Here is a 57,671-nt window from a genome sequence, read left to right as displayed (position 1 = left end):
CACCTCAATACGTAGATCATCCATCTTTAAGCTATCGCGAATATTTGGCTCTTTTTGCGCTTTAACTTCTTCTTGTTCAGCCATGACCTCTTCCATGGCCTTTTCATTGGAAGCTGATTGCTTCCTTTTATATCCAGCATAGGCCAGATATCCCGCACCGCCTGACAAGGTGAGGAAAATGAGTGTTGGCATGCCTGGCAAGAAGGCCATAAAGGTCATCACGAAAGACGACATACCGAAGGCTTTTGGATAATGGGTAAGTTGTTTAACAAGCGCCTTATCAGCTGCACCACGAACGCCTGCTTTAGAAACCAGAATACCGGCAGCAGTTGAAACGATGAGGGCTGGAATTTGGCTGACTAGACCATCACCAATGGTAAGCAAGGTGTAGGTGCGACCAGCGTCTGCAAAAGACATATCCTGCTGCATCATACCAATGACGATACCGCCAACCACGTTGATGAACGTAATCATCAAGCCCGCAATAGCGTCACCACGGACGAATTTTGATGCACCATCCATAGCACCGAAGAATGAGCTTTCATCTTCTAGGTCTTTACGACGTTGGCGGGCATCGTCTTCTGAAATAATGCCCGCTGATAAATCCGCATCAATCGCCATTTGTTTGCCGGGCATGGCATCCAAGGTAAAGCGGGCTGCAACTTCTGCGATCCGGCCAGAACCTTTGGTAATCACGATGAAGTTCACAATGACGAGGATTGCAAACACAATCAGACCGATAATGAAATTACCGCGCGAGACGAATTCGCCGAAGGATTCAATCACATTACCTGCCGCACCCGTGCCCGTATGACCATTAGCAAGAATAAGACGTGTTGAGGCGAGGTTGAGCGCGAGGCGCAACATGGTCGCAATCAATAGAACGGTTGGAAAGCTGGAAAACTCGAGCGGTGCTTGAATGAACAGCGCAGTCATCAAAACAAGCACAGAAAAGGTGATTGAGATTGCCAAAAAGAAATCCAGCATAAAGGCTGGCATCGGCATGATCAGCATCACGATGATGATAATCACGCAAAGCGCGAGGCCAATATCAACTTGGCGCAGGACGTCAGCGAACTTGGCAAGTGAGCCGCCGCCAGTCGAATTGCTATCGCCTACACTTGTGTTTGCCATTATTTACCCAGTCAGTACCACCACACATTCAACAGGACACACTTCGCCCGTTAAACCACTAGGCAATTTTTGCCGCCTCCATGGTTAATAGGCAGTTAATTTTTGGTATTTCACTCGCAAAAAAGTCATCAAATGATGATCTTCTTGAATTTGCGCTGGATACGGAACTGGCTTATGTAATTCTAAGTTCAAAAAAGAAGAGTGATCGAATGTCTATCAGACTTGTTCAATATGCTTTGTGGGGAATGGTTGCAGTCGCGGGTGGTGCCTTTGGCGGATATTACTACGTCAATGGTTTCAGTGGGAGCGGATCACTGAATAAAACAGTATCGAAAGTAACGGGGACCGCAACTGTTGGCGGCCCGTTTGAGTTGGTAAGCCATGAAGGCAAAAAGATAACAGAGGCTGCCTTAAAAGGCTCTCCAAGCATCGTATTCTTTGGTTTCACTCATTGTCCTGAAATCTGCCCAACTACCTTGTCAGACATTAATGGCTGGCTTGAGGAATTGGGGGACGAGGGCAAATCGATCAAAAGCTATTTTGTCACTGTAGACCCTGAGCGCGATAATCCTGAAGTGATGAAAGACTATGTCACATCGTTTTCTGAGCGTATTGTCGGACTTACTGGCGCGCCAGATAAGGTGTCGCAGGTTTTGAAAAGCTATCGCATCTATTCAAACAAAGTGCGTCTTGGCGATGGTGATTATACGATGGACCACACAGCATCCGTCATTCTGCTTGATAGCAAAGGTGATTTCGTTTCAACCGTCTCTTATGGCGAGTTAACTGAAACTGCCGTTAAGAAGCTCCGCCTGCTGGTAAAACGCGGCTAATTCTGCTATATTTTACGCATGTCCTATGCAGCCCAAAACACATTTGTCGCCCTTGTGATCGGTGGAATATTCACCGGCCTAGGTGCAGCCACAATGGCGTGGGCGCATGAAGGCACCGCCATCTGGATAGAACTGCGGATTGCAGATTTTGCCAATTGCTTCATCTATTGAGCATTGGGGCTTGAACGCTAAGGTGGTTACCCTGCCATCGCGCTTCTAATTTCACCAGGCTGTGGAATATCAATCCCGTTATCCATATAGAGCCGCAATTTGTTGCGTAGGGTTCGAATGGAGATGCCAAGAATATTGGCTGCATGGGTTCGGTTCCCTAGACAATGGTCCAAAGTATCCAAAATCAAATCACGTTCCACATCAGCAAGCGGAGTACCCACAAGCGTGCGGGTCACGGCTTCTGCGGTCATTGCTGCTTGGCGGGCAACTGGATCGCTAGGTATACCGATCATACCGTCTGAGAATTCCGACCCATCTGGCATGATGATCGCTTCAGGACCGATTGCCTCACCGGTTGCAATGAGGACCGCGCGGTGGATTGCGTTTTCCAGTTCGCGCACATTGCCAGGCCATGAATTGCCTTGAACAAGCCGTTCGGCCTCAGGGCTCAAAGCGCGTTCAGGCATGCCATTGGCTTTTGCGTATTTAATGGCAAAGTGCTTTGACAATGCGATGATGTCATCTGGGCGCTGTCTTAGCGCTGGTAGGGATAGGTTCACCACATTCAAGCGATAGAGCAAGTCTTCGCGGAAGGTACCTTCCTTGACGGCGTCCTTCAAATTGCGGTTTGAAGTTGCAAGAATGCGAATGTTCACTGAAACAGGTTTTGTACCGCCAACACGGTCAATCACACGTTCTTGGATAGCACGCAGAAGTTTTGCTTGTAGGCGCACATCCATTTCGCTGATTTCATCAAGCAGCAGCGTGCCGCCGTCAGCTTCTTCAAACTTACCGATACGACGTTGCACCGCCCCCGTAAACGCGCCTTTTTCATGGCCGAATAATTCGGATTCCAAGAGGTGTTCAGGGATTGCCGCACAATTGACGGAGATGAATGGTTTGCCCGCACGATTAGATTTGGAATGGACGAATTTCGCGACCACTTCCTTGCCTGTACCGCTTTCACCTGTGATGAGCACTGAAGCATCAGAAGGGGCGATTTGTTCAGCAAGTTTTACAACATGGCCCATGGCGGGATCACGGAAAACGAATTCTAATGATTCTTTCGCAACCGCTTGGATAACGGCAGCAATTAATTCAGCGTCTGGTGGCAGCGGGATGTATTCTTTTGCGCCAGCGCGGATAGCATCAACAGCAGCGGTCGCATTTGTTTCCACACCGCAGGCAACGATGGGTACATGAATGCGTTCAAAGTCGAGTTGGCTGACAAGCTGACCAATATTGATTGCCACATCGACAAAGAGCAAATCAGCCCCTTTGCCTGAGCGCAGCGTCGCCATAGCGCCTGCAACATCATCCACATGCATGACTTTCGCACCGCCATCCATAGCGATTTTTGTGGCTGTAGAAAGTTGACCGTTTAAGGGCCCAATAATTAGAAGACGCATTTTTCTATCTTTCTATTCTTGTGCGATTATTTCAGTCATGGTGACGCCGAGCTGATTATCAACAAGCACAACTTCACCACGCGCAATTAGCCGATTATTCACGAAAATATCGATGCTCTCGCCGACTTTACGATCGAGCTCCAAGATGGAGCCACGGTCGAGTTTCATTAGATCTGATACTTTCATGCGGGAGCGACCAAGAACGGCCGATACTTTGACCGGCACATCAAAGACGGATTCCAGATCGGCTGGATTTTTTTCTTCAATGATCCCGTCATCTGTTTCTTTTGCTGGCTGAGCATGTTCATCCAGCGCGAGTGGCGCTCCGTTCCCGTCATCCATAGCAGGTGAATCCGTCATTGGTGGTGTTTCAGTCTCATCACTCATGGCTCAATTGCTCCGATTGACTTGCTACTTTTGTGTTTGAGGCGTTTGCCTCATCCAAGGCAGCAAAGTAGCGTTGAAAGGATGTTTCAATTTCAGTTTCGACGGTGTCGAGATTTCGGATGATGCCACCATCAGCCCACTCGATACGACAATCGCCGGGGGCAAAGTCAGGTTCCCCAAGCACGACGAAGCGGCCATCAAAACCAGATTCGCGGGCAAATTTGCCAACCGTCTCAGTAATTGCTGCCGCATCTTTTTCGTGAAGACGCACAACAAGATGTGGCGTGCTTCTAAGGGGGCCCAGACATTCGCTAATCAAGGCCTCGATATTGTCCAATGGGAACCGCGTGAGGGCTTCACCAGCCAGCTTTTTGCCGATCGAAAGAGCTAAAGTAGCACTATCGCGTTCCAGCTTTGAGCGGTCACCGTCAATGGCGGCAAGAATGCCAGCAGCAGCATCTGCGACCCGTTTTGCTTCATTGGCAAGGCGTGCTTCTTCGCCAGCTTTGCCCTCTTCAATACCAATAAGACGACCACGTTCTTCCGCCTCTTTTAAGGCAAGCTCATGATCTGGCAGCAAAACCGTTGGGATTGGTTTTTCCGATTTGGGCGCTGCAAAATTGACGTCAAAAGAGAACGGGGCAGCATCTCCAAGCTTTTGAATATCTGCACTCATCAATAGATCATCTCTTCTTCACTTTCGCCCTTCTGGACAACAATTTCACCAGCATCTGCCAAGGCTTTTGCGGTCATAACAAGTCTGTTTTGAGCTTCATCCACTTCGCTGAGGCGCATGGGTCCAAGTGACTCCATGTCATCTTTCAGCATTTTTGCAGCCCGTTGTGACATGTTGGAGAAGAAGAACTCGCGCAATGTTTCGCTCGCCCCTTTCAAAGAGATTGCAAGATCCGCTTTTTCCACGTCCCGCAGCAATGTTTGAACAGACCCAGCATCAAGTTTGCCAAGATCATCAAAGGTAAACATCAGCTGTTTAATGCGATCAGCAGATTCGCGTTTTTCTTCTTCAAGGGCAGTAAGGAAGCGGGCTTCCGTTTGGCGGTCAAAATTATTGAATATACCAGCCATCATCTCGTGCGGATCGCGCTTGCTGCTGCGAGAGAGGTTTGTCATGAATTCTTGGCGAAGTGTGTTTTCAATTTGCTCAAGAATTTCTGTTTGAACCGATTCCATCGTGAGCATTCGTCCGACAACTTCGAGAGCGAATTCTTCAGGCAAAACGCCCAATACTTCGGCAGCATGCTCGTTTGCAATGTGCGAGAGAATCACAGCGACGGTTTGCGGGTATTCGTTCTTCAGGTAGCTGGCGAGCACATTTGCTTGCACATTAGAGAGCTTCTCCCACATGTTGCTGCCGGCAGGCCCGCGGATTTCTTGCATAATATTGGCAACACGGTCTGCTGGGAGAAATGATTTTAGCAATTGTTCCGTGCTGGAAATAGTGCCGGACATCGCGCCATCACTTGCCAATCTTGAAACGAAATCAACCAACACATCTTCAAAGGCTAGGGGCGGAATGCCTCCAAGTTGGGCCATTGCTGTGGATATGGTTTTAATCTCATCATCATCCAGACGAGTCCAAATTTCTTTGCCGTTTTCTTCACCCAAAGCAAGCATAAGGGCTGCCGCTTTTTGCGCGCCATTGAGGTCACCAGTAAGGACATTTCGGTTTTTAATAGTGATGGAATTTTCACTAGTCATTATGCCGCTTCTCTAATCAAGTTGCGCACAACGCCTGCAGCGGCATCAGGATTTGTGTTGACCATCTCACCGATCTGGCTGACGACTTCAGATCGCACAGCACCTTGTTTCATTGCTTCAGCGATTTGTTGAGAAGCTGGATTGTTTGGGTCTAGCCCCATGGAAGCTGTATTATTGCCGGAGATTGCACCTTGAGTTGCCGCAGTACCATTAACAATTTGTTCTGACACAAGCGACTCTGGCACTGTATTATCAAGCACCCGGCGCAAGAGTGGGCGGACAACAAGAAGCAGCACAAAGAGGGTAAGAATGGCCATTACTGCCAATTCTGCTATGCGAAAATAATCGTATTTAGTGAATTCGAATGCCTCTGCCTCTTCAACCAAATCAGGGTTTTCAACTGGCTTTTCAGCAAATTCAAGATTGACCACCTCGACAAGGTCGCCTCGTCCCTCGTTGAAACCAACAGCTGAACGAACCAAAGTTGCAAGACGAGCAAGCTCTTCATCACTACGGGGGGCATAGGTGTAGGTGCCGTCTTCATTCTTGGTGTAGGTACCATCAACAAGCACGGCGACAGACAGGCGTTTAACCGCGCCTGCTTCTTTCACTTGTGTGGTGGTGGTGCGTGAGATTTCGTAATTTACAACTTCTTCGGTATTAGCCGTGGCTTCAGTCTCATCAGGTGTATTGGCATCAGCGGTTGCGGTTGGAAGTTCGTTCCCAACGCTTACACCAGCATTGGGTCTGCGTTCTTGGCTTTCGCTTTCTTGGCTGCGGCTTTGCGTTGAGCGCACCACTTGGCTTTCAGGGTCATAAACATCAGATGTTTGTGTGACGCGGTTCATTTCAAGTTCGGCTGAAACTTGAACACGAGCGCGGCCTGGACCAACCACACCGCTTAGAAGATCTGTAATTTGATTGCGGAGTTGGTCTTGAACTTGAGTTGCTCGACCTTGAGCATTTTGCATAGCAAGCCCTGCGCCCGCCGGTCCGTTGCCAGAGGCGAGCAATGTGCCTGTTTCATCGACGATGGAAACTTTGGTCGGTGAAAGCCCATCAATGGCAGACGCAACAAGATGTTGGATTGCGCGGATTTGGCTTTGATCCAACACACCGCGAACTTTTAAAGCGATCGAGGCAGTTGGTGGCTTTTGCTCGCGCTGAAAAAGTTGGCGTTCTGGGATGACCAAATGAACACGCGCACCACGAATACGATTGATTGAGGTGATTGTGCGGGCCAATTCGCCCTCAAGTGCGCGGACGTGATTGATGTTTTGAACAAATGACGTGGTGCCAAGCGTGTCGGTCCTGTCGAAAATTTCGTAACCCACATTGCCGCCAAGTGGCAGACCCTCTGAGGCAAGCGCCATGCGTGTTCTTAGAATTTTATCCTGATCGATGGAAATTGAGCCGCCATTGTTGCTCAATTCGTAGGCAACGCCTTGGGATTCTAAGAATTCGACAATGCCAGTTGAATCATCAAAGGAGAGATCTGTGTAAAGCGGCGCCATTGGAGGCTTAGAAACGCGAATTGTAATGAACCCAAAAAACCCGATTAGTAAAGCTGCCACTACAGCCATTGCTGCAATGCGTGCCGGTCCGATTTTTTGAACAGTTGATAAAACGCTATCCACTAGGTGCCACCTTCAAACAATACATAGTTGAGGTTAGTTACGAACTGCCCTTGTTCAAGTCGCCTCAACAACTAGGCAATAATTTCCCAGTTCATGGTAAACAAGGCGTTAACACTTTGACGAATTTGCGAAAATTTGTTTCAGCCATTTTGAAAATGCAGGGGTGGAAAGCCTCCAAAACCTAGGGAAAACATAGGAAAATAAACAAAAAAGCGGCTGGAAAACCAACCGCTTTTCTAATTCAATAAACTAATAAATAAATTTCAGTCTATCTGTATTCCTGAACTCTTGTCGCTCGAAGACCTGCTAGGCCATGTTGATCGATTGACTGTTGCCAGGAAAGAAACTCTTCAACTGTCAACGTATAACGCTGACAAGCTTCTTCAAGGCTTAAAAGCCCACCCCTTACCGCTGCAACGACTTCAGCCTTTCGGCGGATAACCCAGCGGCGGGTTGATGTTGGTGGCAGATCGGCAACCGTTAACGGGCTTCCATCTGGACCAATCACATATTTAACGCGCGGACGCACATACTCGGTCATACTTACTCTCACACAAAACTTAATTGACCTGATGAAAGCAATGTAGCGCAGGGGGTTTAAGAATTACCTAAATGTGGCGCAACAAATTGGTAAGAAATGCAGAATTTTTTCATAAATGGCAGAAATCTGCGGTTTTGAAGCAAAAAAAACTTCAAAAAAATATCAAAGTGTGGCGGAAACAGCGGTCACAGCGGTTAGTGGGATGGTTGCTTCACCGATCCGAAGGCTTGGCGTTCCCCCGCTAAAATCAACACCATCGACCACGCCATTGATGTTTGTGGAGATGCTTGAAAAATTACCAGCCGAGTTCTCACCTGTGACAGTAATGCTAAAGGTGCCGCCGTCAGGCAGCTGATCGCCACTGCTTGTCACGCCGTCCCAGACAAATTGGTTACTTCCCGCTTCCAAGGCCTGAGTGCCCTCGAAAACGATTTCCCCTGTAGAAGAGCGCACAGTAATGTTCGCCTCAGGCACAAATTCGTTGGTTGTTAGGTTAAACGTCGCTTCGCCATTGTTCAAAGTCGTTGCAGCGCCCTCAGCAGAAACGGTTTGGCCGATATAGCTTACAATGCTTGCTGCATTCTGGCTTTCAATGGATGACAAGATTGTTTCTAGGTTGTCATTTGATTGGATTGATTGCTCGAGTTCTGAGAACTGCACCAATTGTTGAGTAAAGGCATCCGTATCTGTTGGAGATGTTGGATCCTGATTTTGAATTTGAGCGACCAGCAATTGTAGAAACGTGTCAAAGTTTTCAACCAGCTGGCTTTCACTTTCAGACGCATTGGTATCGGTGTTGACCGTGCCTGTTGTTGGCAACGCTACTGTCGATGTCGAGGGAAAGATGGAATTCGAAGTTACATCAGTCATTTTTTATACTCTTATGTTCAGTTGGCCGGGTTGATATCTGGCATAGATGGTTTGCACCTGATCTATGGGGATATCGGCGGTTAGGTCGTCAACGAGAAGACCGTCATTGTCTAAGTGTTGGTTGTTGTCATCAGCGTCCAAAGCTGGGTCGCCGTTTTGCGCGTTCTCGCCTTGGCCGTTAAAATCATTATTAAAGGCTTGATTGTTACCACCTTGATCGGCGCCATTATCTTTCAGCGACAAATCAATGCCATCTGAACTTAGCTTCACACCAGATTGTTGGAGGGTGCGTTCAAGGGCGCGAATGTCGCGTTGGAACAGATCCAATGTTTCAGATCGCTCAACCCGAATTTGTGTGCTCACCGTGCCATCGTCGTTATTAATGACGCGCACATCAACGCGGCCTAATTCGGATGGGTTCAATCTGACGTTGAACGAATCTTGTCCGGCGGCAAAGTTACGCGAAATCTGAGCGGTGAAGGCAGGCAGGGTGTCATTTGCAAAGGCAGTATTGGTAAATTGTGCGACTGGCTGCGCTGCCTGTTGAATAGGCTGTTGCTGTAAAGGTTGCTGAAGCTGGGTATTCGCTAATTGCCCTTGATTTGGCAGGGCAGCATCAGCTGTAGTGCCGCCTGAAAGCAACGATGCTAATTGCTGGGATGGCGTTGTGGTGGATTGATTAGAACTTGCCAGAGAGCCAAATTGCTCACCTTCGACACTCGTAGGGTTTAAGCCAGTATTTGGACCAGTATTTGGGCCAGTGTTGGGCACGCCGTTAGGTCCAATGTTGGATCCGGCGTTTGGATTAGCAATTTGCTGCGTCACATCACCTAGCTGGGTCGTTTGGAGGCTGGGCGCAGCCGAATTCTGCTGAAGGCTTGCAGGACTTAGCGTTGTATCTTGCTGAAGGTTTATAGGGTTTTGTGCAGCACCCTGCTGAAGGCTTGCAGGACTTGGCGCCGTATTCTGCTGAAGGCTTGCAGGGCTTGGCGCCGTATTCTGCTGAAGGTTTGCAGGACTTTGCGCCGTATCTTGCTGAAGGCTTGCAGGGATTTGCGCTGTATCTTGCTGAAGGTTTATAGCATTCTGCTGAAGGTTTGTAAGGCTTTGCGCAGTAGCTTGGGTGCCGGCATTGCTTGATTGTGTTGTGAGCACAGTTTCAAATGTGTCGCCGGTAACACCACCAGCAATATTATTAGCTTGTGGCAACGCGTCATTGATTTGAGTTGCGAGGTTTTGCCCATCCTGAGCGAGCTGGCCTACTTGTTGAGGTGCAGTAGCAGCCTCTAAGAGCGACCCTGTAATATTTTGCTGTGGGGTTGTAACGTCGCCTGCGATTTCACCGATTGGTAAAAAACCAGCAATGGCTGTTGAAGCAAGGAGAGGCGTACTTGTTTGCAGTGTCTCAGTTGTTGATTGCTGAAGGAACGAGAATGGATCCAATGGCACTGGAACAGTTGGTAGAGCTGTTTCGGTGACTTCTGTTGTATCTTGTTCGTCGGCGCCAGCCGCTGCTTGAGTTTCAGCCCCTGTCTCTTCATTTGTTAATTCAACATCGGCACTTTGCTCAGCATCTTCATTTAATGAGGTATTTGCAGATGGAGTTTCCCGAGGTGCCGCTTCGCGTGTTGGTGCTTGTGTATCGTCACGGCTTTCTTCAGAACGGGTATCGGAGCGGGCGTTGCTATTGTCTAGAGCCTGCGAAAACCTATTGTCTTCTGATGATCCAGCGGCGGATTGGTTGTCACGTCGCGACGGACTTGCCTCCACAACATTGCTGCGCGGATCGAAGGGAAGGGATGTACTGGTGGTGGGAAACTGCGTCACGAGTTAAGCTGATCCATGGTTATACCGTTCATTTGCACAATTAATTGCAAGGGTCATGCCAGCTTGGGTTTTATAAAAAACTCAATGATTACAACGGAATAAATATTTTTAAACGCAGGGTTTGATCATTCTAACAGGCAAAAATTGCCGTGCGGGCAAGTTTGACCCATCGTTTTGCTGCCTTAGTTTGAGCAGGCGATTGACGACTTATATTGACCGCAACCCAGTTGCGGCGTAAAACGACCAAAATTCAGGAAAACACCAATGATGAATAGCCTCGGCATTGCGAAGCGTCCGGAAGATACCCGCGTGGTTGTTGCTATGTCGGGTGGCGTCGATTCGTCTGTCGTCGCGGGTATGCTGCATGACGAGGGTTATGAGGTAATCGGTATTACCTTGCAGCTTTATGATCATGGAGCTGCCATTCAGAAAAAGGGCGCGTGTTGTGCGGGCCAAGACATCCATGACGCACGTCGTGTTGCTGAAGCCCTCAACATCCCTCATTATGTGCTTGATTATGAAAGCCGTTTTCGCGATAGCGTGATTGATGAGTTTGCCGATAGTTATCTGCGCGGTGAAACGCCTGTGCCGTGCATCTCTTGCAATCAAACCGTTAAATTCAAGGACTTGCTTGCAACGGCGAAAGAGCTGGGTGCTGATGTGTTGGCAACTGGGCATTATATTCGTTCGCGCGAATTGATTAAGGGCTCAAACAGCGGCCATTACGGGTTTTATCGTCCAGCAGATCATGGTCGCGATCAAAGTTATTTCCTCTTTGCTACCACACAAGAGCAGCTTGATTATTTGCGCTTTCCTTTAGGTGATCTTACCAAAGAAGAAACCCGCGAGCTGGCCGAGCGCTACGGCCTTGCCGTTGCCGCGAAACCGGACAGCCAAGATATTTGCTTCGTACCAGATGGCAAATATGCCGACCTCATTTTGAAGCTGCGTCCTGATGCAGCAAAACCCGGTGACATTATCCATCTTGATGGTCGCGTGTTGGGGCAGCATGAAGGCATCATCCATTACACAATCGGTCAACGCCGTGGCTTGCGTGTATCCGTTGGTGATCCGCTTTATGTTGTGAAACTCGACCGCGATAAAAACGCGGTCATCGTTGGTCCAGCCGATGCGCTGGTCACCCACACGGTAGGCTTGCGCGATGTTAACTGGTTGGGCGATGTGCCGCTTACCACTTATACAGCTGAAAAGCCGTTGCCGTTCTTTGTGAAGGTTCGCTCCACCCGTCCACCAATGGAAGCCTCCATCTATCAAGACGATGAGGGCGTAAAAGTTGTGTTGCATGACGGTGAGGCAGGTGTTTCTCCCGGTCAGGCCTGTGTCTTTTATGAAGACGAAGCCACAGACACGCGGGTGCTTGGCGGTGGCTGGATTGAGCGGGCAGAAAAATCAGCAGAAATTGAAGCGCAAATGACCACACTTCTTTCCATATCCGCATAAAGGTGGGCCCATGCTGATTGGAATAGATTGGGGTGGGACAAAAATCGAAATCATCGCCTTAGCTGATGATGGGGCCGTCTTGTTGCGCGAGAGAATTGCCACACCGCAAAACGATTATGAAGCATGCGTTGATGCAGCGGTCGGTCTTGTTCGAAGCTGCGAAACTCATTTGGGTGAAAGCGGTAGTGTCGGGGTCGGTATTCCAGGCACTATTTCACCTGCGACAGGGCTGGTTAAGAACGCCAACTCCACTTGGCTTAATGGCCAAAACTTGAAAGCCGATCTCGAAACTAAGCTTCAACGAGACGTGCGCATTCAAAATGACGCCAATTGCTTCACGGTTTCAGAAGCCGTGGATGGGGCAGGAGCGGGCAAGAGCGTAGTTTCTGGCATTATCTTAGGTACGGGCTGTGGTTCTGGCATTGCAATCAATGGAGCCCCTCTGCTTGGCGCACAGGGCATCGCCGGAGAATTTGGCCACACGCCACTTCCCTACATGACAAGCGAAGAGCAGCCGGGCAATGAATGTTGGTGCGGTAAGCGTGGGTGTCTTGAGACCTATATTTCTGGCACTGGATTTTCTCGCGACTTCCAGCTGCGAACGGGCGCTACAAATACGCAGCCAGTTTCTGAAATATTGGCGATGAACTCGGCTGAAAGCATCGCTTGTTATGCGGCATATTGCGACAGGCTAGCGCGTGGCCTCTCAACCATCGTCAATCTCATTGATCCCGATGTCATCGTATTGGGTGGTGGCATGAACAATATCGAAGCGCTTTATACGGACCTACCAAAAATCATTGGTGCTTATGTTTTCAGCGATGGTTTCACGACCCCAATTTTACGCGCCCATCACGGTGATTCCTCTGGTGTTCGCGGCGCTGCATGGCTTTGGCGTTGATTTTACTTCAATCATCTGTTGACAGCAGGCGACCTCCTTACTTATATGCGCCTCGCAGGGCTTAGTTTCTAAGCACTGTTCGGTAGGCGGGGTAGCTCAGGTGGTTAGAGCAGCGGAATCATAATCCGCGTGTCGGGGGTTCAAGTCCCTCTCCCGCTACCAATAATTTCAATAGGTTAGAAGAATTTTAGTCTGACGATCTGATCGCGTGGACACACTGTGGTCACAACGATCTATCTTTCGACCAAGTTTTTGATTAAACCTAGGCATCAAAATCTGATGGGATGTGAAGCTATGGGTGCGTTTGATGATGTTCATTTCAATGAGCAATTGAGAATCGATCCGGATAAAGCTCGGGAATTAATCATCAAGCGTTTAGCAGAACGCAATATCAATGAAGCACTTGCCGATGCGCTGATTAATGCGATTGAGCACAAATGGATTGTATTCAAAAAATCAAAATTGGGTAGGCCAAGCGAGATAACTGGCGAGTTGATGGATTTTATGCTTTCGAATGTTGATGATCATAAGATCAATGTGGCGGCAGATGCAAGAGAACGCTTCAATGTGTCTCGGGCTACAGCATTGGCTGCGTTGGCTGCTGCCCGTGAATATCAGCGATCAAATTCGGAAGAGTCCAGAAATGGTTGATAGTTTCTGGACCGTGTTTCTTTTGTAATAGACGAAAAAATGTGAATATTAGGAAGCCTCATAACTCAAAATAGAGGCTTAAATGATCAATACATTCCTTTCTACGCCCCAAGTTTTAAAACTTACCAGCCTGTCGCGAACTACCATTTGGCGACATGTACGCGAGGGTGCTTTTCCTGCACCTAAGACGATCAGTTCAGGGCGGATAGTTTGGCTGGAAACCGACATAGCCGCTTGGCAAGACAAATTAATCAATAACCACCTAGCGAAGAGTGCGGCATGAGTGAGCGCGTCTATGACGATAGCCGCGCAGGAGCTAGTAGATGCATTTGGTTGGTCTGTTTTTCTTCTTGTGAATCGAAAGCCACCGTTGGGTCGAGAAAAATATGGTTCGCGATGGGGGTGCTCGAATAACCTTGATGAGATCAATCGTCGTTTCAATCGAGTCAATAATTGTAATGGTGTTGGCATTGCCACAGGCGAGAGCGGCCTTTTGGTGCTCGATGTCGACACTAAAACTGCTCATGTTAATGATGGTTTTGGGCCGATTGCAGAGCTTGAGATTGTTTACGGCAGGCTAGCCGACACGGTAACATCTCGGTCACCATCTGGCGGTGTTCATCTTTATTTCAAGGGTGTCAAAGGTATTGCAAGCAGCGCCAGCAAAGTGGCGCTTGGCCTTGATATATGTGCTAGAGGAGGTTTTGTGGTTGCGCCCCCATCTAATCACGGCCAAGGCCATTACGAATGGCTCAGTTCTCCATTTGACCAAGAGATTGCTGAGGCTCCTCACTGGTTGATCTACAAGGCTATGTTCACCAAGTATGGTGAAGGGGCTTCGCTTGCTTCTGTTGGCATCCATTCTCATCGCGATTTAAGCCATCTTGATCCGAATGAATGGCGTGAGCATGTAGATGCTCTGGTGGCTCAAATACAAGAGGATAAGAGAGCAAAGAAGACTGCTGAGCGCTTTAGGCGAGGACAAGATCAGATAAGTGGTATCCACAGGGATGAGCGTGAGAATATAAATGGATTTGCTCAGTATGAACTCGAATCCATATGTGAAGGTTTGAGAGCCTTAAATACACCTACAGGTGACAGAAACACTCACCTCAATGGTGAAGCTGCGAGGGTGGGGCATCTGATTGGGCATGCCGTATCTGAGGGCGCATTGACACGAGAACATGTTTTTTCCGCGCTAATGGATGCCACTGATGGATGGGGTGCAAGGCATGATGAAAACAGACGGTCGAGCACTATCAACTCAGGCCTGAACAATGGTGAAATTTCTGTACGATCAGGGCAACAAATCCGATGGATTGAGGCGAAGCTTGACAAGATTCTAGACATTCATGTTGAGGAGGCAGGTGATGGCATACCCATCGCTAATGACGTGAAGTTTTTGCCTGTTGAAGAGGCAAGAGCAATGTTCGCGGATGGCGTCAATAAGTTTATGCATGACGCGATTAAGTGGAACCGTAAGGTTGGCTCGCTTGGATGGTTCGTGGATGATCAATACGGCCCATCGCGACTCATCGTAGCCGGTGCTGGGACAGGAAAGTCACAAGCCATCATTAACGTTATGAAGGACTATGATGGCACTCATGGTCCTTTACTACACTTCGTACCATCGCTTGGTTTATGTGATGACTTAGCGAGTCGTTATGAAGAGGCAGGGATACCTGTGGCGGTCTTGCGTGGCCGATCTGCGGTTGACCCTTCAGGGAATAGCGAAGATGATCGGATGTGCCCACGATGGCGTATGGCAGAGGTAGCAGGGCAGTCAAATGTATCTGTGACACGGATGTTGTGTGGGGATGGGGAAGAAGCCCCTCACTGTCCGTTTTTTGAAACATGCTCATACCGTAAGCAGGCACTGGGCGCTCATGTAATTGTGTTACCGCATTTTCATTTGTTGAATGAAGATCATGAATTGCTAACAGATGATATTTTTGCTGTTGTTATTGATGAAGATTTTACCTCGAACCTTGTTGTCTCACCCCAATCATCTGATTCAAAGGTGCTTTGTGCGGGTGACATCCTGACGCCTGCAAGGCCTCCTGAAAATGATGAGACATCCGAAGTATGGAAATCAGATAAAGCCGCTGAGTTACTTACTTACCAAGATAAGCTGAGGATTGCGACGGAGCGAAGTCAAGGTGGATATTTGACGCGGCAGGCATTGCTTGATGCTGGATTCGAGCCGTGGAATGGCACGATATTCTTTAATGAGGATGGCGACCAGCGTTGTGATGATTTTGAACCATTAAAGCTTGCCACCTTCGCGTTGTTGTGGGCATTTTGCGGTGTTCCCGTTGGTGATGATGAACAGCTCTACCGTGATCAGCTCGCAGAGCGCAGAAAATGGCTTAATTGGGTTGCTGTGTAGACCGAAGTGGGACACATCCTTGATGATGATGGTTTCGGTTATGTGTCTTACGTCAGACAGGAAATCTCAGCCATCTTGCCCATGGGCTGAACGAAACTCAATGTGCATACGCAAACTATTCTTGTCCAAGCCGGATAAGTCGCGCGCAAACTCGGTTCGCCTATCTTCCCTCGTGCCACCCTGCTCACTGTTCTTGAGCAGCGTAAGTGCCCGCATAGGGCTGTCTGTCTATTATTCCAAAATAGTGTATCAAGAATGTCTTGGGCAGACAGGTATGGCTCCCAAAGCCAAACGCCTCCTGCTCCGTTTTGAAAGATTAAAGCCCTGACATTGTTCAGCGCGCGTTGGCGCTCTGCTTTGTCGGGCTTGCTGTTCGGACGATATTGCATAAACGTTCGCTGGCGGGCTAACTTGCGACGCTCTTCGTCATTTATCCTGTTCTGAATGAGACCGCCGGTGCACTCCGTATCGAAGTTGTCGATCTGCGAGGGCACTGAACCGCCACTCAACTTCACGCGCGCTGTCTCAGCATTCGTCTCAAACGAGACTGGAAAAACCCATGGTTCGGGCGTCTGCATCTGCATATCAATAGATATACGTTTGATGAAGGCAAGTTCATCCGTCGCGGCGAGAAGCAGTCCATTCTCTTTGTCCCAAACGTAACCCTGCAAAATACCGACATCGGGGTCCGGGCATACCTCTGTTTGGCCATCACTCAGTTCAGCGCACCCAAACGATAGGGGTGTTTTGTCATGATATACCGACCCAACCGCCAATAGCTTTCTTGGCTTCGCTTTTGGATGCCAAGCAACTTCGACGTTGTGCTGAACGCCATCCGTCCCAAACTCGGCTCGTAGCACATCGACAGGGAACTGAATGACCACGTTTCCGAGCCTATCATACATACTCCCAAGCTCGATAGGGATGACACTGGAACCTGTTCGGACAGCGACGCAAGCGCCTCTGGCGACGCACTGAGCCGCTGTACGTGCGTCTTCGTCGTGTCGAAGAGTTCGAGTAGGTAGCAACCGTTGAAAAAGTTGTTCTTGGTAAGCCGATTGAGCGCGATCTGCTCGAGAGAGTTCGCCGGGACGAACCGGCGATCTAAGGATGCAGGTCACCAATTTGGTTCTCATGGTCTACCGGCTTCCACTTGCCCGAAACAGCCCACGATCGAATAGCATTCTCAAAGCTATCGATAGTGACAAATGACTTTCGTACACCGAAAGAAAAGCCTTTCAGTCCGCCGACACGTAAGCGCTTACTCAGAAATACAGGCGGCTTCTCTTCAATGCTCTCCGTGGCAACCGCTATGCTCACCACGTTGAACGGCTGAGCAGTCTTCTCGACGCCTATGACCTCAATGACTTCAAACCCATTGAAATGCCCAGCTATGCCGGGTCCGGATAAGGTCCTGAATTGCTCAAGAAAACGTTCAGTCAAAAATGGATAGCGCCCGATCTTCGCAGCTGTGTTGTTCAAAAATGGTCAGAGAACAATAGTGGCCTTAGACCGATAAACCTAGTGATTGTTGCAAACGCCCTTCATATACGACTTTAGGTGGTACACATTGGTGCACTTTTGTGTTCGTAAAACTCAACAATAACAGTTACTTATACTCATGAAAAACATTTCCCTCTCCCGCTATCAACTATTCATATATTTCAATAGCTTAGATGGTTTTCGTAGGGCTAATTTGTAAATTGCTTGCATTTTCGTTTATGCGATATTTATGACGCGATGGTCGATTTTAGATTTTGAGGCGATTGGTTTGGGATAGAATATTTGTTGATTATCCAATCTAACGCTTAAATCCCGCATTCAGATCCCCTCACTGTGGCTTGGCTTGGCTTGGCTTGGCTTGGCTTGGCTTGGCGGGGGAAGGCTGAGTGTCAAGAGGTTGGTTCGGCTTGCAGTAAAGTCAGAACTCGGTCTCTTGATGCGGCATTGGGGGCGTCCCCCCCCCCCCCAGCATTTCTACTGAGAACATTTCACCATATCAGCATCCGGGCATATTGCCGTTTATTTATCCCTTAACATCCTCTGTGATGCCCTTCTCATTGCTAGGCCCTTGCTATCAAGAGTCTCTCAGCGATTTTTCCAATCTGGTCTTATCTAGGCACCCATCTGTCCATAAGTCGCTGCTGGCGGAAAAGTAAAGGCGTTATAATTCAGCGCCAAGCCGGAACGAAATCTTTTTCGATATGTCCTTGATGTTTTTAATAACCATTGTTTCGCCAATCTCTTCAATAGCATCCGTTGATAGGCTAACGGCGACACCGGCAATTGGCTTGTTATTAGAGTTCAGTACCGTGACCCCATAACAGACCATACCCAGTTTGACCTGTTCACAATCAACTGAATGACCTTGAGCGCGAATGACGGCTAATTCATCAATCAATGTATCGAGATCCTGAACGCTGTTGTCTGTAAGAGGTTCGGGGAAAGTCTTCCCTATGAGACGACGCACCTCGCTTTCGGGCAAATAACTCAAAAAAGATTTGCCGGTTGCAGTGAACACGGCAGGCAATCTCATTCCTATCCGAAAATCATAACCCACTGACAATTCTGAGTTCCGTGCCGCAATATAAACGACTTCGCTGCCCTCTAATACGGACAGCGTAATTGTAGCTCCTGGTAAGCTACTACCTTCATCCCAGATTGTGGCGAACTCTGTTGCGACGTCGGATTCATAGGTAAATCGATTTGCCCATCGCATAATGTGAGGACCTAATTGATAGGTCTGGTCTGGCTTCTTTAGCAACAGGTTTAGTTCAGTTAACGTCACGCAAATTCCGTGAACGCTGCTCTTCGCAATCCCAATTTCCTCTGCAATTTCAGTGATATTGAGCGTTTTTTGAGACTTTGCAACAATGTCTAAAACGTTCGCACCTTTGACAAGTGCTGGTACCAATTTTGGCCTTTTATCTGATTCTTGCACGCCCATTTTGCTCTTTATCCGGTCCACAAGTTTTCTCTTTTTAAGTCAGGTAGTTGAAGCTAGTTTTCTCTTTATATTTTACAAACTGAGCTTGACTCTAACTTCCATAATGATCAATATTCGATATATTGTAAAGCGTTCAATATACCGAACGCATCGTTTGGGGGAGAGCAGGCGTTGCAAAAAAACAATGATTTGAATCCTGTTTTGGTGGGCGGTAGCCTATCCTTAGCGGCCGCTGAACCATCCAACTTCACTCTTCCAAGCGCAGCAGGAATTGGGATAGACGATGACTGTTAGTGACTGGGCTGTAAAATTCAGTGAAGCCTCTGATCAAAATAAAACGATCGCCGCCATGGCGCGCTATTTTACCTGCACCTACATGCTCGATATGGAGCACGAAAAGATCATTGTCGAAATGATCGATGGTAAAGTCTATCGCATGAACATTACACCCGGTGGCATGGATGCTTACGATTTTGCTCTACGCGCCAGTGCTCAAACATGGCGCGAATTCGCCAGAGCCGTTCCCAAGCCAATGTTCCATGGGATTTGGTCTGCGAGTTTTCGTAAAGATTTGACGATTGAGGGGAATACGCTCGTTCTCATGCAGAACCTGCGCAATTTTACAGTGCAGTTTGAACTGCTTCGCAAGGTGGGAGTGCCGGTATGACGTCAACCAATACTCTGATCAGTAAGGCAGTCTTAGCAATATGGTAAAACACTCACCAGTAACCGGACGATATGTAACATTCGATGTCGACGGGTGTGAATACAAAGTTTTCTATCTTCAAAATGGTAGCGGAACACCTTTAGTGTGTCAGCACACTGCAGGTTGTCATAACCATCAATGGAGAGACCTGCTCGAAGATGAAGAATTTACATCGCGCTACAACGTCATAGCTTATGACCTACCTCGACACGGCAAATCCGATCCGCCTCATAACCAAAAATGGTGGGAAGAGGAATATCGTTTAACGGCCGATCATTTTGTCAATTTCATCGTGAAACTTTGTGACGCATTGGAACTCGACAATCCAATTTTCATGGGTTCTTCCTTTGGGGGCAATGTAGCGCTTCAACTTGCGCTAAGACATCCAGATCGTTTTAGAGCCGTCATTCCAGTTGAAGCTGCCGCGCATGCTCCTGGTTTCTTCCTTGATCTATGGAGACATCCCCATGCAAACGCCGCACAAGTTTGTGCCAGTGGTGTTTGGGATCTCATGGCCCCTCAGAGTCCTGAAAAGGATCGTTGGCTCACTTGGCATTATTATACCCAAGGGTCAGAGGCGTTTAAGGGGGACCTGTATTTTTACTCCGTTGACCACAACATCACGGATCAACTTTCCCAGATCGATACCAAAAGGTGCCCCGTTATCATGATGACAGGCACTTACGATTATTTGACGCCGCCTGAAGCGACTGAAGAAACGGCTCGGAATATTCCTGGTGGCATTTACATTGAAATGGAAGATATCGGGCACTTCCCGATGAGCGAAAACCATCCGTTGTTCAGAGAGTATCTGCGCGAAGCCTTAAGAATCATCGCAGACCGCACTGACGCCTGATTACTTGGTAACTGAATAAAATAAGAAAGCTTGATGATGAAGATTCTTGAATTTAATGACCAAGGCCTACAAGTAGAGCGTGATTCAAACGCGGTACGGCATATGGGTTCAAGTAGCCACCTAGCGCCCGCGCCAACAATCCGTGCGCGCACCCAACCGACATCAAACTCTCCCTCTGATATTCAGTTATTCATGTTCCAAACAGGAACGCTTCGCACCAAAACCAAATATATCAAAATGAACCAAGGAGAGGAAGATTTCGAGATTCCAGTGCCGTGGTTCTTGATTAAGCATCCAAAGGGTAACGTTGTTATTGACGGCGGAAACGCCATTGAGACTGCGATGGATAAACGCGGCCATTGGGGTGCTGTTGTTGATGCTTATGATCCGGTGATGAATGTCAAAGACAATTGCGTTGATCAATGTCGTTCAGTTGGTGTTGAGCCTGAAGATGTGAGCTATGTGTTGCAATCGCATTTGCATCTTGATCATTCAGGTGCAATTGGCCGTTTTCCAAAGGCACAGCATATCGTGCAAAGAATTGAATATGATTATGCGTTTAACCCAGACTGGTTTTCTGAGGCTGCGTATATCAGGGCTGACTTTGATCGTCCGGGTCTTGAATGGAAGTTCTTGGGTGGTGAATATACAGATAATTATGATCTCTATGGTGATGGCACCATACGGATGATTTTCACACCGGGTCATTCGCCTGGCCATCAATCCTTTTTGGTCACCCTCCCAAATACCGGCCCAGTGCTGCTCACGATTGATGCTGCCTACACACTTGATCACTGGGAAGACAAAGCTCTTCCTGGCCTTGTTTGTTCGTCGGTAGATGCGGCTCGTTCTGTCGCAAAATTACACAAAATTGCCCAAGATACTGGAGCTTTAGTCGTAACTGGCCATGACCCAGTGCATTGGAACACATTTAGAAAAGCTCCGCACAGTTTCTACGATTAAGACCCTAAAGTGAGCTGGAGGAGCCTGGCTTATAAAACCTGTGCCGTTAACGGCGCGGGAAATACCAACAAAAATTGACTAAAACTGAGGAGGAAGTAATGAGAATTTTGAAAAAAATAACGATGGCGTTGAGCGGGGTCGCTCTGTGTGCGACTGGCGCGATTGCAGGAGGATTGGACGATATTGATCCACAGGTGCGTGAGCGCCTTTATAATCCAGAAATGCTTGACCCAGCTCAGCCGATAGAAGCGAGCATTTACAAAGATTTTGTGGCTAAGAATCCGCCACCTTGGAAAATTGGATATGCAAGCTCGTATGCCGGCAATACTTGGCGTGCTGGTGCGATGTCGCAATTGCAAGACGTGATCATTCCTAAATGGAAAAAATTGGGCTTGATTTCTGAAGTCGTTGTGACCCAGTCAAACCTTAAAGATGCAACACAAATCCAACAAATGCGTCAGCTTGTTGATCAAGGTGTCGATGCTGTCATCGTATGTTGCTCAAACCCGACTGCGCTCAACCAGACTGTTAAATATGCTTACGACAAGGGTGTTCCAACATTCTCACTCACCGGCTATTTGACATCAGAATATGCGGTCAATTCATCCGTAAACTATCAGCTTGCAGGATTTGAAATCGGCAAATGGATGGCAAAGGAAATTGGCGGCAAAGGTAATGTGCTTGTTGTAGAGGGCATTCCGGGAACATCTGCTTCCGATAGTCAAGACCGTGGCGTTAAGGCTGGTCTGGCAACAGCAGAAGGCATTAATGTCGTTGGTTCAATCGCTGGCATGTGGACCGATCAGGTCGCTCAGGGTGAAGTGCAAAAATGGCTCTCAACACATCCAGGAAAATTAGACGGCGTAGTGGTTCAATCTGCCGCTGAAATGGGTGTATTGCGCGCGCTTGCTCAATCTGGTCGTGCTGACGTTCCAGTCGCAATCGGCGGTGAACTAGGTGCGTTGTGCCATTGGCGCAAAAACCCAGATTACATTTCTAGTGCGATCCAAACATGGCCGCCACAAGATGAGATGGAACTAATCTGGGACATCATGATGCGTACTTTGCAGGGGCAAGGTCCTAAAGTTCAATCTATCATGGTTGATCCTGTGACCGTTACTTTTGAAGATCTTAAAAACGTTATGGATGAAAGCTGCGATCCAAACACACCTAACTGGCTTCCAGTTGGTAAAGATCGTTGGGGTAGCTCTGCTTTCCTAGATGGCTTCTTCTACAAGCCTGCTGATCCAGCAAAATACAAGCGCTAAGTAAACGAAAACTGGACTGCCTGTGATGGGCAGTCCGGATTGTATAAGGGTAAGTTTTTGTCACGAGCGCAACCATCTCAGCCAGCTGCATCCGTCGCGCAGAACACAATTTCTGTGGTCGATGTATACAAGTTCTTTGGGCCAACGCGTGCGCTCAATGGCTGCAGCTTCTCTGCAAGGATGGGCGAGATACATGCCATCGTCGGTGGTAATGGTTGTGGTAAAAGCACAATGGCTAAGATCGTCTCTGGCGTCTTACCTATTGATAAAGGGCAAGTCTCCATATTAGGAGAAACACCATCGACACCGGGGGAATCCCGAGCGATTGGTATCTCAACAGTTTACCAAGAAGTTCTTGTTGCCGACGAAAGTACAGTTGTCGATAACCTCTTCATGGGAACAGACGATCTGTTTTCTTCGACCTTACCATTTAATGAAAAAGTCCAGCGCGCCGCTAAAATGATGCGCGAATTGGCAGGGGAAGAAGTCGACCCCCATGCACTCGTAGGCACATTGCCACTTGGCATTAAACAATGGATTACTATCGGGCGAGGGCTCCTTCAAGTCCCCCGAATTCTCATTCTTGATGAATCGTCAGCCGCTTTGGATTTTGATAGTACTGAACGGCTTTTTGATAAGATGCGAGAACTAAGAGACGGTGGCACTACTGTTCTCATTGTGACGCACAGAATTGCAGAACTCATTCGCATATCAGACCGAGCGACCGTCCTGAGAGATGGCAAAGACGTTGGTGTTCTGGAAAAGGAAGAGATTACTGAAAAGAATTTGCTCGCTTTGATGACAGGCGAAGACCAAGACGATAATCACGCCGAATTCAAGGCGCCAATTCCAGTTGATGACAGCGTCGTCATGCAGGCTCACGGCCTTCAAATTTGGCCCGATGCTGAAAGCGTAGACTTCGAACTTCTAAAAGGTGAGATCGTAGGGATCGCTGGTCTTGATGGCCAAGGACAAGATGAATTTGTGCGGGTGTTGGCTGGTGTGCAACTGGCGGAAAAAGGGCTCGTTTATTCATCCGACAGGGCAGGGGTGTTTCATCCTATCCAGTCTCTTCGCGAAGCCGTAAAAGCTAAAATTGCCTATGTTTCTGGAGATCGAAAACGTGAAGGTATTTTCGCTTCGCTAAGCATCTTTGAAAACATGTCTATGCCACTTTATCGCGAGAAAACACGTGGTGGTTTTTTCGGGTTCATTGATTGGGTAAGTCTGAAAGCAATCTTCACTCGAGAGACTGAAAACTTACTTATTAAATTTGGCCTTGCTGACGATAAGATCACGTCTCTTTCGGGTGGTAATCAGCAAAAAGTCCTTATTGGTCGCGGCTTCGCCATGCGACCTGATATTATCGTCTTGAATGATCCTGCGCGGGGCATTGATGTGGGGGCGAAGACTGAACTCTACAAACATCTAAGGACGTTTGCTGAATCTGGAAAATCTGTGATTTATTTATCTTCCGAATTGGAAGAATTTATCGGCTTTGCCACCCGCGTTATCGTTTTTCGAAACGGTAGTCCCTTTGATGCCTTTGCTGGGGAACAGGTTGAACAAAAACGTATTCTTGAAGCCATGTTCGGTCAAACAGATCGTCTTGGACTAAAGGGGCTTACTTCTGAAGCCCTACAGCCGAACTCGAGTGACAACCCTCCTTTGCAGCCTCAAGATATTGAGAGCACAGACGTATCAAACCCAGATCAAGACAACGTTGTTTCACTTGCTGCAGATAATACAGCAACCACAAAGCGACTAAATATCAAGATTGTTGAATTCGATGCTCACAAAAACAAAAAACGGTCTGCGTTATGACCGATGTGACAACAAGCACAATTCCAGCTCAAGCTGAAAACGATGAAGTTAGCTCTGGCAGCGGAACAACGCCTTATTTGTTGATGCCAATTACCGTTCTGTTTGTCCTTTTGATCATTGCAGTCGTCAGATCTCCATCTCTGATGACAAGCTCAGGAATTGGCGCCGCAATTATTGTTTCAGCCCCTCTCATTCTTGCAACCTATGCTCTCATGACAAGCGTAACGGCAGGCCGGGGCACTGTGGATTTAGCCATTGGCCCGCTGATCGGCTTCATCAATGTTTCTGTTATCCAGCTTACCGCAGCCGAGGTGATAGGTTCTCCAATCTCTGTCTTCATTTTTGCGATTGGCCTCGGCATTGCTTATCAAGTCTTGATGGCTGCGATTGTCATTTATGTGCGGGTCCAACCAATAATCGTATCGCTAAGTGGCTTTCTAGCGCTATCAGGCATAAACCTTGTCATTCTGCCTCGACCTGGAGGCCTTGCACCTGAATGGATGCAAAGCTGGGGTGCAGGCATTGATATTATTTCGCCTGTTTTGGTGATCCTTGTGGTGGCAACACTTGCATGGTTGCTTTTCACACAAACAGCTTTCTACACTCATTTGAGACTGATGGGATCAGATGAGAGAGCTGCCTACACCAGTGGCGTTCCGATCACGACCGTCCGTTTTGGTGCCCATGCGATTGCAGGCGTATTCGCCGGATTGTCAGCCATTACGTATACGGCTTTGATTAGCTCAGGAGATCCAAGCCAAGGAACGACCTACACACTCATCGCCGTAACAGCACTCGTATTAGGTGGCACTTCGCTCGCAGGCGGGCGCGGCACAGTGATGGGGTCTTTATTTGGTGCGCTTAATCTATATTTGATTACCTATGTGCTTGCGACATTCAATTTTGGCGCTGTTCAAAGCTTTGTAACTGACCTTGCTTACGGCACAATCTTGGTTGTCTCTTTGCTGCTAACAATCGCTCTGCCGTTCATCCAACGGCACATCCGAAACTTCTCACCGTTACTCTATTTTGTTGTGCTGTCAGTTGTTGTCTTCGGTGTTATTTTACACACGACATTTGATTATACGGCATTAGAGGCCGCGACAGATACGGCGAAACAAGCGCTCCCTGCAATGAATTTTGCAGCGCCCCTTGAAGTGGTGCAACTGAGTGAAAGTGACATTGAATACGGCGCATTCGCGCAGCCGCTAATCTATGCAGCAATTCTAATTATTGCACTGCCAATTTTGTTGCGGGTGATTTTTTCGAACTCAGATTTTCGCAACATTGGACTTTTGGTCGCAATCTTCGTCACATCCATGCTGTTGATGTCAGGTTATTTTTTGACCCAAAATTCTGATTCCTCCCAAGCTCCAATTCGGGAGCAAGCCAATTGAGTAATTCTGCATCAACACATAAAACTGGCACTTTGCTAACACGCCTTATTGGTTTGGTTTTGGCATTAGGCATAACGGCGATCGGTGTGGTTGTTGGCTTGGTTCAGGGGCAACCTATTCAGCAAGTCATTTTGTTTGCTGTAGCCACCCTTGCTGGTTCAGCTTGGGCTTGGCAATTTTTTGTCAAACAGTTTGATAATCAAGGCGAAGAAAATCAGGAGACTGAGGGGCCAGGTGAACTTTACCAAGCATGGTTGAAGTATCGCTTAGGGTTTTTTGGGTTTTTGATCTTAGCATTGTTATTTGTAACGCTTTCTCTGACCGTTGAAGGTTTCTTCAATATTTGGAACGTGATTTCAGCGCTCATCTTGTTGTTGATCATTGTTTTGACAATGACGGTTGGGAAATTTGTTTCTGAAAACAAAAGCGCATTTATCGGCTTGATGGTGTTGATCGGCCTGTTCTCAATTGGTGCGATGAACATCGAAGGGTTTTCATCAACAAACAATATCAAATCGATGCTGCTCTTTGCGTCATTTCTTGGCTTGGCATGTATCGGTCAAACACTTGTAGCGCTTGTCGGTGGCCTCGATCTCTCGATCCCATTCGTTATTGGTTCAGCCAATGTGGGGATGTTGTATCTCATCAGCCTCGGTGTCCCACCTTGGTTAGCACTCGTAATCACATTGTTCTTTGGATTACTTATTGGTTTGATAAATGGGTTGCTTAGCTATCGCCTTCAGGGCCAAGCGCTCATTATGACGCTGGGAACTGGATTCGCGGTTTCTGGGGGCATCCAAATAATCACTTCGATTGGAACAGCCTATGGTGGCAATGTTTTTGCAACAGTTCCAAGTTGGCTTAGCAACTTAGCAGCCTTAAATGGATCATTTTTTGGAATTCCCATTCCACCAGTAATCGCCATTTGGATCATCATCGCGGTAGTGCTGATCGTTGGTATGCGGCATACCGTTTATGGCCGCTATCTATATGCTCTAGGTGTAAATCGTACGTCAGCAAAACGCGTATCGATTTCAGAGCGCGTCTATTGGGTTTCTGTCTACACGCTCAGCGGGTTTTTCTCAGCGCTAACGGGCATCTTTCTCCTTGGTTGGAGCGGTGGCGGTTTCATTGGCGTTGGGGATAGTTATTTGTTCATGACCCTTGCTGCCGTTGTTGTTGGTGGGACTTCCTTATTGGGCGGGATAGGTGGATACGGCTTCACTGTGATTGGCGTTTTGGTTCTTCAAGTCCTGACATCATTTTTGGTCGGCATCGGACTTAACCATGAATGGCAGCAATTTATCTTCGGACTGCTAATCCTCCCAATGGTCGCACTTTATGCGCGCTCCCCGCACATCAGAACCCAAATTTAGAAAGCGACAAGCAATTGACACAAGAACAAGCCAAATCAAGACAGGGGACAAAATGACCCATCCAGTTATGCAAACAATAGATCTAACAGGTGCGAGTTATTCTGCAGCCCTGTTGGGAATGGTAGCAACAACTGTATTGCTTCTCATCGGCTCCGCTTGGGTGCGTGGTGGTTGGAAATTACCGGTCACTCTTTGCGGTCTGGCAACTCTTGTTGGGGTGTTGGCGCTCTATGAATCAAAAGCTGTTTGGCTTTCAAGTTCACAGGTTCCACTCGTTTATCACTATGTAGGCTGGATCATATCCATGCCCCTACAGGTTATCGCACTCTTCTTCTTTGCCCGTCAGATGGGGCCAGTATCTTCCGCGTTGTTTTGGCGCTTATTGGTTGTCACTGTTTTGATGGTGCTGTTTCGCTATCTGGGAGAAGCAGGGTTCGTTCACGCAACTTTGGCATTTCTTATCGGCATTGTTTTCTGGCTATACATTCTCGGCGAGATATTTTTCGGACAAATGGAAGAGGCCGTAACAAAGAGCCTCAACGCGCCAGTACAGCGTGGGTACTTCTGGCTGCGGTTGATTGTGACTGTTGGTTGGGCAGTTTATCCGTTGGCCAATTTCATCATCAGTTTTAGTGGTCATGTTGATACTGGCGGCATGAGCGTCGCTTACAACCTGACAGAATTTTTAAACAGAATAACGTTCGGGATCATCATTCTCTCAACGGCTGTTTTGGCCTCGAAAGGATCATCCGATGAATAATCTAATTCTTCTCAATCTCGAGCAAATCAATACACTGCCCTCTAATATGGAGTTACCAAAATGAACGGTGCCAATATCATTGCAATTATCATTCTGGCGGCGATCGTTATTGCGGTTCTTGCCTACCTTCTTCACTGGCTGTACCGCCATTCAACCAAGGATGTATCCTTTGTGCGAACCGGTTTTCTTGGTGAAAAAATCGTCATGGGTGGTGGCGCGTTAGTCCTACCAATCGTCCACGACCTTACCGAAGTGAATATGAATACACTGCGTCTTGAAGTAACAAGATCGCGGCAGAAATCACTGATTACTAAGGATCGGATGCGTATCGAGTTGGAAGTTGAATTCTACGTGCGTGTGATACCGACAATTGAAGCTGTCTCAACGGCCGCGCGTACCCTTGGCAATAGAACAACAAATCCAGAAAGCTTGCGCGACCTCATTCAAGGCCGTTTTGTGGATGCTATGGGTGCCGTTGCTGCGTCGATGGCTATGGAGGAAATACACGAGAACCGGTCTGCCTTTATCAAGAAAATTAAAGAGGAAGTGGCCGACAACCTCACGCTCAATGGGCTTGAACTAGAAACCATCTCTCTAACAACATTGGATCAAGCTGATATTTCGCTTTTCAATCCTTCAAATGCGTTTGACGCGGAAGGTCTTACACGTCTGACCGAAGAGATCGAGAAGCGTAAGAAAAAGCGTAATGACATTGAGCAAGATACGATGATCGCGGTTCGCAAGAAGAACCTTGAAGCTGAGAAGATGGCTTTGGATATTGAGCGGGAAAGTGAATACGCGAAATTGGCCGAAGATAGCGAAGTGGCTATTCGTAGAGCTGAGCAAAAAGCTGAAGTAGAGCTCATGAATGCGGCGAAGGAACGAGAAATTGAAATTGCCCGTTTGAAGGAACGCGAAGAGGTAGAAACCAGCCGCATCCAAATGGAGCAATCGCTTGAAACAATCGAAATCAAGCGACAGGAAAATCTGGCGCTAGAAGAACAAGCGCGCGAAATTGCAATTTCAGAAAAATCTAAGAAACGTTCCCTTGCACAATCAGAAGCGGAAAAAGCCCGTGGTAAAATGCTGGAAGAGAGCGAGAAGGCGCAGACAGTTCGTGATACCGAAATTGCAAATCGACGCAAACAGGTTGAGCTGATTGAAGCAGCAAAAGAAGCCGAACGGGGTGCAATTGTTACCAAGGTGAATGCTGAGGCTGAAAAATCCGCAGCCAAAGATTTGGCTGAAGCGGATGGAATTGCCGTTAAAGCTCTCAAAGAACGCCTTGCAATTGAAGCAGATGGAAAACGGGCGCTCAATGAAGCTGAAAACCTGCGCACAGACGCTAGCCGCAAATCCGCTCTCCATCAAAAGTTGGTCGAGAACCTTCCTGAAATCATCCGCGAGAGCGTCAAACCAATGGAGAATATCGACGAAATCAAAATTCTTCATGTTGAAGGTCTCCCAGGTTTAGCAGGAGGTAATTCAGATGGCTCTTCAACTGCTGATGGGCAAGGCAAATCAGGTGACGGAAACCTTGCAGATCAAGTCGTGAATTCCGCATTGCGATATCGCTCGCAGGCTCCCTTTGTCGATACATTGTTAGGAGAGATCGGAATGAGCGGAGAAAACGTGCACCGCATGGAAAGTCTGCAAGACTTATCTAAGATCGTTTACACCGAGCCTGGTGCTGCTGAAACATCCAGTAAGCCCAAAGCTGCTTCGCCCAAAAAATCGGCACCAAAGTCCAAAAATTAAGAACGCAGTCTGTGGTCGCTTTCGCGCGATCACACCAGTCTTGATAGAATTTAAAGGAGGCTTTCTTGAGCCTTACAACAAAGATTGAACGAGAAGTTGCAGTGATGAGCTGCTGGACTGTGTTCGGAATTTTAGGACTTGGCTTCCTTCTTGAAGGCGGTGTCCGTGATAACTTCTTGGTCGGTGTTTTTGGAATAGGTGCCTTTGTGGTGGGTTTCTTGTGCCACCTTGTCGCGAATTATGTTTTTAAGCAGAGCTTTTCCAAGGGGGAAGTAGCGCTCGGGTTAGGCGTGTTTGTTACTTCTACAATCGTATTCATTGTTGGTTGGCTTTCTGGTTCGCTCTCTGAAACAAGCTTTTTCATTGGTCTGACCGCACTCTCAATTATCGTTGCTGGGTTCATTGTTAATCTGACAACCCGGTATGGGGTTAGTGGCGCGTTTCATAAATTCGACGTCTCTGCAAAATCTCATTCGAGGCATCGAAAATGAGCCTGTTTGATCCTGTAATATGGCTATTTCTTCTCTTGTTGTTTTATGGATTGGTTTCTCTTTATTGGGCCCGATCAGCGTCCCTATACAATCAATCCGAAACTGGTTTTTTCACAGCAGGTGGATCTCTTGCACCTTGGATGACTGCCCTTGGACTTACAGGGGCGAGTATTTCTGCATGGATCATGCTGGGCTTTCCAAAGACGATCGCCAACCAAGGCCTAGGTTTTGCCGTTCTTGCCCTTGCCGGAGTCGTTATCCCGCTTACAGGTGTACTCTTCTTAAAGCCGCAATGGGCCATCGCCAAACGTCATGGGTATTCTAGTCAGGGTGAGATGTTGAACGCCTATTTCGGCGGCAAAGCTATCGGTATTCTTTCCGCAGGGATTGCGTTGTTGATCGCTATCGGGTTCTCAGGGATCCAACTTCGCGCTGTCTCTCAATTGCTGGCTAATCTCTCTGGCAGTGCAGATCTATTTCCTCAATATGTCTTGGGAATAGCGTTTCTGGTTGCGGCTTACCTGATCATCGGGGGGATGAGAGTTGTTGGGTACCTCGGCGTATTACAGACCGTTTTAATTGGCCTCACTCTAGCTGGTTTAGGGCTTTTTGTTCTCATCACCCAGGGCGGGTTAGAGCCAATCAGCCAAGCGTTAGGTGTTCTTGCTCAAAATCCAGATTCAATTTCTAAGGGATTGTTTGAGATTGCTGGGGTCATCCAGTTTACTGCCGGACATGGGATTGAAGATTCAATAACAAGTCAGTGGACCGCGATGATGATATTCAGCACCGCGCTTGCATTGATGGGCATCCAAGCAAGTCCAATGATCACCCAATTGGTCATTGCTACACGCAATTCAAAAGGAATTGCAGCTGGACAGACATGGGTATTTGCAGGCTTTTTTGGCGCTCTTTTGGTCGGAGCCGTTATTTTAATTGGTGTAACAGGAATTGGAAAAGGTGGAAATCCAATTGGGGACCTGCTGGCAATCCTCTCAGCAAGTTCTCCTTGGTTTATGGCCATTGGCGCACTGGGGTTTCTCGCCGCATTGCAACTCGTGATGGGTTTGAGTGTTCTCACCGCTGCAAATGCTGTGATCAAGGATGTCTACAAACCGTTTTTCCATAAAGGCCTTTCAAGCAAGGACGAGTTGTTATTTGCCAGAGTGCTAATGGGACTTCTTATTCTCGCCGCAGCCTTGCTGGCTCTCCTAGGGCCATTTGTCCTTTCGGCGCTAAGTTCTGTAGCCCTGCCGGCAGCCTTTCAATTATGGCCAGCCTTACTCGGTTTATGTTGGGTTAAATTTATAACAAGACAAGCTGTCTTAGCTGGCGGGGTGCTCGGACTGTTTGCTGTTTTTGTTACGGATACAGTTGGCATTCGCATGTTAGAATTCGTCGGCCTTGATCTGCCTTGGGGCCGTTGGCCTTGGACTATCCATTCTGCCGGATGGGGCATCTTCTTCAATGTGTTGGCGGTGCTTGTAATCTCCGCCATTACACAAGGGCGAGGGCATGCCAATATTGCCTTGGATATACGCAGCTTTTTGCGAAGTTACATGAAGCCTAAAGTTCAAAGCCGTGCACTAAAGCCTGCTGCTTGGTCTGCAGTTCTTGCTTGGTTTTTCTTGGCTATTGGTCCTGGTGCTGTTCTTGGTAACACCGCATTCGGAAAACCTTCTGCAGGCTTTGAAGTTTGGATGATTGGTGTTCCATCTATCTGGGCGTGGACAATTCTATTTTGGGTTTTGGGTGTGTTTTTGGTTTGGTTCCTTTCATACAAAATGGAACTTGCATCAGAATCTGACGTTCAATTTACCCCGGTCGAAGCCATTCCCACGGCCGCTATTCGGGACACTAAAATACAAAAAGTAGAAGTGTTGCGTTTGGCTTGGACGATTTCTGCGATCGCAACAATCATAACATTAACAACCTGGACATTTGGCTCGTGAGCCAAGAAAGAGACCCTATGCCCCCCTTTATTTTCAATACAACAGCCAGCGTTAGATTTGGCGCAGGTTTGGTGTCGCAGCTTGGCGAAATGGTAAAGGCCAGCATTGGGACACGTATTTTGCTGGTGACAGACCCTGGCATGATGACAACTGGCATTGTTGACAACGCGATAAACATATTAAAAGCCGCGGGTGTTGATGTGGCGTTGTTCCAAGATGTTGAATCTGATCCCTCAGAGAAAGTTGTGCTCGCATGCGCTCAAGCGGCCATCGACCATGAATCACAGGGCGTTGTTGGTCTTGGTGGCGGCTCATCCTTGGATGTTGCGAAACTGGCGGCCTTGCTTGCAACCGGTAATGAAAAGCTTGCGGATGCTTATGGTGTCGGCAATGCAAAGGGACCACGCTTGCCGTTAATTCTTGTGCCAACAACTTCTGGAACAGGCTCGGAAGTGACACCTATTTCGATTGTTACCACAGGCACCAATGAAAAAATGGGTGTCGTCTCACCTGTCATCATTCCAGATATAGCCCTGCTTGATCCAGAACTAACTTTGGGGCTGCCATCACACATCACAGCGGCAACAGGCATTGATGCCATGGTACATGCGATTGAGGCCTACGCATCTGCTAGCGCCAATAATAACCCAATCTCTCGCATGCTGGCAGAAAAAGCACTTCAGTTGATGGGGCCTTCGCTTTTGGCGGTTGTCAATGATGGGTCGGCTATTGAAGGCCGTTCCGCTATGTTGTTGGGATCAATGATGGCAGGCCAAGCGTTCGCCAACTCACCCGTCGCAGCTGTTCATGCATTAGCCTATCCACTTGGCGGCCATTTCCATATTCCACATGGGCTTTCAAATGCTCTCGTACTGCCCCACGTTTTGCGTTTCAATTGCGAAGTCGCTCCGCAACCTTATGCGGAATTGGCGCCATTTGCTTTTCCTGAACTGGCAAAATTAGAGGGCCAAGAACGCGCAAGCGCCTTTTGCGACTCTTTGGCTGATCTTTCACAAAAATGTGGCCTTCAGCAAAGTCTCAAAGAAATGAACATCCCGAGGGAAACGCTTCCCAAACTGGCAAGCGACGCGATGAACCAAACGCGTCTTCTCGTAAACAATCCACGTGAAGTTAAACTAGCTGACGCATTGGCAATTTATGAAGCTGCCTACTAATTCAAATTAAATGTCCCGTGCGCACTGATGACGAACAAACTCTATCCTCAGTGCCACTCACCATCGCCAATAACTTAACAGCCCACCTGTTAAGAGCCCTTCGTTTGTCGGGGAGATATTCATTTCGATCATAACGCTTGTCTCGGCGACGCTTCCTTTTGGTCTTAGGGCTATTGCTTTGTCGACCAACTTTACAGTCTCTTGCCTGACAGGCTTATTCGCCTTCTCTTTTTGAAGGAAGTTCTCGAGAGCGGGATCATCGCCATCTGCTACCATTACGCGATGAGAAACAATACGTATTCGCGTGTCTGTGATGAAATATAAGGCCAAAAATCGATGGCCTACAATTAACAAACAATATCATCAATCTTTGAAAGAATTGCACAAGCGTTCAAATTTCCACCATTCAAAGGTTTTTGGTTCGAGCTTATCATAAGATTAGATATCATTTTGGGACTGAGGTTCTTTTCTATCTCAAGCATTAAAGCTGCGATGGCGGATACATGAGCAGTCGCAATAGAGGCGCCTGAGAAGAAATCGTAGTTTCCACCAGGCGAAGTGCTTAATACATCAATGCTAGGGCCAGCGATGATACCTTTCGCAATCTTTTGGCCAGAGACACCAATAACGCCAGGCTGATTAGCTGGGAACCGTGCTTTTTTATTGGGGCCATAAGCAGCAACAACCACGATGGCGTGGTCTTCAATTGCTGCTTTGATTATTTTAGCAAGTAACGGGTCAAATGGGCCCCCAAGACTGAGATTTATTATATCAACTTTTTGAGCAATGGCGACATTCAGTGCGCGAGCGAGCGAGAATGTACTGCACCTTCCTTTCTTTAAGATAGTGCTCTGCCAGCAACCACGCATGCCAATAACCCTTGCGTCTGGGGCAACGCCAACTATTCCTTTTCGGTTAGCATTGCTGGCTGCAATAACACCAGCAATTGCAGTCCCATGTCTTTCCGCTGGGTTTTCTTTTCTTTTTTCAACGCTCACAAAATCTTTGCTTTTGAAGCCACGATTTGACAAATCTGGATGCGAAAAATCAATGCCGGTATCTATAACCGCTATATTAACATCGCGGCCGGTTGTTTTTTGATGAACCGACAAGATGTCAATGTTGGATAGGTTGGTTTGAAGCTTGAATAATTCATCATCATATGTCGGCGTATTTAACGTTTCAAACGCGTTCATTCGTTGAACGGTCCCGATATTACTGTCTTTTTCCATAACGGACATGAGCTCAGAAATTGATTTACTAAACCCCACCTTAAAGACAATACAGTGAACCGTGATGCTGGATATTGGCCATTCGGCAACAAGGTCTATTCCATACTCACTAGATATTTTATCGATCTGCGCCTTCAAACGATCTTGCGAAGCAATCGGAATGGTTACGACAATATACCGCCGACCAACGAGATCATCAGCAGATGCCAAGAGCCAATTTTCCTTTTGTTCTTGCGCATGCCCAATTTGTATTGAAGCGATCAAAAAAATAAATATCAGAGTTAGAATACGCATCAATTGTCGCCCTGTAAGTGAGAGACAAAGGCGACCTCGGGGGCGTCTGATATTTTCGCGAAAACAGGTGAGAGACTTTGTTTGTTTTTAGACTGGACGGTATAGACACCCGTTGGCGAAGGGCCGCTAAGCAATTTAAGGTTATGGGCTTCAAACAAAGCAAGCATGGAAGTTTTTCCGATGCCATCTGCAGCTTTTATTCTGAGAAATTCCCCAGCAACGACAGCGTTATCAGTAAGGGTTTCATATTTTCCCTCCTGATTTATGACATTGGGCACAATAACAATTGCCACCAATGCTGAAGCTGCAATCAAACCGTATGTTGCCCATTGGGTTAGTGCTCTGGGTTTAGTCTGCTTAGGTATAAGGGTTGTAATATTTGATCTCGATTGTTGGCTTTCAGCATCGACCAAGGCAGAAATATTTTGCCAACTTTGATCTTCAGCGCCATCAAGATAATTACGATCATTAATTGCAGACGCGAGGCGCTTTTGCTCAGCCACCTCTTTCTGACACAGTGGACAGGTGCTGATATAGCGCTCGACCATCTCATGCTCATCCGCGTCTAATTTACCCGAAACATACCACGGCAATAACGCCCATACTTCTTGATGCTTATCGCCGGTTTCTCTTTCATCTACTTCCATTAAGATGCCCGTTTCTTTGTTATCGACGTGGTTGTGTCGACAAAATATGTTTCATATTTGAACGCGCATGCAACATCCGCGTCTTCACTGTTCCAACGGGGCAACCCATGATTTCACCAATCTCAGGATAGGTGCACCCGTAATAGTAAGTCAGTTCCATCACACTACGTTGCTCTATTGATAAGCTTTGCAGAGCGCGGCCTAATTGATCACGCAAGAAAACACGTTCCAATTCATCCATTCCGGTTGACTCATGCGGCAACTCATCGGGCTCTACATTATCGTCAACATCAGTTTTATTTTTGGCGCAGGCTTTAAGCGCCACTCGGTAAGCAATGCCGAAAACCCACGTGGATACTTTAGATCTGTCGCCAAAATTGTTGGCCGTACGCCAGACCACCATCATCGTATCAACGGCTACATCTTCAGCAGTTTCATTGTTGACGGTTGTTCGAATGGCGAACCCAACAACTTTCTTAAAATAGCGACGGTAGAACCGCTCAAACGCATCTTTATCCCCGGACGCAATCGCTGTTAACAGCTGCTTGTCGATCTCATTTGGACTCTTATCATCTGACGGAACAGTTGTGTTAGATGTCGCCAAGAACATGAAGCTCACTCATTACTATGTAAAAGGTAAGTGCCCGACTTTTGAAAAAGGGTTCAAAATTAATTTAAGTATTTAATTAGGGTCACAATTATTGCTGACAATAAGGTATCATCAAAATGCAGATGAAGCCCCAACACTTTTTGAAAACAAATACTTGATTGCGCGCCTTCCACTTTTCAACAAAAAGCGCACTCATTTCTGGGCGCGCTTTTTGTGTATTGAAAATCCGCTTGTTTTAGAAGCGGTAAGTTAGACCAGCTCTAACCAAAACAGAGGCTAGATCGTCTTCAAAGTCTCCACCGCCAGGACCAGTGCCGCCACCAACAGGTGCTTCACCAATACGGCGTAGGCTATCAACATTGACGAATTGCTGATAACGGGCATCGACAAAGAATGAAGTGCTTTCGGTCAGCTCAAGATTTGCACCGCCGCCAATATGCCAACCAAATGCCGTGTCGGTATCGTCAAGGTTCAGGTTTGGACCATTGTAAAAGACATCAAGATCGAGGAACCCAACACCAACACCACCGCCAACATAAGGCGTGAACTTTGTGCCGGTATCCAGATCAAAAAAGAGATTAGCAAACACGCCAACGCCTGAAACGCCGCTGTCACCATTGACGACTTCTTGACCAACGCCGTTCCCTGAGAAATCGATTGTATCGACATCATTGTCGAAATAATTCACTTCAATTTCTGTTCGTGGCGTGAAGCCGCCAAAATTGAAGTGATTCCACTTATAACCAACTGCACCACCAACCGTGAAGCCTGTGTCAAATTCTGTGTCGACGATAGTTGTACCATTCGTAAAGTCAGTGGAGCCAACATCAAAATTAGCGCCACCAAAAATGGAGCCGTAAAAGCTGGGCTTTTGTGACTCAGTAATTGGCGAAGCTTGAATTTCAGGATCTAGATCAGCGGCAAATGTAGCTGCGGAGCCCGAAATAGTTAGAACGGCAATGCATATGCCGCGTGATAGGGTGTTGTTAAATGAGTTCATTCTAGAATCTTTCTTATTAGATGACTGAGCATGTAACGGGCGCGACCGGAATGCCTGCCTTTGAATTACTCGCTACTTGTGAGTGCCAAGGTTTGCATAAATGGTTCAAAATTCTTGAAGACGAAAAAAGCGGACATTGAAACGAGCCGCAATATTGGCAAGCCAAACACAAAGCTGCCATCCAGCTCCCTGCAAACTCCTGCAGTTTAATTTAGAGTTTGGTGCGATGATTTTCCTGAGTAGGAAGAAGCAGATGCTATGAAAGCATCCAAATTTTCGAAGGCACTTATTATAATTGGCGCAAGAAGTATGCTGCGTTGATGTTATCTGAGATTGAGCGAAAGCTCTAAGGCCTGCCTCTCGGCATTTGTGAGTAACGACGCGCTCCTTCCCAAAGCTTTGCTTTGGCTGTTAGGCGAACAGGGCCGCCTATTCAGTGTCTAAGCCTAATCTAGCCCATGTTCTTTTTATAGAAATCATACATTTGGGAAACCATATCATCCCCCATGCCGTCTTCTTTTGCTGTGTTAAGCGCTTTCAAAGTCGATTGAGACATGAGAGATTCGGCACCCGCATCTTTTGACATTTGAGCGTAGTACCCAACATCTTTCGCTGCATTTTTAATGGCGAAGGCGAGCATGCTTGGGTCATTGTCGACCGCATAAGCTTTAACGAAATCCATCATGCCTGAATGCAAAGGGCCGGCTGCCATAACATCATGGAGCTGTTTGCCATCAACGCCCATTTTATCAGCCATCGCGAAAGCTTCCGCCATCGCGTTTGCAACGGTCATGCCGTAGAAATTATTGATGAGTTTGATGGTGTGGCCTGAACCAAGAGCACCAAGGTAAAAGACATTCTCACCCAAATCATTGAGAACAGATTCAGCTTTGTCAAAACCAGCTTTATCACCTGAACACATTAAGTTAAGCAGGCCGTCTTTTGCGTGCGCGGGTGTTCTGCCGATTGGTGAATCCAAATAAGTCGCGCCTGTTTTCGCTACATCAGCGCCGATTTTTATGGTCGAAGCCGGCAGCGATGTCCCAAAGTCAATCACGACTTTACCAGCCGAAAGTCCAGCAATGACGCCGTCATCACCATACATGCGTCCTTCAACCGATTTTGAGGTATCAATGCAAAGCATGATGATGTCGCTTGCTTCTGCAATTTCTTTGGATGTTTTGACTTCAGTTGCACCACGAGCAACAGCAGCATCAACAGCTTCGCGCGATCGATTGGCAATGACAGTAAGCTGATAGCCCTCATCAAGCATATGATCGCACATAGCGCTGCCCATAAGGCCAAGGCCAATAAATCCGATTGCAGGTTTAGACATTTGATAAGCTCCTAATGCTTAGATAGTGACGTTCAATTGCTGACCAGGAAAAAGAACCGTTGCTTGTAACGCCGAAGGTTGCCTAGTCTTTGTCAATGAAGGACAAAAAGAAAGCTGATTTTGCCGAATTAAGGTGAGAGTGGGCCAAAAGGACATTTCTGGCTGCTTGTTCACAGAAACTTCTACAAATTTGCGTATCCTAAGTCTTGTCTTAGGGGGTCTCAAAAAGCTATGAGAGACAAAGCAGAACTGATTTGTTCCACGATGGAAAATAGATAAGGTCAAAGCGATGAGAAATGACACGAAACTGGTAACGGTTTTTGGCGGCTCCGGATTTGTTGGGCGCTATGTTGTAAAAGCCTTGGCCGAGCGCGGCTATCGGGTGCGGGTTGCATGTCGTAGGCCTGATCTTGCAGGCTTCTTGCGCCCCTTAGGAACCGTTGGCCAAGTTCAACCAATTCAAGCCAATCTTCGCTATCCAGCTTCGGTCGCAAAGGCTGTTGAAGGTGCGGATGCTGTCGTTAATCTGGTCGGTATTTTATATAAATCTGGCAAACAAAACTTCGATGCTGTGCAAGCGCGTGGAGCCAGAACGATCGCAGAAGCAACAAAAGCTGCTGGTATCAGCTCGCTGGTTCAAATGTCAGCCATTGGCGCGGATGCTTCCAGCGATATTGATTACGCCCGTACAAAGGCAGAAGGTGAAGCAGCCGTCCTTGAAGCTGTGCCAGAAGCTGTCATTGTTCGCCCATCCATTGTGTTTGGTCCTGAAGACGATTTCTTCAATCGTTTCGCTGATATGTCGACAATCGCGCCAGCTTTGCCCCTTATCGGTGGCGGGCATACACAATTCCAGCCGGTCTATGTGGGCGATGTCGCTGAAGTAATCGCGCGCGGTGTTGATGGTGCGCTAGAGCAAGGTGCAGCCTATGAGCTTGGCGGCCCACGGGTTGCTTCTTTCAAAGAATGCTTAAACTTGATGCTTGATACCATTCACAGAAAAAAGGCACTGCTGCCTATTCCGTTCGGTATTGCAAAAATTCAAGGGGCAATCTTGGGTCTGCTGCCAAAGCCGCTTTTGACCAAAGATCAAGTGTGCTTATTGGAGCATGATAATGTGGTGTCAGAAGACGCCAAGGCGAGCGGTCGCACTTTAGAAGGCCTTGGCATTAATCCGCAAAGCATGGAAACAATCCTGCCAACTTATCTTGTTCGCTTTAGACCATATGGCCAGTTTGCGACGAAGCCTGCTAAGCCTGCTTAACTTACGAGCGTTACTTATCGCGGGAGTGGATCGGCTTTAATGCCAATTTGCCAATCTGGGTGCCGTCCTTGCTTTGAGATCACGGTCTGAGCATTGGACTGTCCGCTTTGTTGATTTTTCAATGGGGCGGCAGCTTGAAAGTTGATTTCTGCTTCCATGGGTTTGCCCAGCGCATCTGCGAGCATTTGTTCAGCATTCAGCGTTGGCTTTTCTCTCGCGGCCGAACTTGATGATGGCGGTGTATAAACAAACAAGCCAATCAATCCAACAGTACCAATAAGGATGCGCCAGTAAGCAAAAGGCGCAAATCCATATTTGGTCACGAAGTCGAGCAAATATTTAACGACGACCGCGCCAACAACGAAGGCTGCGGCAAAACCCACGGCGACAAGCAGAAGGTCATCTGTCGTGACAAGGTCAATGTTCTTATAAAGGTCATAGACGAAGGCACCGCCCATCGTTGGCATGGCGAGGAAGAATGTAAATTCTGCAGCCGATCGCTTGTTTGTGCCCAAAAGCAGTGAGCCTGCGATTGTGGCGCCTGAGCGTGAAACACCAGGGATCATGGCGATGCATTGAAAACAACCAATGACGAACATGAGCCAGATTGGGTAGTCTTCTACATTCGTATATTTCGGTGTCATCTTGGATGCTTTGCGGTCCACCCAAAGAAGAATGAAGCCGCCAATAATTAGCATAATGCAAATCAGCATGGGCGATTCAAACAGGACTTCTTTGATGAACTTGTGCAAAAAGACACCGGCAAAAGCAGCCGGTAAAAAGGCGATTGTGACACCTGCAACAAATCGACGGGCAGCACTGCTGGTTGGCAATGCTTTTGCAATATTGAGGAGACGATAAAAATAAATCGTCAAAATGGCGAGGATCGCACCAAGCTGGATCAAGACTTCGAAGATTTTACCGGTGTTTTCAAAGCCCAGAAAATGGCCCAACAACAGGATATGTCCCGTAGAGGAAACGGGGATAAATTCGGTTAAACCTTCCACAATGCCTAAAATCAGTGCGGAAATTATTGTCTCGGACTGCATCTTCTTTTACCCACTCGACACGGACCGCAAAGCCCGTTACTCCCTAGTTAGGCATCCTTTTGCCACAAAAGAGTTGCGATAAAGGTAACAGCGCGAAGAATTACTCAAAGAGACAGAAAACAAACATGCTGAGACTGGTTCATTACCCCTTTTCTGCCCAAAGCCGCTTCATCCGTCTTTGCTTAGCTGAATATGGTGAAAGTGCAGAAATGACGGAAGCAAAGCCGTGGGAACGCCGTGATGCGTTGTTACAGATTAATCCGGCTGGCAATATCCCGATTTTGATTGAAGATGATGGCCCTGCAATTTGTGGCCATGATGTTATTGCTGAATATCTTGATGAGACCCGTGGGCCTTTGCAGCGCGATCATCGTTTGATGCCAGAAAATCCGCAAGATCGCGCAGAAGTGCGCCGCTTGATGTATTGGTTCTTGGTGAAAATGGAAGGCGAAGCAACGGGTTATTTGTGCGAAGAAAAAGTGCATAAGCTCGAACGTCGCAATGAAGGCGGTGCGCCTGATAGTCAGGTTATTCGCGCTGCCCGCTCCAATATGAAATCGCATATGCGCTATATTTCTTATCTGGCAAGCACGCGCAATTATTTAGGCGGCCTTCGTCTTTCTTACGCAGATCTTGCAGCAGCTGCCGCCATATCGGTTATGGATTATACGGGCGACATTGCATGGGAAGAAGAAGAGGTTGCGAGAGCGTGGTATAGTCGCGTTAAATCGCGCCCGTCTTTCCGGCCAATATTAGCCGAGCGCTTGCGCGGTCTGCCACCGTCTTCCCACTACGCTGACCTAGACTTCTAATCGCCATGAAGGGGGATAAGCTCAAATCCGCGCTTATTTCTGATGCGCTGGACCTAGGGTTTTCGTCTGTTAAAATTACGCGGCCCGACGCCATCGCTAAAGCACCCGCGCGACTTGATACCTTCTTAGATAAAGAGCGCCACGGTACAATGACTTGGATGGAAGAGCGCGCTCATTGGCGCTCAAACCCGCAAGCACTTTGGCCTGAAGCAAAGTCTGTCATCATGCTGTCGATGAATTATGGACCGGACTACGATCCGCTGACCTTGCTTGAGCAAAAAGATAGAGCAGCGCTGTCGGTCTATGCAGGAAACCGTGATTATCATGATCTGATCAAAGGCCGTCTCAAGCAGATAGCAGGTAGGTTGGCTGCAAAATCTGGCGAAGATGTCAAAGTTTTTGTTGATACAGCGCCCGTGATGGAAAAGCCTTTAGCACAAGCAGCTGGCCTTGGTTGGCAGGGCAAGCACACCAATTTGGTCAGCCGTGATCTTGGGTCGTGGTTCTTTTTAGGGTCTATTTTTACGACGGCAGATTTAGCGCCAGATGAGGCGGAAGGTGATCACTGTGGTGGTTGTCGTGCCTGTCTTGATATTTGCCCAACCAATGCTTTTCCAGCCCCTTACCAGCTTGATGCAAGACGCTGTATTTCATACCTGACAATTGAGCATAAAGGTCTAGTAGACCGGACGATTAGACCTTTAATAGGCAATCGTATTTATGGCTGTGATGATTGTTTGGCCGTCTGTCCGTGGAACAAATTTGCGCAGCAAACGGAAGAAATAAAACTGCAAGGACGTGATGATTTGAAGGCCCCGAAACTGTCTGAGCTTTCAAAGCTTGATGATGCGGCGTTTCGTGCTTTTTTCTCAGGTTCTCCAGTCAAAAGGATTGGACGCAATAAGTTTATCTCTAATGTGTTGATTGCAATAGGTAATTCAGGCGATTCAGAACTTGCAAAAGACGCAGAAACGCTTCTCAATGATGAAGCGCCTCTTGTGCGGGCGATGGCAGTTTGGGCGCTTCGCAAACTTTTGATAAATGACGCATTTGATGCGCTGGCAAAACAACATATGTTGGCCGAGCACGATGTGATGGTTCTTGAAGAATGGGAAAATGCATGAAGCTGTTTGTCTTTGGTCTTGGCTTTTCTGCGACGGCAGCGGTTAATCGGCTAGGCCCTTCGTGCTTCAATAATGGCGGCTGGGTAGCGGCCACGTGCCGGAGCGAAGAAAAGGCAGAAACCATTCGCTCTGCAGGCATTCGCGCGCACATATTTTCTGGTGAAGAAGCTGGCAATGAGCAAATGCGGGCAGACTTGCAAGAGGCAACCCATATTCTCATGTCCATCAGTCCCGGTGATGATGACCCCGTGCTTGCCCATCACCAAAATGACATAGCAGCAAGCAAGGCGCTGCAATGGATCGGCTATTATTCAACCGTTGGCGTTTATGGTGATCATCAAGGGGCTTGGGTGGATGAGGCAGGAGAACTGCGGCCTGTTAGCAAACGTTCAAAAGAACGGGTGAAAGCAGAAGGCCAATGGGCAGCACTCGGTGAGCAGCTTGATGTTCCCGTTGCCCTTGTTCGCTTGGCTGGCATTTACGGGCCCGGTCGTAACACTTTCATGAATTTTAAAAAGGGCATTGCACGGCGGATCATTAAGCCTGGTCAAGTGTTCAACCGCATTCATGTGTCAGATATTGGAGCGATGACGGAAGCAATGGCGCATCAAAAAGCTGGTGGCATCTTCAACGGTGCTGACAATGAGCCAGCCCCGCCGCAAGATGTCGTTGAATTTGCAGCCAACATGATGGGCGTGGATGTGCCGCCAGATGTTCCATTTGATGAGGCGGATTTATCGCCGATGGGCCGATCTTTTTATGGCGAAACCAAGCGCGTATCGAACGGGCGGCTTGCTGAAGGTTTGGGTATAGAGTTAGAATTTCCAAATTATCGAAAGGCGCTGACAGCGCTTTGGGATGATAAGACTTGGGATAAACAAACCCCTTTGAAAGCGATGATGTAATGGCACCTTCTTTGACCAAAACCGTTATTTTCTCGATTGTCACCATGACGGCCTTCGCCTTGAACTCGGTTTTTGGCCGTTTGGCTTTGTCAGCAGATGCGATTGATCCTGCAAGTTATACGGCAATCCGGCTGACATCGGGTGCGATCATGCTTTTCGTGCTGGTGGCGTTACGCGGTGGTTTTAAGAAAGACTTGACCCCGCCGCCTTTAATGTCGGGCACAGGTGTGATGGCTGCAGCTCTCTTTGTGTATGCCGCTTTCTTCTCATTTGCTTATATCACTCTTGATACGGGTGTTGGTGCACTGATCCTTTTTGCCTGCGTGCAAGCGACCATGATTGGTTGGGGGCTTTTTTCTGGCGAAAGACCAAGCATTCAAGCTTGGATCGGCATTGTTTTGGCCATTAGCGGTTTTGTTTATCTAGTGTCTCCTGGATTAAAAGCACCGGATCCGTTGGGCGCTGTCTTAATGGCCATCGCGGGCATTGCATGGGGTGTCTATTCTCTCAAGGGCAAAGGCTTATCTGACCCGTTGCGGGCAACCGCTCGCAATTTCATTTGGAGCGTGCCGCTTGGTGTTGTCTTGGTATTGATCTTTTTAAGCCAGCAAAAACTGGAATATCACGGCGTCGTTTTGGCCATCGCGTCAGGGGCTATTACATCTGCTCTCGGCTATGCGCTTTGGTATGTGACGCTTAAGGGGCTGACCGCCAATAAAGCCGCGATCTTGCAACTGACCGTGCCTGTGATTGCGACATTCTTCGGCATCGCCATTCTCGGCGAGCCGCTCACGCAACGCTTTATGATCGCAACAATTTGTATTTTGGGCGGTGTCGCCTTGTCGATTTTGGCGAAAGAAAAGAAACTCAGCTAGTCACCGTTGATGGTGGCCGATAGTTTTTCGATTGTCCGCTCCAATAATGCGAGATCTTGTTCACGCGAAAGGCGGTGATCGCCATCTGGAACAAGCGTGAAATTGACATCATCATGCGGCAAGAGATTGATGAGTGCGTGGCCATGTTCCCACGCAACATCCGTATCTTGTCGACCATGCAGAATGTGAACGGGACAACCAAGGTGGAGCGGCGCATCGCCGATCAGGTGTTTGCGGCCATCTTCAATGAGTTTCAACGTGATCTTATAATCGCCATCCTCATAAGAAGAAGGACGCATATAAAACCCCTTCTCAATTACTTCCTTTTGGAGTTCTGGCGGGAACCTCTCCCACATCAGCTTTTCGCTCATATCCCATGCAGGCGCGATAAGTACTATGCCGCCGACGCGGTTCTTCATGCGTGCCGCCAGAAGAAGCGCCAGCCATCCGCCCATTGAGGAGCCGACAATAATTTGCGGACCATTTGTCTTGGTTTCAAAGATGAAACAGGCTTCTTCCAGCCAATCAGAAATCGTGCCGTCTTCAAAAGCACCACTTGAAAGACCGTGGCCTGAATAATCCATCAATGTGCAGGACTGCCCCCGTGCCTTCGCCCATTTTGCGATGGCTTGAGCCTTTTGACCTTGCATGGAAGATTTAAAGCCGCTTAGCCAGAATAGCCCCGGATTTTCACCGTCTTCACTCTGCACTGCAATGGATCGACCTTGAACATCGACCTTCTCAATTTGTAATTTGTCTTGGCTCACTGAGAACGCTCGTTTATGGGTTAAACCCGAAGTTAAATAACCAGAACACAGTGACATGCCTGAACTTGATGGCAAGACCATTTTGCAAATTCTACCGACGCTAAAAACTGGCGGCGCGGAGCGTACTGTTGTGGATATGACGCGCGGCATCGTGGATGCGGGCGGGCGTGCGCTGGTGGCAAGTGCTGGTGGTGGGCTTGTTCAAAAAGTCGAAGACAATGGCGGCACTCATTTTACCCTACCGCTTGATGCAAAGTTTCGGTTGGATCGGCATCTCACCAACAAATGGGCACTTGTTTCTTTGTGTAAGCAAGAGGGGGTGGATTTAATTCATGCCCGCTCCCGTGCACCAGCCTTCCCAGCCCTTGGTGCAGCACGCAAACTTAGCCTTCCCTTCCTCACGACATATCACGGTATCTATTCGGAAAAGAGCGCGCTTAAGCGCTGGTATAATTCTGTGATGGTGGCTGGTGATGCGGTCATTGCAAATTCTACCTATACGGCGTCCCTGATCAAAGAGCGCTACCAGTTAGCGGATGAAGATATCCATATTGTCCATCGTGGTACTGATATGGACCTGTTTGATGCATCAAATATTTCCAAGCAAGCCCAAGCAGAATTGCGTCAGAAGTGGCATTTGCCCGTAGATAAGCCGATTGTCATGCTGCTTGCCCGTTTGACAGATTGGAAAGGGCATCTGCTTGCCATTCGTGCCGCGCGCAAAATTCGCGAAAAGGGCGGTGAATTGCCGCATTTTGTTTTTGCAGGCAGTGCGCAAAGCGAAACGTATTTAGCGCGAGTTCGTTCAGCGATCGTTGAAGCCGCGATGATGGATAATTTCTCGCTTGTGGGTCATGTTGATAATGTGCCGTTGGCCTTGAGTGTGTGCGATCTTGCCATTGTGCCGTCTACGAAGCCTGAAGCGTTTGGTAGATCCGTTGCCGAAGCCTCAGCTGCTGGATTGCCCGTTATTGCCTTTGATCATGGCGGGGCAACAGAGACGATTTTAGCGCCGCCCCGATGCGATGAAGACGAGAAAACGGGCCTAAAAGTACCGGTTGGCGATGTTGAGGCGCTCGCTGCTGCAATAGGAGCAATTACCTCTCTTTCACCATCAAATCGCGATGCGATGGGCGCACGTGGGCGCGCTCATATTCAGCGAAATTTTACCAAAGAGCATATGATTGATAAAACGCTTACCGTTTATCGCAGTTTGATGGGTTGAAAAGGCCCGTTTTCAAGGATTTCTATTGACTTTACGCTAAAAGGTGTAAACTTGGCGCATCGCACATATATGAGCGTTATCGATAATATTATAGGAGTTCAGGACAATTCGCAGACCACATAGAGGGCAAGAGCCTAAGAAAGACGGACCACGCATCAATGGGGACATTCGTGTCCCAGCCGTACAACTGATAGACGCCGAAGGTGAAAACGTCGGTGAAACATCAATTGAAGACGCGCTAGATATGGCCGCGGAAGCGGGCCTTGATCTTGTAGAGATCAATGCGGGTCAAGGAATGCCAGTCTGTAAAATCCTGGACTACGGCAAGCTGAAATTTCAAAAGCAGAAAAAAGCTGCCGAAGCGCGCAAGAAGCAAAAGACGGTTGACGTCAAAGAAATTAAGATGCGCCCGAATATCGACACGCATGACTATGAAGTCAAAATGCGTGCTATTTTGAAATTCTTTGGTCAAGGTGACAAAGTGAAAGTAACGCTGCGGTTCCGTGGTCGTGAAATGGCTCACCAAGAACTCGGCATGGAGTTGCTTCAAAAGGTCAAAGCAGAGACTGCTGAGATCGCTAAGGTCGAATTTGAGCCGAAGCTTGAAGGCCGTCAAATGATTATGGTGTTGGCACCAACTGCCAATAAATAATCAATCGGCATTATGAAATTAGATAACTGGTTCTCTTGTTAAATAGAGAGCCAGTTATTTTTTTGCCTGATTGGTTTTTAACGCAGCGGTTTGGTTGCGGTCGATGATAGTGACAAGCGCGCGACACATGGCGGGAGAAACTTTGTTCAAAAATGTTCTGACACCCAAATCATTAGGATGAAAAACATCGCGCACCGTGCCGTCGTCTCGGGTTTTATAAAATTTGTTATTGCCTTGAAACGCGGAAATGGTCTCGTCAGTTAGCCCTTTCACAGGAAGACACGCACCGCGCGTTTTATGAATGCCGGTAAAGAAATGGTTTTGCCCTTCAAGTCGCTCGGCATTTGGTTTTTCTGCAAAACTTGGCGCCGTTGTGAGATAGAGGCAAGGTGTGTTCTTAGGTATTTGAGCCGCAAGATTGCTCGCATCTTTATCGGCGAGTGCTTTATCTTTTGCCCACTTTTTAGAGTAGCCACCCAACATTGAGAAAACGAGCAACTTGGGTTTGATCGCAATATCTTTAAACAGGGTTTCTACTGGTGATTGATTTGGTTGGCAAAGTGGGTAGTTGCCATCCCTTGCGGTTTGGTGAAACTTTTGGTCTGGCGTATGCAGCGTCCCAAAACCACGGGTATTCTTCGGCCAGCTTTTTTGCGGTACGCAAAGTGCGTCTTTGTGTTCCCCTTCTCGTGCCAACCATGAATTTATCGCTGCGGCCCTAACGCCAGCAACGCCAACATCACCTGAAAAATGCGATTTAAAATCTGCCGCGCGTTCTGGTATCAGCGCGCTGCATGTTTCAGCAAGCTTGCTGAAATGGTCGACATAAGCAGGACCTCCACGAAACAAAATTTGTGAATCGCCAATAATCAAAAGATCAGGGTCGGCTAAGGACTGAGCAGGCGCAGATGAAAGGCCAGCCGTGAGCGTGAAAAGGCTTGAAACAAGCAAAGTTTTGGCAGTTTTTAGCAAACGTAATTCCCCCTCGACCGCAACAAAGTGCGTGCAGCAACTTTATGATCTTACCTTGTATAGTATGGCAAGTGTTACACTGCTAAATATACCGTGAGATTGCGTGAGGCTAATCTTCTTCAAACGCTTGCAATTTATCGCCGTAGACCGTATAAGCGCGCATCGTTGAGTGACCCGGCGGTTTTTGATCTATCTGGATTAAGACGGGCATGCCGTGGCTACTCTAAACGCTTAACACGAAAAACAGCAGTTCCTTGGTCGGTTTCCGGCATTTGGAATATGCATAGAAGGACAAGCAAAATGCCCAAGATGAAGACTAAATCAGGCGCTAAAAAGCGCTTTAAGATCACCGCGAATGGCAAGATCAAAGCGGGCCAAGCTGGCAAACGTCACGGCATGATCAAACGCTCTAATACGTTCCTCCGCAATGCACGCGGCACGACGGTTCTTTCAGAACCAGATGCACGCATTGTGAAAAAATTTATGCCAAACGGCTAGTAACGGATTAGGAGAATAAGAAAATGGCACGTGTAAAACGCGGTGTGACTTCTCACGCCAAACACAAAAAAGTCCTAAAAGCCGCTAAAGGCTATTACGGCGCACGCTCACGGACAATTAAAGTTGCAAAGCAAGCTGTCGAAAAAGCAGCACAATACGCTTACCGCGACCGGAAAGTCAGAAAACGTCAATTCCGCTCATTGTGGATCCAGCGCATCAATGCTGCTGTTCGTCTACATACAGACAGCGAAATGACATATGGCAGCTTCATGAATGGCTTGAGCAAAGCCAACATCGATGTTGACCGCAAAGTTCTATCTGATCTCGCGATCACTCAGCCAGAAGCTTTCAAGGGCTTGGTTGAAGAAGCTCAAAAGGCACTTGCTGCTTAATCGAGCGACAAAACGAATTTCGATAAAGCCCGTCTGTTTAATGCAGGCGGGCTTTATTTTTGCCCTGCTTTTTCCCGCATATAAAGTGCATTCTCACAAATTATAGCGATGACCCCAGCTCGGCAAATGTGTTATTCAGCTGGGAGCCACTGAAAACCCAGAAAATCAGGCTTAAAGTCTGGACCTTACGCTCTGATCTGGTAAAACGCGCGAGACCCATTTATCAGGAAATTTCCATGTCCGAACTTGATCAATTAGAGAGCGAGATTAGCGCTCAAATCGAAGGTGCCGCCAATGAGGCCGTACTTGAAGATATCCGCGTTGCGAGTTTGGGTAAAAAAGGGTCGATTTCCGAGAAGATGAAGACCCTCGGCAAGATGACACCGGAAGAGCGCCAAGTGATGGGGCCAGCGCTTAACGGGCTCAAGGTTCGCATCGGTGACAGCATCGCTGCCCGCAAAGAGATCTTGAAAGAAGCAGCTCTCGGTGAGCGTCTTGCAAGCGAGACTGTTGATGTAACCTTGCCTAACCGTGCTGACCCTTTGTCGGACGGGCGTATCCACCCAGTGACCCAAGTGATCGATGAGATCACCGCTATTTTTGCCGATATGGGTTTTGGTGTGGCCGATGGTCCTGACATTGAGACTGATTATTATAATTTTACCGCGTTGAACTTTCCTGAAGGCCACCCAGCCCGTGAAATGCACGACACGTTCTTCTTCAATGAGAAGGAAGATGGCGAGCGCCTTTTGCTGCGCACGCATACATCACCCGTTCAAATCCACACGATGGAAGAAAAAGAACCACCAATCCGCGTGATCATTCCTGGCCGCACCTATCGCCAAGATTCAGATCAAACCCATACGCCAATGTTCCACCAAGTGGAAGGCCTTGTGGTTGGTGAAGACATTCACATGGGCCACCTTAAGTGGACCTTGGAAGAGTTTTGCAAAACCTTCTTTGAAGTACCAACATTGAAACTACGCCTGCGTCCAAGCTTCTTTCCGTTTACTGAGCCAAGCATGGAAGTTGATGTTCAATGCAAATTTGGCGACGGCGAAGTGAAAATAGGTGAGGGCGATGGCTGGATGGAAATCCTCGGCTCTGGCATGGTTCACCCTAATGTTTTGAAGCACGGCGGTGTTGATCCTGAAAAATACTCAGGCTTCGCGTTCGGCGTCGGTATCGACCGCCTTGCCATGTTGAAATACGGCGCACCAGATTTGCGTGCGTTCTTTGACGCAGATGCCCGTTGGATCAAACATTACGGCTTCCGCCCAATTGATATTCCAAGCCTTGTTGGCGGCCTTAGCTCTTAAGATAACGCGTAGAAAGATAGAGAAATGAAATTCACAGTCTCCTGGCTCCGCGATTATCTCGACTTTGATGTATCGCTTGAACAGCTTCTTGAAACACTGACATTGATCGGCCTTGAAGTCGAAGATGTGGACGATCCTGCAAAAAGATTGGCAGCGTTCAAAATTGCTCATGTGCTTGAAGCAGAACAACACCCTGATGCGGACCGCCTTCGTGTTTTGAAGGTTGATAACGGCTCTGGCGAGCCATTCCAAGTGGTCTGCGGTGCGCCAAACGCGCGCGCGGGCATGAAGGGCGTTTTGGGTTTGCCGGGTGACTATGTGCCAGGCCTTGATATTACGCTTTCTGTCGGCAAAATCCGTGGCGTTGAAAGCCGTGGCATGATGTGTTCAGGCAAAGAGCTTGAAGTATCTGAAGATCACGACGGTATTCTCGATCTGCCAGAAGATGCGCCTGTGGGTGAAGCCTATGCTGTGTGGGCTGATATGGATGATCCGGTGATTGAGATCGGCGTTACGCCAAACCGCCCTGATGTTTTGGGTGTTTATGGTATTGCCCGCGATCTTGCGGCAGCTGGTCTTGGTAAGCTCAAAAACAAAGCCGTACCAAGCGTGCGCGGTAATGGTGCTTGCCCTGTAAGCGTTGATATTCAAAATCCAGATTTCTGTCCAGCATTTGGTTTGCGCCAAGTAACGGGCGTTAAGAACAGCCCGTCGCCTGAATGGATGCAAAGCCGTCTTCGTGCCATTGGTCTTCGCCCAATCAACGCACTGGTAGACATCACCAACTACATGACGTTTGATCGCGGTCGTCCGCTGCACGTGTTTGATGCGGACAAAGTGCACGGCAATCTCGTCATTCGTTCTGCGAAAGAGGGCGAAGAGCTGGAAGCGCTCAATGACAAGACTTACACGCTTGATGAAACCATGGGTGTGATCGCGGATGATAACGGTGTTGAATCGCTGGCCGGTGTTGTTGGCGGTGTTGTTTCAGGTTCTGAAGCTGATACGACCAATGTGCTGATTGAATCAGCCCTTTGGGACCCAATGCAAATTGCCCGCACAGGCCGCAAGCTTGGTGTTAACACAGATGCGCGCTACCGTTTTGAGCGCGGTGTTGATCCAAACTTCATGATTGAAGGCCTCGAAGAAGCAACCCAATATGTGCTTGATATTTGTGGTGGTGAAGCAAGCAATCTGCACATTGCAGGGCAAGTGCCAGATGTTGATCAAATCATCGAATTCCCAACAACGGAAGTAAAACGCCTTGGCGGGATCGACCCTGAACCGCGTGAGATTAAAGCAATTTTAGAATTGCTCGGCTTCTGGGTCTCAGGCCAAGCGCCAGATTTTAAGGTTGCTGTTCCAAGCTATCGTCCTGATATTTTCGGCACGGCTGATTTGGTGGAAGAGGTTGTTCGTATTTTTGGCATCAACGAAGTGCCATCGACACCATTGCCGCCTATGTCGGTGATTGGTTCTGCGAAACTAACCCTTTCGCAAAACCGCAACCGCACAGCAAAACGCACCCTTGCAGGGCGCGGTATGTTGGAAGCGATGACGTGGTCCTTTATTTCAGAGACTGAAGCCAAGCTATTTGGTGGCGGTGATGCGAGCCTGAAACTAGCAAACCCAATCTCCAGCGATCTTTCTGATATGCGCCCAAGCCTGTTGCCGGGCTTGATGCTGGCCGCACAACGCAACGCAGACCGTGGTCTCGGTGATGTGGCGTTGTTTGAGGTTGGTCAAGTTTTCCAAGGCGATAAGCCAGAAGATCAGCATGACTGTGCTAGCGGTATTCGCCGTGGCCTTTCAGGTAGTGGTCGCCACTGGACCGGCAAAGGAGCTGAGGTAAGCGTTTATGACGCTAAAGAAGACGCTCTCGGCGTTTTGGCGGCTCTGGGTGCCAATATCGATAATTTTCAGATCGTGGCTGGTGGTGCCGATTATTTCCACCCAGGCCGCTCTGGCACGATCCAGCAAGGGCCAAAGAACATCATTGGTCACTTTGGTGAGTTTCATCCTGCACTTCTTGAAAAGCTCGATGTAGCAGGCCCACTTGTTGGGTTTGAAATCAACCTGCAAGCGCTTCCAGCCCCGCGCTCAAAAGCAACCAAGACGAAGGGTGCGATGCGTATCTCAGACCTTCAGCCCTTGCACCGTGATTTTGCTTTTGTGGTCAATAAGGATGTGCAAGCAGATAAAGTCCTGCGCGCAGCTAAAAGCGCTGACAAGAAGCTTATTAGCGATGTTTCTTTGTTCGATATTTTCGAAGGCGATAGCTTAGGTGCAGACAAGAAGTCGCTGGCAATCGACGTGACACTTCAGCCATCAGATAAAACGATGACCGATGAAGATATCGAGGCGGTAGCAACTAAGATTGTTCTGGCTGTTGAAAAAGCAACGGGTGGTACGTTGCGAGGCTAAAGAGGTTCTACTGGAGATAAGACCAGTAGACGTTGAGCCTAGTAAAGTTTTACTGCAGCGGATTGCTTGTGCTGAGTAAACTTGGCCGTATTGATTTCATCCGGTGTGATGACATTGTTTTGGTCCGTGTTCACACGGTCCCAAGCAACCCTGTAAAGGCGCAAATTTTTCACAAAACCAGCGTTTTTATGTCCAGAGCTCGCAAGCAACTTAATGAATGTCTTAAACTCAGGCTTGCTAAGTGACGTTGAGTTGTCAATGTCCGCTTTTGAAAAGAACGAAGCTTTGCTGTCATTAGCGAAAGCACCCTGTGCTACACCTAAACTCAACATCAATGTAATTGCGACCAAACGTTTCACAAGACTGTCCTTTGTTGTCTGCTCTACTAAATGGCGGTTTTATAGGCAAAAGCCAATGAACAAAGTGTTCACCTGCGTTCACGTTCTTGCGCGGTACTGGTAACAGTTCGTGATCAAATCAAATATGTTCTTGTTTTGTTCTCATTTTTGGTTAATATCAAACCAGAATCAGCGAACACTATTTGGGATATCAGAAGGGACGGCCAATTATGACGATGCATTTGCCACTTGAACATTTTTCAAACGCAACTCTTCAACCCTTTGTAAAGCGTGAACCCATCAACCCGCTCGCAAACCCATTTGTTTTGAAAGTAATTCCCTTTTGGATGGGTGGTGAGGTCAATCGTGGTGATTTAACCGATGCGGCTTGTTTGTTTGAACCAACCTATCGTGTTCGCATTGAAAGCCTGCTGCATCTTGATTGCGATGATGTGGAAGAGCAACACGGTCCAGATGTAGCTTATACCCTTGAAGGCCGAACAGGTCTTTATGTGGTGGTCAGTGATATTGAAAGCATTCGCGATGGTGTGCGTGGTAAATCGCTCGGCTACAAAGTTTCGAAAGCCGGTATTGCCGAATATGTGATTGAGACGCCAGCTGGATTGATTATTTTTGCGCAGGATATGAACGCAAATAGCAATCAGCTCGCCGCGTAATTTTAATTGTGACCTTGGTGTATTAACCAGTCAAATTACCAGATGAAATAATTAGGGAAGATGTGCTGAGGGGCATAACAGCGGCACCTTCCCTTAACGAGGCCAGGGTAAACCTCTGTGCCTAATATGTTTCTCTCAAAGCTTTTGCTCAACCCACGTATTTTCACGTGTCCGTGTGGTCATTAAGTGAAGGTATTCCTATCGTCACAAACCAGAAACAAAAAAAGGCCGCACAATGTGCGGCCTTTGATCTTCAAAAAAATCTTAGTAAGGGCAAAGTGCCGTCTTACTAGTCTTCTTTTTTGATTTCTTCACCAGTCTCCTGGTCGACAACCTTCATTGATAGGCGCACTTTGCCGCGCTCATCAAAGCCCATCAATTTCACTTTAACTTTTTCGCCTTCTTTAACAACATCAGTTGTTTTTTCAGGACGACCATTGGTCAGTTGTGAAATATGCACAAGGCCATCTTTCGCGCCGAAGAAGTTCACGAATGCGCCGAAGTCGACTGTTTTCACAACAGTACCTTCGTAGATTTCGCCAACTTCAGGCTCTGATGTGATCGACTTGATCCAAGTGACAGCCGCATCAATTGCTTTGCCATCGCTTGACGCCACTTTAACAGTGCCATCGTCTTCGATGTTCACTTTAGCGCCTGTCTTCTCAACGATCTCACGGATAACCTTACCGCCAGTACCGATCACTTCACGGATTTTGTCGGTTGGGATCTGCATGATTTCGATGCGTGGAGCAAATTCGCCAACGCTGTCACGTGATGCAGACAAGGCGTCTGTCATACGATCAAGAATGTGCAAACGACCGCCCTTGGCTTGCTCTAGAGCTGCCTGCATGATCTCTTCAGTGATGCCGTCGATCTTAATGTCCATTTGAAGTGAAGTGATACCGTCAGCAGTACCAGCCACTTTAAAGTCCATATCGCCGAGGTGATCTTCGTCGCCAAGGATGTCAGAAAGAACAGCGTAATCGTCGCCTTCTTTAATCAAGCCCATTGCGATACCAGCAACTGGTTTCTTAAGCGGTACACCAGCGTCCATAAGAGCAAGCGAAGTACCACAAACTGTTGCCATTGAAGATGAACCATTTGATTCAGTAATCTCAGACACAACACGCAATGTGTATGGGAACTCGTGGTTCTCAGGCAACATTGGGTGGATCGCACGCCAAGCTAGTTTACCGTGACCGATTTCACGACGACCAGGTGAGCCAGTACGACCAGTTTCACCAACAGAGAATGGAGGGAAGTTGTAGTGAAGCAAGAAGCTCTCTTTACGTGTTCCATCCAAGCTGTCGATGAATTGCTCGTCATCAGCAGTACCAAGTGTTGCAACAACAAACGCCTGTGTTTCACCGCGTGTGAAGAGCGCAGAACCGTGTGTGCGTGGCAAAATGCCAACTTCTGAAACAATGTCACGAACTTTGTCGAGTGAACGACCGTCGATGCGTGAGCTTGTTTTGATGATGTTGCCGCGAACAACAGATGCTTCTGCTTTCTTGAACAAATCACCAAGCAATACGCCGTCTGGACCTTCTTCACCTTCAGCAGGTGTAAGGGCTTCAACAACTTTCGCTTTCACCGCATCAACAGCGTCTTTACGCTCAAGCTTTGCAGTGATTTTGTAAGCTTCAGTTAGATCATCGCCAACAAGTCCAAGCACTTTGCCGTAAACTTCTGAGTGATCTTCAACAATGTGCTCACGTGGTGCTTTTGCAGCCGTTTCAGCAAGCTTGATGATCGCATCAATTACTGGCTGGAAGTTTTTGTGACCAAAGGCAACCGCACCAAGCATGATTTCTTCGCTTAGTTCTTTTGCTTCTGATTCAACCATCAACACAGCGTCGCCCGTACCAGCAACAACAAGATCAAGAGATGAATCTTCCATGTCATCGGTTGTTGGGTTCAAGACGTATTCGCCGTCAACGAAACCAACGCGTGCACCACCAATTGGGCCCATGAATGGAACACCAGAGATTGTAAGGGCGGCAGAAGCTGCAACCATTGCCAATACGTCTGGGTTATTTTCCATGTCATAAGACATAACGGAGATGATCACCTGTGTGTCGCACTTAAAGCCGTCAGCAAAAAGCGGACGAAGTGGACGGTCAATCAGGCGACAAGTGAGTGTTTCGTTCTCGCTCGGGCGACCTTCACGTTTGAAGAAGCCACCAGGGATTTTACCAGCCGCATAGGCTTTTTCTTGGTAGTTCACTGTGAGCGGGAAGAAGTCTTGGCCAGGTTTTGGCTTTTTAGCAGCAACGATTGTCGCCATAACTGAAGTGTCGCCGTAGCTTGCGATTACCGCACCGTCAGCCTGACGCGCCACTTTACCAGTTTGTAGTTTTAGGGGACGTCCGCCCCAATCAATTTCTACTTCATGAATATCAAACAAAATTTTGTCCTCATATGTAACCGCGCCCCCTATGGGCAAACGGCTGAACGCTTTCGGCGTTCTTTTGCGAATGTCGCGGCGATCATGAGCAAGACAACGAGAAGCTTTTAAAGGTAACTGAAAAAGCCACTGGCAATCCTGCCATGAACAGTCCGCATTAAAATTGATGCCACAGCATCAAGGCAAAAGGCGGCACCGTGAGGCACCGCCTATTGAAAACGTTAGCGGCGTAGGCCGAGACGTTTAATCAAGTCAGCGTAACGCGCTTGATCTTTTTTCTTTACGTAGTCGAGGAGACGACGACGCTGGCTAACCATTTTCAAAAGGCCGCGGCGAGAGTGATTGTCTTTGCCGTGGTCTTTAAAGTGGCCAGTCAAATTATTGATACGCTCAGATAGAATAGCAACCTGTACTTCTGGTGAGCCAGTGTCGCCGTCTTTAGTGGCATATTCTTTGATAAGTTCCGCTTTGCGGTCTGCTTCAATCGACATCGGGTACTCCTATAAATTGGCCCTTAATGGGCGAGATTGAATATCCGCTTCGGTTTCAACATGCCCTTATCAACTTCACCTAGAGCAATCAGAAGTCCTTCTGATGTGACGCTCACAGTGTCGGTAATCAAAGGTGCATCGCGTCCGCGAAGCAATACGGATTGACCTTGTTTAAGGCGTACCGCGTCTTGTTTGCTTATGGCCACCGCCGGGATGTCGTCCAGCGCGGTCTCAACAGACAAGAGCACATCATCAAAATGGCCGTTATAAGCCATTTCGGTGAATTCTGGTGTCTTATGACGCAATTCCTCTAGCATTGCTAGTGAAATCATGTCCTCTTCGTTAAATGGGCCAACGCAAAGGCGTCTGAGTGCCGAAACATGGCCTCTGGTACCCAATTTACGTGACAAATCACGGGCTAAAGCGCGTACATAGGTTCCTTTGCCGCATTCAGCCTCTAAAATCGCTGTATCCGCATCAGGCCGCTCGACCAATTCAAGGTTATGAACCTGTATCGGACGGGCTTGTAAAACGACTTCTTCGCCGTCGCGGGCGCGGTCATAGGCGCGCTCGCCATCGATTTTGATTGCTGAAAACGCAGGCGGCACTTGCATGATCTCGCCCATGAATTGGGGCAAAAGTGCTTTTATTTCATCATCTGATGGTCTGTGGTCTGAGGTCTCAGTCACATGACCCTCACCGTCATCGGTATTGGTCTCTGAACCAAACTGGACCGTAAAGCGGTAAACCTTCTCGCCATCCATGATGAATGGCACTGTTTTGGTCGCTTCGCCCAAGGCAATGGGCAACAAACCAGTTGCTAGCGGGTCCAGCGTGCCGGCGTGACCGGCTTTATTGGCGTTAAACAGCCATTTCATTTTGCCGACAGCTTGGGTGGATGTCATCTCAAGCGGTTTATCAAGCACGATCCAACCGCTGGTATCCAATCCCTTCTTCC

54 protein-coding genes, 1 tRNA gene and 1 pseudogene (1 of these 56 running past the window's edge) are annotated in these 57,671 nt (G+C 47.9%); 32 read left to right on the top strand and 24 right to left on the bottom strand.

The genetic code is table 11. The features are described 5' to 3' along the window. Positions 1-1,134, bottom strand: the 5' portion of a protein-coding gene (gene flhA / locus ABJO30_04245; protein MEP3232016.1) for a flagellar biosynthesis protein FlhA. 987 nt of this gene lie to the left of the window's left edge; only the first 1,134 of its 2,121 coding nucleotides appear in the window; its start codon is at positions 1,132-1,134; the stop codon falls past the left edge of the window. 245 nt (positions 1,135-1,379) lie between these two features. Between flhA and ABJO30_04240 the strand changes: the two genes are divergently transcribed. Together ABJO30_04240 and ABJO30_04235 are read left to right on the top strand one after the other, a co-directional pair. Continuing rightward, on the top strand, positions 1,380-1,967 hold the full coding sequence (locus tag ABJO30_04240) for an SCO family protein (GenBank protein MEP3232015.1): 588 nt from the start codon (positions 1,380-1,382) through the stop codon (positions 1,965-1,967). A gap of 18 nt (positions 1,968-1,985) precedes the next feature. Beyond that, positions 1,986-2,138, top strand: a complete 153-nt coding sequence (locus ABJO30_04235) for a hypothetical protein (GenBank protein ID MEP3232014.1) — start codon at positions 1,986-1,988, stop codon at positions 2,136-2,138. A 26-nt stretch (positions 2,139-2,164) separates the two neighbouring features. On the opposite strand, the gene ABJO30_04230 is transcribed toward ABJO30_04235, so the two are convergent. From ABJO30_04230 to ABJO30_04195, 8 genes are all read right to left on the bottom strand, one after another. Then, positions 2,165-3,547, bottom strand: coding sequence for a sigma-54 dependent transcriptional regulator (locus tag ABJO30_04230; GenBank protein ID MEP3232013.1), 1,383 nt, complete (start codon positions 3,545-3,547; stop codon positions 2,165-2,167). 12 nt (positions 3,548-3,559) lie between these two features. Then, a complete protein-coding gene (gene fliN / locus ABJO30_04225) occupies positions 3,560-3,934 on the bottom strand; it encodes a flagellar motor switch protein FliN (protein MEP3232012.1) in 375 nt (124 codons plus the stop codon). Further along, entirely contained in the window at positions 3,927-4,610 is a 684-nt protein-coding gene (locus ABJO30_04220; GenBank protein MEP3232011.1) for a FliH/SctL family protein, read from the bottom strand. Before ABJO30_04220 ends, fliN begins: the two co-directional genes overlap by 8 nt. Continuing rightward, complete coding sequence (gene fliG / locus ABJO30_04215) at positions 4,610-5,653, bottom strand: flagellar motor switch protein FliG (protein ID MEP3232010.1); 1,044 nt, start codon at positions 5,651-5,653, stop codon at positions 4,610-4,612. Before fliG ends, ABJO30_04220 begins: the two co-directional genes overlap by 1 nt. Continuing rightward, a complete protein-coding gene (gene fliF / locus ABJO30_04210) occupies positions 5,653-7,290 on the bottom strand; it encodes a flagellar basal-body MS-ring/collar protein FliF (GenBank protein ID MEP3232009.1) in 1,638 nt (545 codons plus the stop codon). Before fliF ends, fliG begins: the two co-directional genes overlap by 1 nt. 268 nt (positions 7,291-7,558) lie before the next feature. After that, positions 7,559-7,831 (bottom strand): DUF1153 domain-containing protein, encoded by a 273-nt coding sequence (locus ABJO30_04205; GenBank protein MEP3232008.1) that lies wholly within the window; start codon positions 7,829-7,831, stop codon positions 7,559-7,561. A gap of 162 nt (positions 7,832-7,993) precedes the next feature. Then, a complete protein-coding gene (locus ABJO30_04200; protein ID MEP3232007.1) occupies positions 7,994-8,701 on the bottom strand; it encodes a flagellar hook capping FlgD N-terminal domain-containing protein in 708 nt (235 codons plus the stop codon). Between the two features lie 3 nt (positions 8,702-8,704). Beyond that, a complete protein-coding gene (locus ABJO30_04195; protein MEP3232006.1) occupies positions 8,705-10,528 on the bottom strand; it encodes a flagellar hook-length control protein FliK in 1,824 nt (607 codons plus the stop codon). A gap of 267 nt (positions 10,529-10,795) precedes the next feature. Here ABJO30_04195 and mnmA point away from each other — a divergent pair, with 267 nt between their 5' ends. The 6 genes from mnmA (at position 10,796) to ABJO30_04165 (ending at position 15,930) form a co-directional block, all read left to right on the top strand. Beyond that, a complete protein-coding gene (mnmA, locus tag ABJO30_04190; GenBank protein MEP3232005.1) occupies positions 10,796-11,989 on the top strand; it encodes a tRNA 2-thiouridine(34) synthase MnmA in 1,194 nt (397 codons plus the stop codon). Positions 11,990-11,999: 10 nt separating this feature from the next. After that, on the top strand, positions 12,000-12,890 hold the full coding sequence (locus tag ABJO30_04185; protein ID MEP3232004.1) for an ROK family protein: 891 nt from the start codon (positions 12,000-12,002) through the stop codon (positions 12,888-12,890). An 85-nt stretch (positions 12,891-12,975) separates the two neighbouring features. After that, a tRNA-Met gene (locus tag ABJO30_04180) sits at positions 12,976-13,052 on the top strand. 57 nt (positions 13,053-13,109) lie between these two features. Further along, positions 13,110-13,541 (top strand): hypothetical protein, encoded by a 432-nt coding sequence (locus ABJO30_04175; GenBank protein MEP3232003.1) that lies wholly within the window; start codon positions 13,110-13,112, stop codon positions 13,539-13,541. Positions 13,542-13,623: 82 nt separating this feature from the next. Continuing rightward, positions 13,624-13,824 carry an AlpA family phage regulatory protein gene (locus tag ABJO30_04170; protein ID MEP3232002.1) on the top strand — a complete coding sequence of 67 codons (201 nt, stop codon included), beginning with the start codon at positions 13,624-13,626 and terminating at the stop codon, positions 13,822-13,824. Between the two features lie 12 nt (positions 13,825-13,836). After that, the gene (locus ABJO30_04165; protein MEP3232001.1) at positions 13,837-15,930 is read left to right on the top strand and encodes a bifunctional DNA primase/polymerase; all 2,094 of its coding nucleotides are present in this window, start codon (positions 13,837-13,839) and stop codon (positions 15,928-15,930) included. Between the two features lie 47 nt (positions 15,931-15,977). Here ABJO30_04165 and ABJO30_04160 read toward each other — a convergent pair whose 3' ends face one another. The 3 genes from ABJO30_04160 to ABJO30_04150 form a co-directional block, all read right to left on the bottom strand. Continuing rightward, entirely contained in the window at positions 15,978-16,814 is an 837-nt protein-coding gene (locus ABJO30_04160) for a hypothetical protein (protein ID MEP3232000.1), read from the bottom strand. A 220-nt stretch (positions 16,815-17,034) separates the two neighbouring features. Continuing rightward, a complete protein-coding gene (locus ABJO30_04155; GenBank protein MEP3231999.1) occupies positions 17,035-17,373 on the bottom strand; it encodes a hypothetical protein in 339 nt (112 codons plus the stop codon). 721 nt (positions 17,374-18,094) lie between these two features. After that, entirely contained in the window at positions 18,095-18,877 is a 783-nt protein-coding gene (locus ABJO30_04150; GenBank protein ID MEP3231998.1) for an IclR family transcriptional regulator, read from the bottom strand. Between the two features lie 283 nt (positions 18,878-19,160). On the opposite strand from ABJO30_04150, the gene ABJO30_04145 reads away from it, so the two are divergent. From ABJO30_04145 to ABJO30_04090, 12 genes are all read left to right on the top strand, one after another. After that, complete coding sequence (locus ABJO30_04145; protein ID MEP3231997.1) at positions 19,161-19,544, top strand: hypothetical protein; 384 nt, start codon at positions 19,161-19,163, stop codon at positions 19,542-19,544. A 40-nt stretch (positions 19,545-19,584) separates the two neighbouring features. Next, positions 19,585-20,439, top strand: coding sequence for an alpha/beta hydrolase (locus ABJO30_04140; protein ID MEP3231996.1), 855 nt, complete (start codon positions 19,585-19,587; stop codon positions 20,437-20,439). Positions 20,440-20,472: 33 nt separating this feature from the next. Beyond that, entirely contained in the window at positions 20,473-21,402 is a 930-nt protein-coding gene (gene attM, locus ABJO30_04135; GenBank protein ID MEP3231995.1) for an N-acyl homoserine lactonase AttM, read from the top strand. Positions 21,403-21,500: 98 nt separating this feature from the next. After that, entirely contained in the window at positions 21,501-22,670 is a 1,170-nt protein-coding gene (locus tag ABJO30_04130; GenBank protein ID MEP3231994.1) for an ABC transporter substrate-binding protein, read from the top strand. 57 nt (positions 22,671-22,727) lie between these two features. Beyond that, complete coding sequence (locus ABJO30_04125) at positions 22,728-24,494, top strand: sugar ABC transporter ATP-binding protein (GenBank protein ID MEP3231993.1); 1,767 nt, start codon at positions 22,728-22,730, stop codon at positions 24,492-24,494. After that, the gene (locus tag ABJO30_04120) at positions 24,491-25,891 is read left to right on the top strand and encodes an ABC transporter permease (GenBank protein ID MEP3231992.1); all 1,401 of its coding nucleotides are present in this window, start codon (positions 24,491-24,493) and stop codon (positions 25,889-25,891) included. Before ABJO30_04125 ends, ABJO30_04120 begins: the two co-directional genes overlap by 4 nt. Beyond that, positions 25,888-27,267, top strand: coding sequence for an ABC transporter permease (locus tag ABJO30_04115; GenBank protein MEP3231991.1), 1,380 nt, complete (start codon positions 25,888-25,890; stop codon positions 27,265-27,267). Before ABJO30_04120 ends, ABJO30_04115 begins: the two co-directional genes overlap by 4 nt. A gap of 52 nt (positions 27,268-27,319) precedes the next feature. Then, positions 27,320-28,027, top strand: coding sequence for a bacteriorhodopsin (locus ABJO30_04110; protein ID MEP3231990.1), 708 nt, complete (start codon positions 27,320-27,322; stop codon positions 28,025-28,027). 60 nt (positions 28,028-28,087) lie between these two features. Then, a complete protein-coding gene (locus ABJO30_04105) occupies positions 28,088-29,785 on the top strand; it encodes a flotillin domain-containing protein (protein MEP3231989.1) in 1,698 nt (565 codons plus the stop codon). A 65-nt stretch (positions 29,786-29,850) separates the two neighbouring features. After that, complete coding sequence (locus tag ABJO30_04100; GenBank protein ID MEP3231988.1) at positions 29,851-30,276, top strand: hypothetical protein; 426 nt, start codon at positions 29,851-29,853, stop codon at positions 30,274-30,276. Beyond that, positions 30,273-32,228 carry a hypothetical protein gene (locus tag ABJO30_04095; protein ID MEP3231987.1) on the top strand — a complete coding sequence of 652 codons (1,956 nt, stop codon included), beginning with the start codon at positions 30,273-30,275 and terminating at the stop codon, positions 32,226-32,228. The genes ABJO30_04100 and ABJO30_04095 overlap by 4 nt, the downstream gene beginning before the upstream one ends. Positions 32,229-32,245: 17 nt before the next feature. Next, positions 32,246-33,403, top strand: a complete 1,158-nt coding sequence (locus ABJO30_04090) for an iron-containing alcohol dehydrogenase (GenBank protein MEP3231986.1) — start codon at positions 32,246-32,248, stop codon at positions 33,401-33,403. Positions 33,404-33,750: 347 nt separating this feature from the next. Here the strand turns inward: ABJO30_04090 and ABJO30_04085 are convergent, their stop codons facing one another. The 5 genes from ABJO30_04085 to ABJO30_04065 form a co-directional block, all read right to left on the bottom strand. Beyond that, positions 33,751-34,929, bottom strand: coding sequence for a S8 family serine peptidase (locus tag ABJO30_04085; GenBank protein ID MEP3231985.1), 1,179 nt, complete (start codon positions 34,927-34,929; stop codon positions 33,751-33,753). Further along, positions 34,929-35,576 carry a hypothetical protein gene (locus tag ABJO30_04080; protein MEP3231984.1) on the bottom strand — a complete coding sequence of 216 codons (648 nt, stop codon included), beginning with the start codon at positions 35,574-35,576 and terminating at the stop codon, positions 34,929-34,931. Before ABJO30_04080 ends, ABJO30_04085 begins: the two co-directional genes overlap by 1 nt. 19 nt (positions 35,577-35,595) lie before the next feature. Next, on the bottom strand, positions 35,596-36,186 hold the full coding sequence (locus ABJO30_04075; GenBank protein ID MEP3231983.1) for an RNA polymerase sigma factor: 591 nt from the start codon (positions 36,184-36,186) through the stop codon (positions 35,596-35,598). 235 nt (positions 36,187-36,421) lie between these two features. Next, entirely contained in the window at positions 36,422-37,186 is a 765-nt protein-coding gene (locus tag ABJO30_04070; GenBank protein ID MEP3231982.1) for an outer membrane beta-barrel protein, read from the bottom strand. Positions 37,187-37,637: 451 nt separating this feature from the next. Continuing rightward, positions 37,638-38,522, bottom strand: coding sequence for an NAD(P)-dependent oxidoreductase (locus ABJO30_04065; protein MEP3231981.1), 885 nt, complete (start codon positions 38,520-38,522; stop codon positions 37,638-37,640). Between the two features lie 289 nt (positions 38,523-38,811). Here ABJO30_04065 and ABJO30_04060 point away from each other — a divergent pair, with 289 nt between their 5' ends. Then, positions 38,812-39,786: a complex I NDUFA9 subunit family protein gene (locus ABJO30_04060; GenBank protein MEP3231980.1), complete on the top strand. Its 975-nt coding sequence runs from the start codon at positions 38,812-38,814 to the stop codon at positions 39,784-39,786. Between the two features lie 245 nt (positions 39,787-40,031). Here ABJO30_04060 and ABJO30_04055 read toward each other — a convergent pair. Next, positions 40,032-40,835 (bottom strand): annotated as a pseudogene (locus ABJO30_04055) (undecaprenyl-diphosphate phosphatase). Positions 40,836-40,960: 125 nt separating this feature from the next. On the opposite strand from ABJO30_04055, the gene ABJO30_04050 reads away from it, so the two are divergent. The 4 genes from ABJO30_04050 to ABJO30_04035 are packed head-to-tail and all read left to right on the top strand — an operon-like array spanning position 40,961 to position 44,551. Next, positions 40,961-41,647, top strand: coding sequence for a glutathione S-transferase family protein (locus ABJO30_04050; GenBank protein MEP3231979.1), 687 nt, complete (start codon positions 40,961-40,963; stop codon positions 41,645-41,647). A gap of 5 nt (positions 41,648-41,652) precedes the next feature. Continuing rightward, positions 41,653-42,771: a tRNA epoxyqueuosine(34) reductase QueG gene (gene queG / locus ABJO30_04045; protein MEP3231978.1), complete on the top strand. Its 1,119-nt coding sequence runs from the start codon at positions 41,653-41,655 to the stop codon at positions 42,769-42,771. After that, positions 42,768-43,676, top strand: a complete 909-nt coding sequence (locus tag ABJO30_04040) for an NAD(P)-dependent oxidoreductase (GenBank protein MEP3231977.1) — start codon at positions 42,768-42,770, stop codon at positions 43,674-43,676. Before queG ends, ABJO30_04040 begins: the two co-directional genes overlap by 4 nt. Continuing rightward, positions 43,676-44,551 (top strand): DMT family transporter, encoded by an 876-nt coding sequence (locus ABJO30_04035; GenBank protein MEP3231976.1) that lies wholly within the window; start codon positions 43,676-43,678, stop codon positions 44,549-44,551. The genes ABJO30_04040 and ABJO30_04035 overlap by 1 nt, the downstream gene beginning before the upstream one ends. Here the strand turns inward: ABJO30_04035 and ABJO30_04030 are convergent. Next, positions 44,548-45,318 (bottom strand): alpha/beta hydrolase, encoded by a 771-nt coding sequence (locus ABJO30_04030; protein MEP3231975.1) that lies wholly within the window; start codon positions 45,316-45,318, stop codon positions 44,548-44,550. The genes ABJO30_04035 and ABJO30_04030 overlap by 4 nt on opposite strands. Positions 45,319-45,373: 55 nt before the next feature. On the opposite strand from ABJO30_04030, the gene ABJO30_04025 reads away from it, so the two are divergent. Both ABJO30_04025 and infC read left to right on the top strand, forming a co-directional pair. Continuing rightward, positions 45,374-46,543 (top strand): glycosyltransferase family 4 protein, encoded by a 1,170-nt coding sequence (locus ABJO30_04025; GenBank protein MEP3231974.1) that lies wholly within the window; start codon positions 45,374-45,376, stop codon positions 46,541-46,543. Positions 46,544-46,649: 106 nt separating this feature from the next. Next, a complete protein-coding gene (gene infC / locus ABJO30_04020) occupies positions 46,650-47,195 on the top strand; it encodes a translation initiation factor IF-3 (GenBank protein MEP3231973.1) in 546 nt (181 codons plus the stop codon). Positions 47,196-47,249: 54 nt separating this feature from the next. Here the strand turns inward: infC and ABJO30_04015 are convergent, their stop codons facing one another. After that, on the bottom strand, positions 47,250-48,167 hold the full coding sequence (locus tag ABJO30_04015; GenBank protein ID MEP3231972.1) for a hypothetical protein: 918 nt from the start codon (positions 48,165-48,167) through the stop codon (positions 47,250-47,252). A gap of 300 nt (positions 48,168-48,467) precedes the next feature. On the opposite strand from ABJO30_04015, the gene rpmI reads away from it, so the two are divergent. The 4 genes from rpmI (at position 48,468) to pheT (ending at position 52,800) form a co-directional block, all read left to right on the top strand. Further along, positions 48,468-48,665: a 50S ribosomal protein L35 gene (gene rpmI, locus ABJO30_04010; protein ID MEP3231971.1), complete on the top strand. Its 198-nt coding sequence runs from the start codon at positions 48,468-48,470 to the stop codon at positions 48,663-48,665. A 23-nt stretch (positions 48,666-48,688) separates the two neighbouring features. Next, the gene (gene rplT / locus ABJO30_04005) at positions 48,689-49,057 is read left to right on the top strand and encodes a 50S ribosomal protein L20 (GenBank protein ID MEP3231970.1); all 369 of its coding nucleotides are present in this window, start codon (positions 48,689-48,691) and stop codon (positions 49,055-49,057) included. A 236-nt stretch (positions 49,058-49,293) separates the two neighbouring features. Then, positions 49,294-50,376: a phenylalanine--tRNA ligase subunit alpha gene (gene pheS / locus ABJO30_04000; GenBank protein MEP3231969.1), complete on the top strand. Its 1,083-nt coding sequence runs from the start codon at positions 49,294-49,296 to the stop codon at positions 50,374-50,376. A gap of 24 nt (positions 50,377-50,400) precedes the next feature. Further along, positions 50,401-52,800, top strand: coding sequence for a phenylalanine--tRNA ligase subunit beta (gene pheT, locus ABJO30_03995; GenBank protein ID MEP3231968.1), 2,400 nt, complete (start codon positions 50,401-50,403; stop codon positions 52,798-52,800). Between the two features lie 38 nt (positions 52,801-52,838). Here the strand turns inward: pheT and ABJO30_03990 are convergent, their stop codons facing one another. Further along, positions 52,839-53,159, bottom strand: coding sequence for a hypothetical protein (locus ABJO30_03990; protein ID MEP3231967.1), 321 nt, complete (start codon positions 53,157-53,159; stop codon positions 52,839-52,841). Between the two features lie 209 nt (positions 53,160-53,368). Here ABJO30_03990 and ABJO30_03985 point away from each other — a divergent pair, with 209 nt between their 5' ends. After that, positions 53,369-53,815: a hypothetical protein gene (locus tag ABJO30_03985; GenBank protein MEP3231966.1), complete on the top strand. Its 447-nt coding sequence runs from the start codon at positions 53,369-53,371 to the stop codon at positions 53,813-53,815. A 289-nt stretch (positions 53,816-54,104) separates the two neighbouring features. On the opposite strand, the gene pnp is transcribed toward ABJO30_03985, so the two are convergent. The 3 genes from pnp to truB form a co-directional block, all read right to left on the bottom strand. Further along, complete coding sequence (gene pnp / locus ABJO30_03980; GenBank protein ID MEP3231965.1) at positions 54,105-56,222, bottom strand: polyribonucleotide nucleotidyltransferase; 2,118 nt, start codon at positions 56,220-56,222, stop codon at positions 54,105-54,107. 221 nt (positions 56,223-56,443) lie between these two features. Next, a complete protein-coding gene (rpsO, locus tag ABJO30_03975; protein ID MEP3231964.1) occupies positions 56,444-56,713 on the bottom strand; it encodes a 30S ribosomal protein S15 in 270 nt (89 codons plus the stop codon). Between the two features lie 23 nt (positions 56,714-56,736). Further along, the gene (gene truB, locus ABJO30_03970; GenBank protein MEP3231963.1) at positions 56,737-57,660 is read right to left on the bottom strand and encodes a tRNA pseudouridine(55) synthase TruB; all 924 of its coding nucleotides are present in this window, start codon (positions 57,658-57,660) and stop codon (positions 56,737-56,739) included. Positions 57,661-57,671 lie beyond the last annotated feature (11 nt).

It is taken from the genome of Hyphomicrobiales bacterium (genome assembly GCA_039973685.1).
Lineage (GTDB): Bacteria > Pseudomonadota > Alphaproteobacteria > Rhizobiales > JACESI01 > JACESI01.
This window is presented reverse-complemented; position numbering and strand designations above follow the sequence as displayed.

Bases quoted from the DNA above. Each gene is read 5' to 3' on its own strand.
- ABJO30_04240 (MEP3232015.1), top strand. From the start codon at position 1,380: ATGGTTGCAGTCGCGGGTGGTGCCTTTGGCGGATATTACTACGTCAAT.
- ABJO30_04235 (MEP3232014.1), top strand. From the start codon at position 1,986: ATGTCCTATGCAGCCCAAAACACATTTGTCGCCCTTGTGATCGGTGGA.
- ABJO30_04230 (MEP3232013.1), bottom strand. From the start codon at position 3,547: ATGCGTCTTCTAATTATTGGGCCCTTAAACGGTCAACTTTCTACAGCC.
- fliN (MEP3232012.1), bottom strand. From the start codon at position 3,934: ATGAGTGATGAGACTGAAACACCACCAATGACGGATTCACCTGCTATG.
- ABJO30_04220 (MEP3232011.1), bottom strand. From the start codon at position 4,610: ATGAGTGCAGATATTCAAAAGCTTGGAGATGCTGCCCCGTTCTCTTTT.
- fliG (MEP3232010.1), bottom strand. From the start codon at position 5,653: ATGACTAGTGAAAATTCCATCACTATTAAAAACCGAAATGTCCTTACT.
- ABJO30_04205 (MEP3232008.1), bottom strand. From the start codon at position 7,831: ATGACCGAGTATGTGCGTCCGCGCGTTAAATATGTGATTGGTCCAGAT.
- ABJO30_04200 (MEP3232007.1), bottom strand. From the start codon at position 8,701: ATGACTGATGTAACTTCGAATTCCATCTTTCCCTCGACATCGACAGTA.
- mnmA (MEP3232005.1), top strand. From the start codon at position 10,796: ATGAATAGCCTCGGCATTGCGAAGCGTCCGGAAGATACCCGCGTGGTT.
- ABJO30_04185 (MEP3232004.1), top strand. From the start codon at position 12,000: ATGCTGATTGGAATAGATTGGGGTGGGACAAAAATCGAAATCATCGCC.
- ABJO30_04170 (MEP3232002.1), top strand. From the start codon at position 13,624: ATGATCAATACATTCCTTTCTACGCCCCAAGTTTTAAAACTTACCAGC.
- ABJO30_04165 (MEP3232001.1), top strand. From the start codon at position 13,837: ATGACGATAGCCGCGCAGGAGCTAGTAGATGCATTTGGTTGGTCTGTT.
- ABJO30_04150 (MEP3231998.1), bottom strand. From the start codon at position 18,877: ATGGGCGTGCAAGAATCAGATAAAAGGCCAAAATTGGTACCAGCACTT.
- ABJO30_04145 (MEP3231997.1), top strand. From the start codon at position 19,161: ATGACTGTTAGTGACTGGGCTGTAAAATTCAGTGAAGCCTCTGATCAA.
- ABJO30_04140 (MEP3231996.1), top strand. From the start codon at position 19,585: ATGGTAAAACACTCACCAGTAACCGGACGATATGTAACATTCGATGTC.
- attM (MEP3231995.1), top strand. From the start codon at position 20,473: ATGATGAAGATTCTTGAATTTAATGACCAAGGCCTACAAGTAGAGCGT.
- ABJO30_04130 (MEP3231994.1), top strand. From the start codon at position 21,501: ATGAGAATTTTGAAAAAAATAACGATGGCGTTGAGCGGGGTCGCTCTG.
- ABJO30_04120 (MEP3231992.1), top strand. From the start codon at position 24,491: ATGACCGATGTGACAACAAGCACAATTCCAGCTCAAGCTGAAAACGAT.
- ABJO30_04110 (MEP3231990.1), top strand. From the start codon at position 27,320: ATGACCCATCCAGTTATGCAAACAATAGATCTAACAGGTGCGAGTTAT.
- ABJO30_04105 (MEP3231989.1), top strand. From the start codon at position 28,088: ATGAACGGTGCCAATATCATTGCAATTATCATTCTGGCGGCGATCGTT.
- ABJO30_04095 (MEP3231987.1), top strand. From the start codon at position 30,273: ATGAGCCTGTTTGATCCTGTAATATGGCTATTTCTTCTCTTGTTGTTT.
- ABJO30_04090 (MEP3231986.1), top strand. From the start codon at position 32,246: ATGCCCCCCTTTATTTTCAATACAACAGCCAGCGTTAGATTTGGCGCA.
- ABJO30_04085 (MEP3231985.1), bottom strand. From the start codon at position 34,929: ATGCGTATTCTAACTCTGATATTTATTTTTTTGATCGCTTCAATACAA.
- ABJO30_04080 (MEP3231984.1), bottom strand. From the start codon at position 35,576: ATGGAAGTAGATGAAAGAGAAACCGGCGATAAGCATCAAGAAGTATGG.
- ABJO30_04075 (MEP3231983.1), bottom strand. From the start codon at position 36,186: ATGTTCTTGGCGACATCTAACACAACTGTTCCGTCAGATGATAAGAGT.
- ABJO30_04070 (MEP3231982.1), bottom strand. From the start codon at position 37,186: ATGAACTCATTTAACAACACCCTATCACGCGGCATATGCATTGCCGTT.
- ABJO30_04065 (MEP3231981.1), bottom strand. From the start codon at position 38,522: ATGTCTAAACCTGCAATCGGATTTATTGGCCTTGGCCTTATGGGCAGC.
- ABJO30_04060 (MEP3231980.1), top strand. From the start codon at position 38,812: ATGAGAAATGACACGAAACTGGTAACGGTTTTTGGCGGCTCCGGATTT.
- ABJO30_04050 (MEP3231979.1), top strand. From the start codon at position 40,961: ATGCTGAGACTGGTTCATTACCCCTTTTCTGCCCAAAGCCGCTTCATC.
- queG (MEP3231978.1), top strand. From the start codon at position 41,653: ATGAAGGGGGATAAGCTCAAATCCGCGCTTATTTCTGATGCGCTGGAC.
- ABJO30_04040 (MEP3231977.1), top strand. From the start codon at position 42,768: ATGAAGCTGTTTGTCTTTGGTCTTGGCTTTTCTGCGACGGCAGCGGTT.
- ABJO30_04035 (MEP3231976.1), top strand. From the start codon at position 43,676: ATGGCACCTTCTTTGACCAAAACCGTTATTTTCTCGATTGTCACCATG.
- ABJO30_04025 (MEP3231974.1), top strand. From the start codon at position 45,374: ATGCCTGAACTTGATGGCAAGACCATTTTGCAAATTCTACCGACGCTA.
- rpmI (MEP3231971.1), top strand. From the start codon at position 48,468: ATGCCCAAGATGAAGACTAAATCAGGCGCTAAAAAGCGCTTTAAGATC.
- rplT (MEP3231970.1), top strand. From the start codon at position 48,689: ATGGCACGTGTAAAACGCGGTGTGACTTCTCACGCCAAACACAAAAAA.
- pheS (MEP3231969.1), top strand. From the start codon at position 49,294: ATGTCCGAACTTGATCAATTAGAGAGCGAGATTAGCGCTCAAATCGAA.
- pheT (MEP3231968.1), top strand. From the start codon at position 50,401: ATGAAATTCACAGTCTCCTGGCTCCGCGATTATCTCGACTTTGATGTA.
- ABJO30_03985 (MEP3231966.1), top strand. From the start codon at position 53,369: ATGACGATGCATTTGCCACTTGAACATTTTTCAAACGCAACTCTTCAA.
- rpsO (MEP3231964.1), bottom strand. From the start codon at position 56,713: ATGTCGATTGAAGCAGACCGCAAAGCGGAACTTATCAAAGAATATGCC.